The following is a 57,671-nucleotide window of genomic DNA, read 5'->3' on the forward strand; positions in this document are numbered from 1 at the left end:
CAGGTACTTGTGCAGGTCGGGGCCGTCGATCAGGTCCATCACCAGGGCGAGGAGATCGCCCTCGACGACCAGGTCGCGGGTCCGCACGATGTTGGGGTGCGTCAGCCTGAGCAGGACGGAGCGCTCCCTGAGGAAGCGCATCACGACGTCCGGGTCGTTGGCGAGCTCCTCCTTGAGGACCTTGATCGCGACGGTCTCGCCGGGCTGGCCGGCCACGGCCGCCTCGGCACCCGCGGTCTCTCGCTGGCGGGCTCGCCAGACGGTGCCCGTGGCGCCGCGCCCGAGCGGCTCCTCGAGCAGGTACTTGCTGCCTACCGGCCGCACGTCATGCGCTCCCTGCTGATCTGGCTGGTCTGTGGTCCTGTGGTGCTGCGGTGCTGTGCTGTGGTCCTGTGGTGCTGTCACCCTGTGGTGGTTCCGGCGTCCCGCCGCCTGGGGGCATCGGCCGGCACAGCGTTCCGACCCAACTGTAGTGCCGCCGTACGGGGCGCCGTCCGACGATCTTGCCCTTCGGCGGGGGCTGTCCTCCCCTCCGACGGAGGCGATCTTTCCACTCGACGGGGGCCGTCGGGGGCGGAACCGGAACCGTGCACGCACCTCTGTTCGGAGGGAAGACGCGCGACCGGCGCCGTTGGTTGCCGGAGCCTCCGCGCGGCCGGCCGAATCAGGGCGTACGCCCGCGCCCACATCCGCCCGAGCAGGCACTGAGAAGGCACTGAGCAGGCACTTTGGGGGCACTTTTCCGAGCAGAGCCGACCATTCAAGATCACATATGGGTGGGGGGCGGGCGCGTTGTCAGCGGCAGGTGCGAGGATGCTCCCGTACTGGCCGACGTGCCCGTGTGCGGTGGGGGGAATCACAGCGCGTGTCCCCGTGCCGGGCGGCAAGGGCAGAAGGGACCGCTGACGGCGATGCAGATCCGGCTGACCGTCCTCGGGCCGCATGGCGGCCGGACCGAGCCGGGGGGACGCCCCGCGGCGGCCTGCGACGTGCTGGTCACCGCCCCCGCCGGGACCGCGCTCGCCGCGGTCGCCTCCGGTCTCGCCGCGGCCGTCTCCGCCGGCGAAGGACCCGCCGTGCTGTACGCGCAGTCGGACCGGCTCGACCTCCAGCGCTGCACGCTCGGCGAGCCGCCCCTGATCGACGGCGCCGTCCTGTCCGTCGGCGCCCCCGCCGAGCCGGGCCCCGACCTCGCCGACGCCGCCACGCGGCTGCATGTGGTCGCGGGCCCCGACGCCGGCGGTGTGCATCTGCTGCACGGCGGCCAGATCCGGGTCGGCCGCTCCGACCGGGCCGACGTGCCCCTGGACGACCCCGACGTGTCCCGGACGCACTGCGCGGTCACCCTCGCCCCCGACGGCCGGGTCACGGTCACGGACCTCGGCTCGACGAACGGCACGACGGTCGACGGCCGCACGATCGGCGACCGCCCCGTCCCCCTCCCCTCCGGCTCCCTCCTGCGCATCGGCGAGTCCGTGCTGCGCCTCACCACCGGCAGCGCCCCCGAGGGCACGCTGCCGACGGCGCCGGACGGCGACGGCCATGTGCGGGTGCGGGTCGCCGCCCTGCCGGAGCACGCGCAGAGCGGCGCGGCGGCGGTGCCCGCGCCCCGCGCTCCCGGGGGCGCCGCGACGCCCGCCGCGGGGGGCTCGACACAGCACGCGTACGGATCGGCGGACTGGGGCGCGGCGGCCGGTGGCGGGAGCGCGACCGCGGGCGGGCACGGAGACGCTTCCGCGGGACCTGGAGCAGGATCCGCACCCGAGGCCGCCGGGGGGACGGTGGTGCCGCAGCAGGGCGGGATGCCCGACGTGGAGCGGCGCCGTACGGGCACGCCCGCGCGGGGCACGACCGTGCCCCGGGGCCTGCGCAGGCGCGGCGGCCTCTCGGCGTGGGCGCGCCGCCTCGCGGGGGGCCGGGGCGAGGCCGCGGACCCGTACGACGTCCACGACGAGGGCGGCGACGGCGACGACCGCGACGCCTACGACACGGACCCGCCCGACTCCGGCGCGCACGCCTCGTACGGCGCGCACGCTCCGTACGCCTCGCACGACCGGACGCACGGTGGGCCGCGCGGCGCCGGGGTGACCGGCGGGGTGCGTGCGGAGGGTCACGCCGGGGCGGACGGCGACGGGTACTTCGGCGGGTCGGGCTCCGGTGCGCGGGCGCCCGAGGTGTGGCCCGACGCGGCGGCGCTGCTGCTCGCCGCGCTGGGGCCGGGGGCGCGGCTGTGGGAGCGGGGGCCCGCACATCCGGAGGCACTGGCCGTGCGGCTCGGTACGACGGACCGGCCGGCTCCCGGTGCGGCGGGGCTCCTTCCGGCCGTGCCGGTGACGGTGAGCCTGCGGGAGGCGGGGGCGCTGGGGCTCGCCGGGCCCCGGGGGCGGCTCGCGGGCCTCGCGAGGTCGGTGCTCGCGCAGCTCGCCGCGCTGCACTCCCCCGCCGCCCTGGAGATCGTCCTGATCAGCACGGACCGGGGGCGGACGACCCGGGAGCGCGTCGACGAGTGGTCCTGGCTCGGCTGGCTGCCGCACGTCAGGCCCGGCCACGGGCAGGACTGCAGGCTGCTCCTCGCGTACGACCGCGAGCAGGCGGCGGCCCGCACGGGCGAGCTGCTGCGGCGTCTGGACGAGCCCGCGGAGCCGGGCCCGGCCGGGCGGAACTTCTCCGCCGAGGAGCTGGCCGGTTCCGGCGTGGGCCCGGCGGCGGCCGGGCCGCGCACGGTCGTGGTGGTGGACGGCGACCCGGGCGCGGCGGACCTCAGGGAGGCCGTCGTGCGGCTGGCCCGCGAGGGGGCGAGGGCGGGCATCCACGTGGTCTGCCTGGCCGAGACGGCGGCGGCCTCGCCCGCCTCGCCGGTGACGGACACCTTCGAGGCTGCGTGCGAGGTGTCGCCCGCGTTCCGCGCGTGCGGGGCGGCGGCGCTGCTCAGCGGGGACGTGGCGACGGCCCTGCGGGTGCTGCGCACGGCGGACGGGCGGCCCGCCGGGCACGGCACGGTGGCCGTGGTGGACGCGGTGTCGGCGGCGTGGGCGCAGCGGTTCGCGCGGGCGCTCGCCCCGTTGCGGCCCGACGGGGCGGCCGGGGGCGGGCACGCGCGCGTGGCGACGCCGTTGCCGCAGTCCGCGCGGCTCCTGGACGAGTTGGGGCTCGCCCGTGCGACGCCCGCCTCGCTGATGGCCCGGTGGGCTGCCGCCGCCGACGACGCGCAGGCGCTCGGGGGGCGGGCCTGGGCGGTGCTCGGCGCGGGCGCGCGCGGTCCCGTCGTGGTGGACCTGGTCGCGGACGGCCCGCATCTGCTGGTCGAGGGGCCCTCGGGGAGCGGCCGCACGGAACTGCTGCGGTCGGTGGCGGCGTCGCTCGCGGCGGCGGAGCGGCCCGACCGCCTGGGCATCGTCCTGATCGACGGCCGCGACGGCGGCCCCGGCTCCGGCCCCGGCACCGGTGGCGGAACCGGCCCCGGGGAGCGCCCCGGCGAGGGCCTGCGCCCCTGCACGGACCTGCCGCACGTGACCACCCACCTGACGGCCAACGACCCGGTACGCATGCGGGAGTTCGCCCAGTCCCTGACGGCGGAGCTGAAGCGCCGGGCGGAGTTGCTCGGCCGGGTGGGGTTCGCCGAGTGGCACACGCAGCGGGAGGTGTCGGGGCGGATGGTCGCGCAGCGGGCCGGAGGCAGGGGTGGGGCCGGGGTCGGCGCCGGGACTGCGGACGGTTCCGGAAGAGCGGCATCGACACCGGCTTCGGCTTCGGCTTCGACATCCGCATCCGCATCGGCACCGGCATCGGCATCGGCATCGGCATCGGCGTCCGCATCGGCGTCAGCGGCGGCTGAGGCTGGTGAGGGTGCCAGGGCCGGGGGCGGCAACGGGGCCGGGGGCGGCGCGGTGGCGCGGACCCAGGCTGGTGGTGCGGCCCGGACCGGTGGTGGTGGGGCTGTTGTCGGGGGGCGGGGTGCGGACGGGGCCGAGGCCTCGGGTGAGGAGGGCGGTGGGGACATCGTCGAGGTGCAGACGAGTGCCACGGTGCGGCTGCGGCCCGCTGTGGCCGCGCAGGCCGAGCCCGGTCCGCCCCTGGCGCGGCTCGTCGTGCTCGTCGACGACTTCGACGCGCTGCTCGCGCCCGCGCTCGGGTCGCCCGGACGGCCCGCCGCCGGGTCCGTGGTGCGGGCACTGGAGGCCGTGGCGCGGGACGGGGAGCGGCTCGGGGTGCATCTCGTGGCCGCGGCCCGGGGCGAGCGGGTCGGGGGCTCCGAGGTGGGGCGGCGGGCCGGGCTCGTGGTCGCGCTTGACGCGGTCGGGGGCGGGGCGGAGGATCCGGCTCCCGGGCGGGGTGTGCTTCGGGGGGACGACGGGCGGGAGGCCGCTTTTCAGGGTGGGCGGGTCACGGGGCGGATTCCCCGTACGGCGACTCTGCGGCCCACCGTGGTGCCGCTGGAGTGGGAGCGGGTGGGGGATCCGCCGGCCCGGCGGCCCGTCCGTGAGCTGGGGAACGGGCCGACGGATCTGGCGCTCCTGGCCAGTGCGCTCGACCGCGCGACGCGTTCCGTCGCGGCGGCCCGGATACCGTCCCTCCTCTGACGCCCGCCTCCTCTGACCGCACCTGCACGTACCGCCGCACCTTGCCCGCACGCCCACATGTGCGCACCGTAGGCCGGGGCTGTGCCCACCCGTTCCGCCCTCTGGGCGGACCAGCTGCCCACAGCGGGGGGGCGGGAGCGGGGCTGCCGGCCGCAGCGTGGGTGGGCAAGAAGGGGCGGGCGGGTGGGGGAAAGCCGCCGCGCAGCGGCGGTGGCCCCAAGGCGCAAGGCCCTCGGGCGAGTCCGCCACCATCCGCGCCCACGGCCAGACAGCCGGGAGAAGCCCCCGAGCAGCGGCACCACCCGCGTTCACGGGCGGGCGGGAGAAGCCACCAGGGGCGCCACCCGCGTTCACGGACGGGCGGGTGGGGAAAGCCGCCGCGCAGCGGCGGTGGCCCCAGGCGTGCGGGACGCAGCAGGCGCCCCGCCAGACGAAGGCGTGCGGGACGCAGCAAGCGCCCCCCGGCCGCCCAAAGGCGCCCCCGCCAGCAGAAGGCGCCCCCGCCAGACCAAATCACAAGGCCATCACGATCAACGAGTTGGCCGTGTTGACCATCTTGCCGCCCCTCGCCGGCCGGGCGTAGACAGATCGAACGGGACCAGAACTGGACCGGTCGGGGTAGAGAACGGGGCAGTGATGCGCAGCAGGCTTGGTACAGGCACACGCACACGCACACGCACTCCTCATGCACGCCGGGCACGCCGTGCTCGCCGCACGCGCGGGACGGCCGCCAAGGTGGCCGCCACCGCCGCCGTGAGCGCCCTCGTACTGGGCCTCGGCGCGTGCGGCGGCGACGACAGCGACGACAAGGGCAACGGCAAGGACGGCGGGGGCGGCAAGGAGAGCGCGGCCACCGTTCAACTCCCGAAGCTGGACGGCGAGAAGGTGTCGGTGGCCGCCGTGTGGGGCGGCTCCGAGCGCAAGGTGTTCCTGGAGGTCCTGGACGAGTTCGAGAAGCGCACGGGCGCCGAGGTCTCCTTCGTACCGGCGCAGGACCCCATCATCAGCTTCCTGGAGTCGAAGGTCGCGGGCGGCCAGCCACCGGACGTGGCGATGCTGCCGCAGGTGGGCGCCATCGAGCAGGCCGTGGCCAACAAGTGGGCGAAGCCGGTGGGGCCCGAGGCCCAGAAGGAGCTCGACAAGAACTACGCGCAGGGCTGGCAGAAGCTCGGGGCGGTGGACGGCAAGCAGTACGGCGTCTACTTCAAGGCCGCCAACAAGTCCCTGGTCTGGTACAACACCGCGGTCTTCGACAACGCGGGCGTCGAGGAGCCGAAGACCTGGGACGAGTTCATGCAGACCGCGCAGACGGTGTACGACTCGGGTGTGACGCCGCTGTCGGTGGCGGGCGCGGAGGCGTGGACGCTCACCGACTGGTTCGAGAACATCTATCTCTCGCAGGCGGGCCCGCAGAAGTACGACCAGCTCGCGAAGCACGAGATCAAGTGGACCGACCCGAGTGTCGAGAAGGCCCTGACGACCCTCGGCGGCCTGTTCGGGAAGAAGGGGTTCATCGCCGACAACGCACTCCAGACCGAGTTCCCCGCGTCCGTGAAGCAGACGTTCACGGGCGGCGACCAGCCGAAGGCGGGCATGGTCTTCGAGGGCGACATGGTCTCGCTGTCCATCTCCGAGACCAAGGCGAAGGTGGGGACGGACGCGAAGGTGTTCCCGTTCCCGGCGGTAGGGGACGGGCCTCCGGCGGTGGTCGGCGGTGACGCGGCCGTGGCGCTGAAGGACAGCAAGGGCGCCCAGGCCCTGCTGACGTACTTCGCCTCGCCCGACGCGGCGAGGATCTGGGCACAGGCGGGCGGCTTCGTGTCGCCGAACAAGGGCCTGGACCTGAAGGCGTACCCGAACGACGTGCAGCGCGGCATCGCCGACGATCTCATCAAGGCGGGCGACGACATCCGTTACGACATGTCGGACCAGGCCCCGCAGTCGTTCGGCGGCACGCCCGGCAAGGGCGAGTGGAAGGCGCTCCAGGACTTCCTGAAGAACCCGAAGAACGTCGCGGGCACCCAGCGGACGCTGGAGGACGCGGCGGCCAAGGCGTACAAGAAGAGCTGACGGGGCGATGACGACCCCCGACGCCGGGGGCACCGCGGCGGTGCCCCCGGCCGGAGCGACGCCGCACGCCCCCAAGACCGGCCCGCACCGGGCCGGCCCCCGCAAGAGCGTGACCGGAACCCGCAGGACGATCGCGGTGCTGTTCCTGCTGCCCGCCCTCGTCCTGCTCGGCGCGCTCGTGCTCTACCCCATCGGCTACTCCGTCGGCCGCAGCTTCTTCGACAAGGCCGGCGACTTCAGTGGCTTCGACAACTACGAGACGATGTTCTCGGACGACGGGATCCGTACCGCCGTCAAGAACAACGCGATCTGGCTGGTGGCCGCCCCTGCCCTCACCACCGCGCTCGGTCTGATCTTCGCGGTCCTGACCGAACGGGTGCGCTGGGGCACGGCGTTCAAGCTCGTCATCTTCATGCCGATGGTGATCTCGATGCTGGCGGCGGGCATCATCTTCCGGCTCGTGTACGAGTCGGACCCCGACCGCGGGGTCGCCAACGCCCTGTGGGTGGGCGTGCACGACACGTTCGCCGAGTCGTCGGGGTTCCCGCAGGGCCATCCCGGCGCGCGCTCGCCCCTGGAGGGCGCGGGCGGCGGCGCGTTCATCACCAAGGAGCCGGTGCGGGCCGGGGAGCCGGTGGTCCTTCCGCTCACCGGGGTGCCGCCGGACCTGATGCCCGACGACGCGGCGTCCGCGAAGCCCGCCGCGGCCGAGCCGGGCAAGGTCACCGGCACCGCCTGGCAGGACTTCACCCGCGGCAAGGGCCGGGGGCAGGTGAACGCCCCGGACGCCGCCGAGTTCGGCTATCCCGGCATCAAGATCGAGGCGGTCAAGGACGGCGAGGTGGTGGCCTCGACGAAGGCCGCGTCCGACGGCACGTTCACCTTGCCGGAGGAGGCCGACGGCGCCCTGCTGCGCTATCCGGCGGACAACTTCCGCGAGCCGTACAACGGCGTCGACTGGCTCGGCCCGACCCTGATCACCCCCGCCATCATCGGCAGCTACATCTGGATGTGGGCCGGTTTCGCGATGGTCCTCATCGCGGCCGGGCTCGCCAGCGTGCCGCGTGAGCTCCTGGAGGCGGCGCGGGTGGACGGCGCCAACGAGTGGCAGGTGTTCCGCCGGGTCACGGTGCCGCTGCTCGCGCCGGTCCTCGCGGTCGTCGTGGTGACGCTGATGATCAACGTGATGAAGATCTTCGACCTGGTCTTCGTGATCCCGCCGGGCTCGTCCAAGGACGAGGCGAACGTCCTCGCGGTGCAGCTGTACAACTCGGCGTTCGGCGACCGGGACGCGGGCGTGGCGAGCGCCATCGCGGTCCTGCTGTTCCTGCTGGTGATTCCGGTGATGCTGTTCAACTTGCGCAGGATGCGGCGGGAGGGTCGGCGATGACGACAGCGAGTGGGACGGGCACGGCGCCGCCGCCCGCGTCGCGGGAGGTCACGGTCGTCAAGGCCGAGCGATCCCTGGGGGGCCGGATCGCCGCCGTCGTCAGCGGCGGCGTGCTGCGGGTGTTCCTGGTGGTGATCGGGCTCTTCTGGCTGGTGCCGACGCTCGGGCTGCTGCTCGGTTCGCTGCGGACGCCCGCGGACATGGCCGAGAGCGGCTGGTGGGAGGTCTTCAGCAAGCCCTCGCAGATCACCTTCGAGAACTACTCCACCCTGCTCAAGGACGAGACGATCACGGACTCGATCCTGACCAGCCTGGCGATCACCGTCCCGGCGACGCTGCTCGTCGTGGTGATCGGCTCGCTCGCCGGGTACGCGTTCGCGTGGATGGAGTTCCCGGGCCGCGACTGGTGGTTCCTCGGCGTGGTCGCGCTGCTCGTGGTGCCGGTGCAGGTGGCGCTGCTCCCGGTCGCCAAGCTGTTCGGGGAGATCGGCATCTTCGAGTCGACGACGGGCGTGGTGCTCTTCCACACCGCCTTCGGCCTGCCGTTCGCGATCTTCCTCCTGCGGAACTTCTTCGCGGAGATCCCGCGCGAGCTCCTGGAGGCGGCGCGGCTCGACGGCGCCGGGGAGCTGCGGCTCTTCCTGCGCGTGGTGATGCCGCTCGGCGCGCCCGCGATCGCCTCGCTCGGCATCTTCCAGTTCCTGTGGGTGTGGAACGACATGCTGATCGCGTTGATCTTCGCCGACGCGGGCTCCCCGCCGATCACGGTGGCGCTCCAGCAGCAGGTGCGGTTCTTCGGCGACAACGTGCAGATCCTGGCGCCGGGCGCGTTCATCTCGATGATCATTCCGCTGGCGGTGTTCTTCGCCTTCCAGCGTCAGTTCGTGTCCGGTGTCATGGCCGGTGCGGTGAAGTGACCGGTTCGGTGAAGTGACCGGTGCGGTGAAGTGAGAGGCGGCTGACGTACGGGGCGGAGGGCGGCCCGGGGGTTCGGTACGGCACCGGGCGCGTGCCGTACCGATGAATTCTGGGTGAATGACGCCAAAGTAGGGCAATGCACCACCACTCCCCTACCACGGGCGGCCCTCCGCACCCGGCCCCGGCCGGCCACACTTCGGCCTCTTCCCGCCGCTCCGCGCGCTCGGCGGCCTCCGAGCGCCCCCCGCACCCCGCCCTCTCCGCGCTCGCCACCCTCCTCGCGCTCCCCGCCCTCCAGTCCGCCCTGGGCCCCCGCGCCCGGCGCGCCGCCGCGAAGGCGCGCAGCACCCGGTTCCGTCTGGAGCGGGCCGCCGCCGGGCGCGACAGCGGGCGCGAGCCGTTGCTTCCGCCGCCCGCGCACCTCTCGCTGCGGGACAGCCGCACCCTCAACCTCGCCCTGGCCGCGCCCGAGCCGGACCCGCGCTCCGCCGAGCTCCTGATCACCCGCGGCCACCGCCGCTTCCGGGTTCCGCTCGCCGTCGAACGGGACACCGACGGGGGTCCGCTCCTGACGGCGACGGTCACCTTGCACGACGCCCTCGACACCGCCCGCACGCCCCGGACGCCCGCCCCCGCGCCCCTCCTCGGCGACGGTGTCTGGCGGCTCACCGTGGTGACGGCGGACGAGGGCGGGCGGGTCCGGCGCCGGGGCCTCACCCTCGAAGCACCTACCGCGGCCGGCGCCCCCCAAGGCCCCACCACCCCGCACGCCCCGAGCCCCCGCACCGGCACCCTCATGCGGGTGGTGCGCTGCCGCGGCGGCCGGGCGGCCGTGCAGGTGACGCGGTCGCCGGCGCGTGCGGAGCTGGTGCGGTTCGTGCCGCGCGGGGACGGGATCACGGTGCACGGGCGGGTGGTGGCGGGGCCCTCGCAGCGGGCCGTACGGGCCACGCGGGCCGTGCGGGCCCTGGCCGCCCTGCCCGCGCGGGCCGTGCGCCGCCGTGACGGCGTCGTCGTACCGCTCGAACTCCACTGGGAGGGCGCCGCGTTCCGGTGCGTGCTGCCGCTCGGCGCGATGGCCGGTGCGGGGCCCGGCCAGTGGGTGTGGGACTTCCGCGTGGGCGAGCTGCCCCTCGGGCGCCGCCTGACCGACGTACGCGATCTGCCGTCGGCCTTCCCGACGCCGTTCCGGCTCGTCGCGCTGCCCGACGGCCGTCTGGTGCGCGCGCACCCCCACCTCACCGCGTCCGGCGCGTTCGCCGTCACCTGCCTGGACATCACGAAGGAGACCTCATGAAGGAGACCTCATGAAGATCACGTACCTGCTGGGCTGGGGCGACGAGATGGGCGGCACCGAGCTGGCCACGTACACCCAGGCGCTGCACCTCGCCGAGCGGCACGACGTGGAGGTCGTCTCCGTCTTCCGCACCCGCCCCGAGCCGTTCTTCCCCGAGGCGCGGCAGGTCCGCGTGCGCCATCTCGTCGACCGTACGGTGACGCCGGAGCGGCCGGTGCGGGCGTCGGGGCTCGACGAGGCGGCGTGCCGCACCCTGGCCGCGCTGCCGAGCGAACTGATCGACCCGGCCTGGGAGTCGGCGTTCGACCGGCTCTCCGACGTGGAGCTGACCGCGGCGCTCGGCACGCTCGACGCGGACGTCCTGGTCACGACGACCCCGGCGCTGCTCGCCGCCGCCGTCGGCGTGGTGCCCGCGCGCGTGGTGACCGTGCACCAGGAGCACCGCCCGACGCAGCGCCGCGGCCGTTCCGGGGAGCCGCTGCTCCTGCACGCGCCGCGCCTGGACGCCCTGGTCACGCTGACCGGGCGGACCCGGGACTGGATCGCGGAGTCCCTGGGCGCGACGGCGCCGGAGCTCGCCGTGATCCCCAACGCCGTACCGGACGGCTTCCGGCCGCGCGCCGACGGCGAGAGCAAGGTCGTCGTGATGGCCGCGCGGCTCACCGGCGAGAAGCGCGTGGACCACGCCGTCCGCGCGTTCGCGCAGCTCGCCGACGCCCATCCGGAGTGGACGCTGCGGGTCTTCGGCGGCGGCCACCGCGAGCAGAGCCTGCGCCGCCTGGTGGACGGCTTCGGGCTCCAGGACCGGGTGGAACTCCTCGGCCCCTGCCAGGACATGGCCGCCGAATGGGCCAAGGCGGGCCTGTCCCTGATGACCGCGGGCCACAACGAGGCGTTCCCGCTGGTGCTGCTCGAAGCGCTCGCCGCCGGGGTCCCCGTGGTCGCGTACGACGTCCTCACGGGTCCGGCGGAGATCGTCCGCCACCGCGTGGACGGGCTGCTCGTACCGCCCGGCGATGTCGGGGAACTCGCGCACGCCATGGACGAGATGATGACGGACGACGCGCTGCGCGGGTCCTGTGCGCGGGCCGCCCGCGAGGGCGTGTACGAGCGGTTCTCCTCGGCCGGTGTGACCGCGCTCTGGGAGGAGCTGTACACGCGGCTCGTCGCGGGCCGGGACCGGCCGGAGCGGGCGTCGGCGCGCGCGGACCGGGTGGCGCTCGGGGTGGCCGCCGGCGGGTGCGGCTTCCGGCCGACGGCGCCGCACACCTTCGACGCCGCCGCGAGCGCCGACGAGAAGGCCCGCGAGGACGAGATCCTCGCCGCCGCCCCCGACGGCGGCGTGGTCCGCTCGGTGGGCCGCCTCGCGGAGTGCCGCGACGACGTGCTCGCGCCGCGCATGGCCGACTGGAACCTCGAACTCACCGCGGCCGCCCTGGAGTCGCGGCAGGTGCCGTACGTCCTGGTGCGCACCGGCGGCTCGGCGCACACCCTCGCCGTCGACGAGGACGACCGGGACCGGGCCCTGAAGGCGCTCGCGGAGTCGCTGCACGGGCAGCCGGTCTACGCGGAGCTGGTACGGCCGCGCGACGCGGCACCGGGGGCGGTGCTGGCCGAGCGCCTCGACGGGATCGGCGAGGTCGCGGGCGTGAAGGTGTTCAAGCCGGTGACCACGACGACGCTCTCCCTGCGCCACGGCGTGCAGCAGGCGTGCACGGTCGCGTTCTGGACCCGCCCGACCGCACCGGACGCCCCGGACACGGCGAACTCCCCGGGCACCCCGGGCACCACGAACACCCCGGGCACCCCGGGCACCCCGGACACCCCCGCCCCCACCCGCAGAGCCCCCTTCGGCAGCACCCTCGCCGGAGCCGAGCTGCCGTCCCTCGCGCCCGCCGCCGAACTGCGCGTCGGCACCCGCGCGTACCCCACCCCCGGCGTGTTCACCGAGGTCCTCATGAACGACGTCGACTTCCCCGTGGACGCCGTCTACACCTGGGTCGACGACACCGACCCCGACTGGCGCGCGGCCCGCGCCGCCGCGCTCGCCGAAGCCACGGGCACCGGCACCGGCACCGGCACCGGCACCGGCACCGCGGCGGACGCGGCGAGCGGCGCGTCCTCGCCCGACACCGGCACCGTCCGCTTCCGCAACCGCGACGAACTGCGCTACTCCCTGCGCTCGCTGGCGATGTACGCGCCCTGGGTGCGGCACGTGTACCTGGTCACTGCCGGGCAGGTCCCCGACTGGCTCGACCGGGACCACCCCGGTCTCACCGTCGTCGACCACCGGGACCTGTTCGCCGACCCGGCGGCCCTGCCGACGTTCAACTCGCACGCCATCGAGACCCAGCTGCACCGCGTCGAGGGCCTCGCGGAGCACTTCCTGTACTTCAACGACGACATGTTCCTGGGCCGCCCGACGACCCCGGGCACCTTCTTCCTCGGCTCCGGGCTGCCCAAGTTCTTCTGGTCGTCCATGCCCGTGCCGCCGCTGCCGGTGTCCGCCGCGGACGAGGGCTATCTGGCGGCGGCGAAGAACAACCGGGAGCTGCTGCGCCGCGACTTCGGCCGGACGGCGACGCACTGCTTCTACCACGTGCCGTACGCGCTGCGCCGCAGCATCCTCGCGGAGCTGACCGAGCGGTACGCGGACGAGCTGACGGCGACCTCCCGCGCCCGGTTCCGCGGCAACGCCGACCACTCCCTGGTGTCGTCCCTCCACCAGCACTACGCGTACCTCACCGGGCGCGCCGTGCCCGCCGGACTCTCGTACGACTTCGTGGACATCGGCAGGCGCGCCGACCACGCGCGGCTCGGGCAGCTCCTCCAGTCGCGGAACAAGACGGCGTTCTGCATCGGCGAGTCGCCCGACAGCGGCATGTCCGACCAGGAGATGTCCCTGGCCGTCCGCTCGTTCCTGACGGCGTACTTCCCGGTGCGCTCGCCCTACGAGCGCACCCCCGCGGGCTGAGCCCTCCGGGTCCCGCTCAGGCGAGGAAGAGCCGCCGAACCACCCGCTCGGCGGCTCTTCCGTCGTCGTACGGGCAGAACCGCGCCCGGAACGCGGCGCGCAGCCGTGTCGTCTCCTCGGTGTCCCAGCCGCCGTCGCGGAACAGTCCGGTCAGCTCGTCCTGGGTCGTCGCGAGGGCGCCGGGCGTCTCGCCGGGGCGGCCCGAGAGGACGTCGAAGTAGGTGCCGCGGGCGAGGCGGTAGGCCTGCCAGTCGGGGGCGTAGGTGACGATCGGGCGGTCCAGGCAGGCGTAGTCGAACATCAGGGAGGAGTAGTCGGTGATCAGCGCGTCGGCGGCGAGGCAGAGGTCCTCCACGCGCGCGTGCCCGGTGACGTCGATCAGGTTCGGGTGCGCGGCGAGGCCCGCGTCGGCGCCGTAGAAGTAGTGGGCGCGGACCAGGACGACGTGGTCGGGTCCGAGCGCCGCCGCGAACCGCTCCAGGTCCAGGCGGGGCAGGAAGCCCTTCTGGTAGTCGCGGTGCGTGGGGGCGTAGAGCAGCGCCCGCACGCCGGGGCGGATGCCGAGGTCGGCGCGGATGCGGGCGGTGTCCTCGGGTCCGGTCGTGAAGTACACGTCGTTGCGGGGGTAGCCGGCCTCCAGTGCCTGGTAGGCGGCCGGGTACACGCGTTCCCACACCTCGGTGGAGTGCGGGTTCGCGGACAGGCTGTAGTCCCACTGGTCGGTGTGGTCGAGGACCTTCTGGAAGCTGATGCCGTGCGTGCCCGCGGGGTAGCGGCGCTGGTCGAGGCCCATCTTCTTCAGGGGCGTGCCGTGGTGGGTCTGGAGGTAGACCTGCCCGGGGCGCTTGGTGAAGCCGCCGGGGAAGGAGGAGTTGTTGACGAGGTACGTGGCGCGGGCCATCGCCCGCCAGTAGCGCCGCGAGCCCTCGATGACGTACTCGACACCGGGCGGCACCCGGTGCTTGTGGCGGCTCGACACCACCCACACGCCGCGGATGTGCGGGGCGAGTTCGCGCGCCTTGGCGTGGATGGCGGCCGGGTTGCAGCTCACGCCGCGGTTCCAGTACGCGCCGTAGACGGCCAGGTGCGGGTCGAGGGAGCGGCGCAGGTCGGCGCGGTAGGTGACGCGCATGGCGCGGGCGCGGACGGCCTTCTTGCGGCGGGCGAGCGCGGAGCGCACGGCCTTCATGCGGCCGCCCGCGCGGGCCAGGGACCGGTAGGTGGCGTACGAGCCGGACAGCAGGGCGCGGTGCCGGTCCGTCACCGTGACGTAGCCGCCGGGGCGGTGGGCGCGCAGCATGCCCGCGGCCGCCCGGAAGTACGCGGCGCGGTCGCCGGGCGGGACGCGGCCCGGGTCGTCGAGGACGGCGAGGACGTGGTCCACGGCGCACGGGAAGAGGCGTGCCGTCACCTCGGTGCCCGCGGCGAACAGCTCCTCGTACCGCCCGATCACCGCGAAGTGCGCGCGCCCCGGTGACTTCGCGAAGCTGCCGCCGCGCCGCTCGCGCCAGCGCACGCACACCCGGTCGAGCGCCCCGACGCGCTCCCCGGCGGCCAGGGTCGCCTGGTGCACCGGCACCACGTCCTCGTAGGGGCCCGCCGAGAAGGCGAGGGCGTGTGCGGACCAGAAGGAACGGCGCACGACGCGGTTCCAGGCGGCGACGGTCACGGCGAGCGGATCGCCGGTGACGTCCTCGCCCGCGGGGCGGCGCACCGTCTCCCACCAGTCGACGCGGTCGTGGCCGAAGAGCAGCACGTCGACGTCCCCGGCGGGGCCGTCGAGCGTTTCCCCCAGGGCCGCGAGCGCGCCGGGCAGCAGCACGTCGTCGCCGTCGAGGAAGAGCAGCCACTCGCCGGTGGCGTGTTCCGCGCCGGTGTTGCGGGCGGCGCCGATGCCACGGCGCTCGGGGAGGCGGACGAGTTGCACCCGGGGGTCGCGCTGCGCATACTCCGCCGCGATCGCGGCCCCCGCGTCCGGCGAGTCGTCGTCGACGACGATCAGTTCGAGGTCCGTGCAGGACTGGTCGAGCACGGACTCCAGGCATTCCCGGAGGTAGCCCTGGACGCGGTGGGCGGGCACGACGACTGAGAAGTACGGCATGAGTACCGACCGTAGCCATGCGCGCACCCTGTGTCGAAGACCGTGCCTCACTCGATGGGGTGATCGGGCGCCTCGATGGGGTGAGCGGGGGCGCGGATGTTGATCCCGCCGGGCAAAAGGTGTGAATACGCCTGTATTGGGACGTCACCATCAGGACACCACCAGGACGTCACACCACCCTTGCTCCTACGAAAGGCCGGTCGCCGTGCAGCCCCGACTCAGCGTCGTCGTGCCCATCTACAACGTCGAGGAGTTCCTGCTGGAGTGCCTGGAGTCGATCGCCCGGCAGAGTCTGGACGGCGGCATCGAAGCCGTCCTCGTCGACGACGGCTCCACCGACGCAAGTCCGCGCATCGCGCGGGAATTCGCCACCCGCGACCCGCGCTTCGTCTATGTGCGCCAGCCCAACGCGGGCCTGAGCGCCGCCCGCAACACCGGGGTGCGGCACGCCAATCCGGGCGCCGAGTACCTGGCGTTCGTGGACAGCGACGACATCGTGCCGCACGACGCCTACGCCCGCATGATCGCGAGCCTGGACGCCAGCGGCTCCGACTTCGCCAGCGGCAACGTCTGGCGGCTCACCGAACGCGGCCGCTCCCAGGCCTGGCAGTACCAGTGGCTCACCGCGCCGCGCACCCGTACCCACATCGGCCGCGACCTGGCCCTGCTCGCCGACCGCGTGGCCTGGAACAAGGTCTTCCGGCGCGCCTTCTGGGACCGGCACGGCTTCGAGTTCCCCGAGGGACGGCTCTACGAGGACACACCGGTGATGATCCCGGCGCACTTCCTCGCCTCCTCCGTGGACGTGCTCCGCGACCACGTCTACTACTGGCGGGTGCGCGAGGGCTCGATCACCCGGCGGCGCACCGACGTCAAGGGCGTGCGGGACCGGATCGCGGCCTGCGCTCACGTCAGCACCTTCCTGGCCGGACAGGCGCCCGAGCTGAAGTCCACGTACGACGCCTCGTGCCTGCGCGACGACTTCGTGTACTTCCTGGAGGGTCTCCCGATGGGCGGCCCCGAGTACCGGGCGGCGTTCCTGGAGGGCACCGCCGAGTTCCTGCGCGCCGCGGACCCGGCGATCCTGCGGCAGCTCCCGGTGGACCTGCGCGTGAAGTGGCATCTGGTGCGGGAGCGGCGCACCGGTGAGCTGATCGACCTGCTCGACCACGAACGGCGCGGCGGCAAGGGCACGTTCGCGGTGCGCGGCGCCGTGCGCCGGTACGCCGCGTACCCGGGCGTGGCCGCACTGCCGCCCGAGATCGCCCGGCTCGGCCGCGACGAGGTGCCCGCCGTGGCACGCCTCGGCGAGGCCCGGTGGGGCGCGGACGGCCTCCTGCGCATCAGCGGCTACGCCCACCTGCGCAATCTGGACGCGGTCCGGCCCGCGCAGTCGGTGAAGACCGGGCTGCTCAAGGCGGCGCACAGCAGGGGCCGCTACCGCTGGGTGCCGGCCAGGACCGTGCCCGCGCCCGAGGCCACCGAGCGCTCCGGCCAGCACCTGCACTGCTACGACCTGTCCGGCTTCGAGCTGACCGTCGACCCCGGGCGCCTGAAGACCGGCGGCCGCTACCGCCCCGGCAACTGGCTGCTCGGCGTGGTCGTCGCGGGCCACGGCCTCGTCAGGCGTGCCGCCGTCCGCGCCCAGGACGGCTCCCGCACCCAGTCCTTGGTGCACGACCTCGGTGATGGCGTGCGCCTCGTGCTCGGCTTCAGCAAGGGCCGGCTCGTCCTGCGCGTACAGGAGTACGCGGCACGCGTGGAGGGCCACCGGGGGCACGGCGACGACGTGGTGCTCACCGGTGGTCTGCCGGGGCACGCCCGCCCCAAGTCGCTGCGCCTGACCCACTCCGGCGGCGTCGTCGTCGACTTCCCGGTCGCCGTCGTCGACGACCGCTTCGAGGCCCGCCTGCACCTGCCCGACCTGGAGGCCGTGGAGCCCGCGCCGCACCACGCCCCCGCCCAGGTCGAAGCCCCGCACAGCGACCGCTGGGGGGCCGCCCTCGTGCTCCCCGACGGCTCGACGCTGCCGCTCGCCGCCGTCACGGACCTGCCGCCGGGCCGGTACGCGACGCGGCCGGGCCGCGAGCTGTGCACCACCGCCGACGACCGCGGCAACCTGGTGGTGGAGCTGACCCGGCGGCCCATCGCGGACCGCGTCGTGTGGACCGCCGACGGCACCCTGGAGATCGAGGGCTCCGCGACCGAGGCGAGCTGGCCGTCGGCGGAGCTGGTGCTGCGGCACAGCGGCCGCGACGACGAGGTGACGGTGCCGGTGGAGCTGGCCGGCGACCGGTTCCGGGCGGTCGTCGCGCCCGGGGGCGGGGTGCTGCGGGAGGGCCGCTGGTACGCCTTCCTGCGCGAGGTCGAGAACAGCGGAGCGGGAGTGCCGGTGCGGGTCCTCGCGTCGACGGGGGCGGGGCTGCCGTTCCACCAGGTGGTGCAGGGGCGCCGGTTCACCGCCGACCGGCGCTTCGGCGACCGGCTCCTGATCGAGGCCCGGTCGGTGCTCGCGCCCACCGAGCGCGGCGCGTACCGGCTCCACCGGCTGCGCACCGAGCACTACCCGCGCGAGCGCCGAAGGGCGCTGCGGGACGCCGTCCTGTACTTCGACGGCGACTCGCCGCGCGCCGTCCACGAGGAACTGGTGCGGCGCGGCGCCGAGGCCGAGCACCTGTGGGTCACCGAGGACCAGCAGACCCGGGTGCCCGCGGGGGCGCGCGGCGTGGCCGCGCACAGCGCCGAGTTCCACGAGGCCCTCGCCCGCTGCCGCCGCGTCGTCACCGCCGGGCACCTGCCGGACTTCTTCCGGCGCAGGGAGGGCCAGACCGTCGTGCAGACCTGGCAAGGCACCCCCCTCAAGCGCATCGGCACCGACCTCACCGACACCCTGTACGCCGACCACGGCCACCTCGACCGGCTGCCGCGCCTCGCCGCGCAGTGGAACGTCCTGGTCTCCCCCAGCCGCTTCGCCACCCCGCACCTGGGCCGCGCGCTCACCTACGACGGCGAGGTCCTGGAAGCCGGATCGCCGCGCAACGACGTGCTGTTCGCCGACGACCGCGACAAGGTCGCCGAGCGCGTCCGGCGCGAACTCGGCCTCCCCCCGGACCGCCGGATCGTCCTGTACGCGCCGACCTACCGCGACCACCTCGGCTTCGGGGCGGGCCGGTTCCGCCACGATCCCGCCCTGGACCTCGGCGCCGTCGAGGACGGCCTCGGCGACGACCACGTCCTGCTCGTCCGCAGACACCCCCTGACGTCGGGGCGCCTCCCCGGCGCCCGCGCCCCGTTCGTCCGCGACGTCTCCGCCCACCCGCGCGCCGCCGAACTGCTCCTGATCGCCGACGTGCTGCTCACCGACTACTCGTCCCTGATGTTCGACTTCGCGCACACCGGCCGCCCGATGCTCTTCCACACCTACGACCTGGAGCACTACCGCGACACGGTCCGCGGCTTCTACCTCGACTTCGAGAACAGCGCCCCGGGCCCGCTCCTCACCTCCACCGACGAGGTCGTCGCCGCCCTGCGCGACCTCGACGCCGTCACCGAACGGCACGCGGACGCGTACGCGGCGTTCCGGGAGGCGTACTGCGACCTGGACGACGGGCGGGCCGCGTCCCGCGTCGCGGACAGGCTGATGCGATGACGGCGCCGATCAGATCGTCGCCTGCGGCGGGGGCTTCCGCGCCTGCGGCGCCCGCGGCTCCGGCCCCGGGGGCGGCCGCCCCCGAAACACAGGCTCCTGCGCCTGCGGCGGCAGCAGCTGCGGCTCCGGGCACGGGCGCCGCTCCTGCCGGCGTCGGCACCGACACCCCCGCCGCGGGCCCGGGCGCCCCGGAGGCCGTGGCCGGGTGGCGGCGGCGCGTGTCGCTCGGGGCCACCGCGTCCGGGTTCGGGAGGCTGTGGCGGCCGAGCCCCTGTCTGCTGCTCGGCGGGGCCTTCTGGCTCGTGATGTCGCTCGCCTACTGGCGGGTGCCGATCTGCTGCGACTTCGGGCAGCACGCGGCGGTCGTCGAGCGGCTCAAGGACGACCTGCTGCACCCGGCCCACCCGATGGCGGACCTGCCGGGCGACGGCAGCGCGTACTACTCGCCGTACGCCGTCGCGCAGGCGCTGCTCGCCGAGGGGACGGGGCTCGCGGGCTGGCAGGTAGTCAAGGTCTCCGGGCCCCTGAACCTGCTCGTGCTGCTCACCGGCATCGCCCGCTTCGTCCGCGTCCTCACGCCGCGCCCCTGGGCGCCCGTGCTCGCCCTGTTCGCGATGGTGCTGCTCTGGGGCACGCGGATGGCCTGGTGGAGCGGCTATCTGGGCCTGATGTCGATGACGGGCAACCTCGGCTACCCGTCGACGTTCGGCATCGCGCTGATGTTCTGGGCGTGGGCCTGGGCCGGCACGGCGGCCGGAGAACGGCGCGGCGTGCCCACGCACCTGGGGCTCGGCGCGCTGTGCGGGCTGATCCTGCTGATCCACCCGATCACGTCGGTGGCGGCGGTGATCGGTGTGACCGCCTTCGCTCTGCCGCAGGTCGCGCGGGCGCTGCGCGGGGGCGGGACGGCGGAGCCGCAGGGGGCGCCGGCCGAGCCGCAGGGGTCGCCGAAGGGGGCGCAGAGGTCACCGGCCGAGCCGCAGGGGTCGCCGAAGGGGGCGCTCAAGGTGGCCTCGCTGTGGGTGCTCACCGGTCTCACCGCCCTCGTGGTGGCCACGACCTGGCCGTACTTCAACCCGCTGACCCTGGTCGGTGACCAGTCCGTCGACTGGATCCACCGGCAGCTCTACACCGACATGCCCGAGCGCTTCTGGCTCGCCGCCCTCGGCCTGCCCGCGCTGTACTGGCGGTGGCTCAAGGACCGCAAGGACCCGCTGGTCGTGATGTTCGCCCTCGACTGCGCGGTGGTCGGCTACGGCTGGCTCAGCGGTCACTACACCTACGGCCGCATTCTCGGTCTGACCCTGGTCCCGCTCCAGTTCGCCCTCGCGATCGAGCTGGCGGCGGCGCGCCCGTGGGGCACCCGCCGCGCCGCCCTCGCGGGGGCCACCGCGCTCGGCGCGTTCACCGGGTTCTTCCAGATCCAGGCGGGCGCCGTGGTGCCCCGCACCCTCGACCCGGTCGGCTTCGCCCAGCCGCCGCGCTGGCCGGACTACGGCTGGGCGGCGGCGCACATGGACCGCGGCGACGTCGTCCTGACCGACAGCTACCGGCCCATGCGCTCGGTCCCCGCGTTCGGCGTCAACCTGGTGGCGCCCGCCTGGCCGGACGCCTCGCTCGCCGAGTCCGCGCGCAACCGGCGCCTCGACGAGGTGCGCCGCTACCTCGACCCGGCATCGACGCCCGCCGAACGCGCCGCCGTCGTCGAGCGGTACCACGTGCGCTGGCTGCTGCTCGCCCCGGAACAGCGGCTGCCGCCCGAGGCGGTGGCGGTGACGTGGAGCCCGCGCACCGGCGAGATCCTCGCGCGCGTGGGCGGGGTGGCGTGAGCCGGAGACACGTCGGACCCACATCGTTGCAGGATGCATGAATTGATACGGGTGGGGCAGCCGCGTCGCATGTGGTCCCCCACCGCGTGCGCGCCCTTACGCCGCGAGGCGCTGCGAGACGCCACCCGCCCAAGCCCCCTAATCGGATAAATATCGCTAAGGCCTAACATTTCCCTCGTGGACCGCATCTCACCTCAAGAGCCCCAGATCACCGTCGTCGTGATCGGCTACGACGACGCCGCGCACCTCGCCGACGCGGTGCGCTCCGCGCTCGCCCAGGGCCCCGCCGTGGGCGAGGTGATCGCGGTGGACGACTGCTCGACGGACGACACCCCCGCGGTCCTCGCGGAACTCGCCGCGAGCGAACCGCGGCTGCGGGTGATCCGGCGGGCCGTCAACAGCGGCGGCTGCGGCGCCCCGCGCAACGACGGCATCGACGCCGCACGGATGCCGTACCTGATGTTCCTGGACAGCGACGACGTGCTGGCCCCCGGCGGCGCCCAGGCCCTCCTGGACGCCGCCCTCGGGCACGGCGCCGAGGTCGCGTCCGGGCTGTGCGTGCGGCGCGAGCTGCCGTCGGGGCGCGAGGTGCCCTGGCAGCCCGAGCTGTACCGCAAGCCCGCGCTCGTGGCCCGCCCCGAGCTGCGCCCCCGCCTCGTCCACGACACGCTGTGCGTCAACAAGCTCTACCGCACGGACTTCCTGCGCGCCCACGACGTCCGCTTCCCCGAAGGCCGCTTCCTCTACGAGGACTTCGTCTTCGGCGCCCGCGTCCTGGCCGCCGCGCCGCGCATCGCCCTCGTCCCCGACACTGTGTACGTGTGGCACGTGCGCCGTGCCGCCGCCAGGCTGTCGATCTCCCTGGACCGCGCGGGCATCGAGAACTGGCGGGCCCGCGTCACCGCCCACCGCCAGGCCGTGGACATCCTGCGGGGCGCCGAGAGCGGCGACAAGCTCCTCGCGCGGGCGGCCCGCGCCCAGTTCCTCGACCACGGCCTGCGCATGTACACGCGCGAGCTGACGGCCCGCGGCCCCGAGTACCAGCGCGAGTGGTGGGCGCTGACCCGCGCCTACCTCGCCGAGTTCGACGCCGCCGACCTGGAGGCCGCGCCCGCGCCGGGACGCGTCATCGCCCGGGTCGTCCTCGCCGCCGCCGAGCCGCGCGACCTGGAACGCCTCGGGCAGGTGGCGGCGCGCCCGGCCCGGCTCGCCCCGCCGTACGCACGCGCCGCCGACGGCACCCCCGTCTGGTCGGCGGACCTGCCCCAGGTCACCCTGGACCACCTCCTCGTCCGGCCGCTGCGGCTGCTGCCGCTCGCGGTGGACGCCGAACTGCGCCCGCGCGCGGGCACGAGCGTCCTGCGGCTGCGGCTGCACGAGCTGTACGGGCGGGTCGCCGCCGCGGGCCCCGGCGTGGTCGACGTGGAGCTGACGCACCGGGGCGGCGGCCGTCCCGGTCTGCGGCGCACGGCCGCGTTCGGGCCCGAGCAGGCGGACGGGACCTGGCAGGGCGAGGTGCGCGTCGACCTCGGGGCGCTCGACGGCGACGTGTGGGACCTGCGGCTGCGGCTGCTCTTCGACGACGGCACGGCGCGCGAGACCACGGCGCGCGCCGTGCCGGGCCCCGGTCTGCTGCGGCGCACGGTGGTGCCGGGCGGGCGGCGCGGCATCCTGCTCGTCCAGCCGTACGCGACGCGGACGGGGAACCTGTCGGTGCGGATCGCGCCCGGGGCGCGCGGGGTCGCGGCGGTCGCGCGGCGGCGGCTCGCACGGCTCGTGCGCAGGCTGCCGGGCAGGCGGGCGAGCGGCCACTGACGCGCGCCGTACACGGGCTCTGCGAGACTGCCCGTCCGGGATGTCCGGGGTGCGGGGCACGGGACGGACGTACCACCACCGGAACGACAGAGCGGTCCACGACCGACACGACACGACGGGACGAGCTGACCATGACCTGGCTGATCACCGGCGGCGCGGGATACATCGGGGGACACGTCGTGCGCGCCATGGCGGCGGCGGGCGAGCGCACGGTGGTCTACGACGACCTGTCCTCGGGCCTCGCCGAGCGCGTGCCCGATGGCGTGCCCCTGGTCGTCGGCTCGACCCTCGACGCGGACCTCCTCACGCGGGTGCTGCGGGACCACGAGGTCGCCGGAGTCATCCACCTGGCGGCGAAGAAGCAGGTCGGCGAGTCCGTCGAGCAGCCCCTTCGCTACTACCGCGAGAACGTCGAGGGCCTGCGCGTCCTCCTCGACGCGGTCACGGACGCGGCGGTGCCGTCGTTCGTCCTCTCCTCGTCCGCCGCCGTGTACGGCATGCCGGACGTGGACCTGGTCACCGAGGACACGCCCTGCGTGCCGATGAGTCCGTACGGCGAGACGAAGCTGGCGGGCGAGTGGCTGACACGCGCGGTGGGCCGCGCCACGGGCCTGCGCACGGCGTGCCTGCGGTACTTCAACGTGGCGGGCGCGAAGAGCCCCGACCTCGCCGACACGGGCGTCTTCAACCTCGTCCCGATGGTCTTCGAGAAGCTCACCGCCGGCCAGGCCCCGCGGGTCTTCGGCGCCGACTACCCGACGCCCGACGGCACCTGCGTACGGGACTACATCCACGTCGCGGACCTCGCCGAGGCCCATGTGGCCGCCGCCCGGCGTCTCGCCGGCTCCCCCGGCTCCACGGACCTGACGCTCAACGTCGGCCGCGGCGAAGGCGTTTCGGTGCGCGCGATGGTCGACCTGATCGCCGAGGTCACGGGGTACGACATCCCGGCGGAGGTCACCGAGCGGCGCGCGGGCGACCCGGCGCGCGTGGTCGCCGCCGCGGACCGGGTGACCGCCGAGCTCGGCTGGTCGGCTAAGCGGGACGTGCGGGAGATGGTGGAGTCCGCGTGGGCGGGCTGGACGCGGCTCCACCCGGAGGCCCTGCGGGCACGCGCCGAGCGGACACGCACCGAAGGGTAAGTACCGCACCGAATAGTCGGTACTTGAGCGACGGCCCGGCGGGCACCAGGCTGAGGCGGCGGGGTGAGCGACACCTCCCCCGTCACCCCCGACACCCCCGTCGACCCTGGGAGCAGCCATGCCCGAAACAGCCGTGCCCGCGCCCGCCCGCACCCCCGTGACCCTGGTCGGACTCGGCTCGATGGGCGCGGCGCTCGCCTCCGCCTACCTCGCGGCGGGACACCCCGTCACCGTGTGGAACCGCACTCCGGCCAAGGCCGCCCCGCTCGTCGAGAAGGGCGCGGCGCACGCCGTGGACATCCGGGACGCGATCGCCGCGAGCCCGCTCACGATCGCCTGTCTGACGACGTACGAGGCGACCCGCACGGCTCTGGAACCCGCCGCGCCCGCGCTCGCGGGACGGACCCTGGTCACCGTCAACTCCGGTACCCCCTCCGGTGCCCGCGCGATGGCCGAGTGGGCGCTCGGGCACGGCGCGCGCTTCCTCGACGGCGCCGTCAAGAACGTGCCCGCGGCCGTGGGCGCGCCCGACACGCTGCTCTGCTACAGCGGCGACCGGGCCGTCTTCGACGAGCACGAGGCCACGCTGCGGGTCCTGGGCGGCGACACCGTGCACCTGGGCACCGACCCCGACCTCGCGGCGCTGTACGAGTCGGCGGTGGGCGGCACGCTGCTGCCCGTCCTGCTCGGGTTCTTCCAGGGCGCGGCGCTGGTGACGGCGCGCGGCCTGGAGGCGGGCACGCTGGTCCCGTACACGGTGAAGTGGCTGGAGATGGTCAACTCGATGCTGCCGCACTTCGCGGCGGAGATCGACCGCGGTGACTACGCCGCGCCCCAGTCGTCCGTCGGCATCTTCCACGCGGGCATCCCCGGCGACACCGAGGTCGCGGCCGAGGCCGGGCTCGACGTGAGCTGGCACGCGCCGATGCACGCGCTCCTGGAGCGGGCGGTCGCGGAGGGGCGCGCCGAGCAGAGCATCGCGGCACTGGTGGAGGTGTTGCGCAAGCCCGCGTGACGGGCTCTCGGGCGGTGCGGGTGTAGCAGGCTCCACCCCCGCTTCGGGTGTGTGCTCTCTCGTGCACCCCGGGTCCCGATTCCTAGCGTTCTCGGTGACGGGCGGCACGGGCCGCGAGGGTCACGGAGAGGGCGTACACGATGTTCGGGCGGCGGCGCGGTCCTGCGCGGAAGGCGGCAGGGGTACGGGCGGGGAGCGACGCGCTCGTCCTCGACGGGGTCGGGCGTACGTACCGCGGGGGCGGGGTCGTCGCGCTGCACCCGGTCGACCTGGTGGTGCCCCGCGGCAGGTTCCTCGCCGTCATGGGCCCCTCCGGCTCCGGCAAGTCGACGCTCCTTCAGTGCGCGGCCGGGCTCGACCGGCCGACGTCCGGCACCGTCCACGTGGAGGGCGTCGCCATCGGCTCCCTCGCCGAGGCCGAGCTGACGCGGCTGCGCAGGGAGCGGATCGGTTTCGTCTTCCAGGCCCACAACCTGGTGCCGTCGCTCAGCGTCGGCGAGAACGTGGCGCTGCCGCTGATGCTCGGCGGCGCGACGGACGGCGTGGGTGCCCGCGCGGCCGTCGCCCTGGCCGCCGTCGGCCTCGGCGACCGCACCGACGACCGGCCCGCCGAACTCTCCGGCGGCCAGCAGCAGCGCGTGGCGATCGCCCGCGCCCTGGTCACCGAACCGGCCGTCGTCTTCGCCGACGAGCCCACCGGCGCCCTCGACCCGGCCACCGCCCACGACGTCCTCACCCTGCTCCGCCAGGCGGTCGACAGGGACGGCCACACGGTCGTCATGGTGACGCACGACCCGTACGCGGCCGCCTGGTGCGACGAGGCGGTCTTCCTCGCCCAGGGCCGCATCGTGGCCGCGCTCGGCGCGCCGGACGCGGAGCGGGTGCACGGAGTGATGCGGCAGCTCGGCGCGGGCCGGACGGTGGTGGCGGCGTGAGCACGGGGCGCGGAAGGACAGTGCGTAACAGGACGGTGCGCGGCGGGAGCGTCACCGGGCTGCTCGCCGCGCGTGGGGCGCGGACGCACCGCAAGGCGTGGGCCGCCGTGTTCGCGGCGCTCGTGCTGACGTCGGTGCTGCTCGGCACGTTCGCGCTCGTGGTGACGTCGGCGGCGCTCGGGCACGCGCGCGTGGAGCGCTACGCGGCAGCCGACCTGGTGGTGTCCGGTGACCAGCACACCCGTTACACGGCGAAGCCGTGGGGCTCGGAGCCGGAGACGGTGACGGCGGGTCTGACGGAGCGGGTGCGGGTGCCCGAGCGGGCGCTCGACGTGGTGCGCGGGGTGCCCGGGGTGCGGGCGGCCGTCGCCGACCGGGTGTTCCCGGTGGGCCTCGCGGGCACCGCGGCCACCGGCCGCCCGTGGGACGCGGCCCGCCTCGCGCCGTACGCGCTGCGGGACGGCCGGGAGCCCCGCCGGGCCGGGGAGGTCGTGGTGGGCGGCGACGCCCGGGCCGTGGGCGCCCGGGTCGTGCTGCGGGTCGGCGGTGCCGACCGGACGTACCGGGTCGTGGGTCTCGCGGACGGGCCGCGCGCCGCGGTCTACTTCAGCGGCGGCGAGGCACGGCGTCTCGCCGGGCACGCGGGCACGGTGGACGCCGTCGGCGTCGTGGCCGAGGAGGGCGTCGGCACCGGCGCGCTGTACGGGCGGGTGCGGCAGGCCGTGGACGAGGCCGGGCTGCGCGGCGCGGTGACGCGGGCGAAGGGCGACGCGGCGGGTCTGCGGGTGCTCACCGGCGACGGCCGCGGCGCAGCCGAGGACCTGACGGCGGCCCCGGCGCGCTCCACCCTGTTGCAGATCCTCGGGGCGGTCGCGGGGACGATGACGCTGATCGCCGTCCTGGTGGTGTCGTCGACGATCGTGCAGGCGCTGCGCCAACGCGGGCACGAGCTGGCCCTGTTGCGTGCCGTGGGCGCGACGCCGCGGCAGCTGCGGGGCGCGGTGGGCCGCGAGGTGGGGCGCGTCGCGGTGGCCGCCGCCGTGGTGGGCGCCGTCCTCGCGGTGCCCGCCCAGCTGGGGCTGCTCGCGCTCCTTCAGGCGCGGGGCGCGGTGCCGTCCGGCCTGGTGCTGCCCCTCCCGCCGTGGCTGGCGGCGGCACCGCTGGTCACGGCGGGCGTCACCGTCCTCGTCGCCCGGCTCTCGGCGCTGATCGCCTGCGGTCGCACGGCGAAGGTGCGGCCCGCGCAGGCGCTGCGCGCGTCACCGCCGGGTGCGCGGCGCCGCGTCACCGGCCTGGTGCTGCTCGGCCTCGGCGTCAGCTCCGCGGGCACGGCGACGCTCCAGCACGGTCAGGCCGCCGCGGCGGCGGCGAGCGCCGCCGCCGTCCTCATGGTGATCGCCTGCGCGGTGCTCGGCCCGTGGATCGCGACGGGCGCGATGCGGGTCCTCGGGGGGCCGATGCGCCGCTACGGCGGCCCCGGCGGGCGGCTCGCGGCAGCCAACTGCACGGCCGCGGCGACCCGTCTGGGCGCCGCGATCACCCCCGTCGTCCTGGTCACCGCGTTCGCCCTGGTGCAGCTCGCGGCGGGCGCCACCCTGACGCACGAGGCGCGGGCCCAGGCCCGGGACGCGGCCCGCGCGGACGTGGTCGTACGGGCCGACGGCGGTCTGCCGCGCGGCGCCCTGGAGCGGATCAGGGCCGTGCCGGGCGTGTCCGGCGCGACGGAGGTCGTGCACAGCACGGTGGTGCTCGCGGGCAAGGAGGCGGGCGAGCCGAAGCTGGAGCGCCTGCCGGTGCTCGGCGTCACCCCGCAGCGCCTGACCCGCACCCTGGACCCCGACGTCCGCAAGGGCGACCTTGCGGGCCTGCGCCCCGGCACCGTGGCCCTGTCCACGGACCGGGCCCGCGCCCTGGACGCCGGGCCCGGCTCGACGGTGCGGCTGCGCTTCGGCGACGGCGCGGAAGGGCGGCTGCGGGTGGCCGCAGTCTACGGGCGGGGCCTCGGCACCGGGGACTTCCTGCTCGCCCGGGACGAGGTCCTGCGGCACACCTCCGGTACCGGCAGGGCCCGGGTCCTGGTGGCGACGGACGGCGCGCCGCGCACGCTCCGGGCGGTCGGCGCGGCCGTGCCGGGGGCCCGCGTGGACCGGGACGCGGCGGCCGTACGGGACGCGGTGCGCGTCGAACCGGAGGACCAGGCGCTCGGCGAGGTGGTGACCGGCGCGGCGGTCGGCGCGATCGGCGCGTTCACCGTCATCGCCGTCCTCAGCACGCTCACGCTGATCGGGGTCGGCCGCCGCCCCGAACTGACCCTGCTGCGCCGGGCCGGCGCGGCCCGCTCCCAGCTCCGCCGGATGCTGCACGCGGAGGCCGCCGCGGTCGCCGTCACCGGCCTGGTGGTGGGCACCGCCGTCGCCCTGATCCCGCTGCTCGCCTTCAGCCTGGCCTTCGCGGGCGCCCTGCCCTATCTGCCGGCCGCGCAGGCCGCGCTGATCGTCGGCGTGGTCGCGGCGACGGCCCTTGCCGGGACGGTGCCGCCGGTGCGGCGGGTGCTGCGGGGGCGGTACCCGACGGGGTGAGGGCGGGAGATACCGGGGTGCGGGGCGCGGGGTGTGTACCGCGCCCCGCTCAGGCCTTGTCGAGGTCGGGCCTTGTCGAGGTCAGGCCTTGTTGAGATACGCGAGGACGGCGAGCACCCGGCGGTGCCCGCTGTCGCTCTGCTCCAGGCCGAGCTTCAGGAAGACGTTCCCGATGTGCTTGCTGACCGCACGGTCGGACACGACCAGGGTGGCCGCGATGGTGGCGTTGTCGCGGCCCTCCGCCATGAGGTGGAGCACCTCGCGCTCGCGCGGCGTGAGCGAGTCCAGGGGGTCGTCGGCGCGCCGCGTCAGGAGCTCGGTGACGACCTCGGGGTCGAGCGCGGTGCCGCCCGCGGCGACCCGCTCCAGGGCGTCGAGGAACGCGTCGACGCGCCCGACACGGTCCTTCAGGAGATAGCCGACGCCGCTCGCGTCACCGCCGAGCAGCTCGGCCGCGTACGTCTCCTCGACGTACTGGGAGAGGACGAGGACCGGCAGACCCGGCAGCCGCTTGCGGGCGTCGAGGGCCGCGCGCAGCCCCTCGTCGCGGAAGCCGGGCGGCATCCGCACGTCGAGGACGGCCACGTCGGGGCGGTGTTCGAGCAGGGCGGGCAGGATCTCGGGGCCGGTGGCCGCTACCCCCGCCACCTCGTGGCCCGCCGATGTCAGGAGCAGCACGAGCCCCTCCCGCAGCAACGCGTTGTCCTCCGCGATCACCACACGCACGGCAGCTCCACCTCGATCTCCGTCGGCCCCCCTGCGGGGCTCGTCACCTTCATGGTCCCGTCCAGGGCCGCGACCCTGCGCCGCATGCCGACGAGTCCGCTGCCGCCCGACTCGTCGGCGCCGCCCGCGCCCTCGTCCCGCACGCGCAGCCGCAGGCCGCGGGGCGCGCGGACCAGTTCGACGCCGGCCCGGCGCGCCCCACTGTGCTTGGCGGCGTTCGTCAGGGCCTCGGCCACCGCGAAGTACGCGGCGGCCTCCACGGCGGCGGGCGCCCGCGTGCCGCCCTCCACGCCGTCGTCCCGTACGGACACATCGAGGCCGCTGCTCGCGGCCAGCGCCCGTACCGCGCCGACGAGGCCGCGGTCGGTGAGGACGGGCGGGTGGATGCCGCGCACGACGTGCCGCAGTTCGGTCAGGGCCTCCTCGGCCTGGTCCTGCGCGTCGGCGAGGAGCCCGCGCACCGTCTCGGGGTCGGCGCCGCCCTGGTCGTGGGCCCTCCTGGCCAGGCCGACGCGCATGGACAGGGCGACGAGCCGCGCCTGGGTGCCGTCGTGCAGATCCCGCTCGATGCGGCGCAGTTCGGCGCCGTGCGCGGCGACCGCGCCCGCCCTGGTCTGCGTCAGCTCCTCGACCCGCTCGGCGAGTTCGGCGTTGCGCTCGGCCTCCGGCGACGGCTTGAGCAGCGCCCGCGACCAGCGCGCGTCGAGCTCGGCGAGGCGCACGATCAGCGGGAGCAGGACGGCCCTGCGGCGGAGCAGCCCGCACCACACGCCGTCGACGACCACGCCGAGCACCCACAGCGGCAGCGCCGCGTACAGCAGCACGAGGCCGTAGACGAAGTGCAGGACGAGCCAGCGCAGGTCACGGTAGGTGCCGGGGTCCTTGACCGCTTTGCGTACCCGCTGCACCAGGGTGCCGGTCAGCGGCGTGTACGCCTCGGGGATCCGGGTCCCCGACCACTGGGCGACCTGGCGGCGCTTGAGGCCGGCGATGCGGCGCAGCATCAGGACGGTCTCGGGCAGCACACCGAGGCCGATTACGATGAGCGAGGCAACGGCGGTGAAGAGCAGGACGCCGACGAACACGTACGAGAGGAGGGCGAGGCCCGCACCCATGAGCAGTTGCATGGAGGCGCGGTCCGCCCGCCCGATCGTCTCTCGCATGACACTCAGGTTAAGCGAGCCCCCTGGCGGGCGCGGGTGAGCGTGCCACCGCCCGGAGGGTGGAGCCCGCTACACCCCCGGCCCGGGAGCACAGCCCCTCGATCACCGCGGGCGCGGCAGGCAGAGTTGACCGCGAACGCAAGTCCTTGCCCCGAAAGGTTCCGTAATGAAGGCCCTCCTCTGGCTCGTGCTCGCCGTCGCCATCGTCCTGAACGCCTTCAGCAGCGTCGCGTTCAGCGGGGGGACGGAGCTGGCCGTCAGCATCACCACGGGCGTCGCGGTGCTCGGTTCGATCACCGTGCTCGTGCTGACCCGCGAGAAGCAGTCGTAGCCCGCCACCCGCCCCGGCGGTTCACAGCGCTTCGAGCGCCGCCGCCGTGGCCCTCGCGAGACCCTCCAGATACCCCTCGGGCAGGTGTCCGCGCACCACGACCGCCCGCCAGTACAGCGGCCCCGACATCAGGTCGAGGGCCAGCGCCTCGTCCGCGCCGGTGAGGTCCGCGCGCAGGTCGCCCCGCGCCACCGCCTGCGCGACGATGCCGCTCGCCACGCCGTGCTGCCCCTCGCGCAGCGCCTTCTGCAGGGCCGCCTCGATCTCGGGGTTGCGGGCCGCCTCCGCCAGGAGGTCGGGGACGACCTGCGAGGCGACGGGGTGGCGCAGCGCGCGGGACGTGACTTCGTACAGCAGGCGCAGATCGCCCTCCAGGGTGCCGGTGTCCGGCGTGGGCAGGCCCTGGACCGCGAGCGCCGACACCAGGTCGAGGACCAGGTGCAGCTTGGAGCGCCAGCGGCGGTAGACGGCCGTCTTGCCGACGCCCGCGCGGCGCGCGATGCCCTCGATGGACATGCGCGCGTACCCCACCGCGGCGAGCTCCTCGAAGACGGCGGCGCGGATGGCCTCGGTCACGTCCTCGCGCAGCACGGCGGCGCCTGCGGGCGCCCTGCGGCCCCGTTCACCGGGCTTTCTGTCGCTCGTCGTCATGACGACAGCATAGGACGTGACGACGGAACGGTTGCGTTCCGACGTCGCGGCGGCCTACTGTCTGCGTGACGACGATACGGTCCCGTCCCGACGTGCTCGGCGGCGTTCCGGCGCGGCGGCGCATCGTGCCGTCGTCCTCCCACGTCCCCGAGCGGAGGCAACGGCCGTGACCCTCGCACTCGACAAACCGCCCAGGGCAGAGACCACGGCGGAGGCCGCAGCGGAATCCGTGACGGAATCCGCCGCGGACCTCGCCGCCCGCCACGGCCTGACCGTCAGCGGCGCCCGCCCCTCCCTGCCCGCCTACGTGCGCGAGCTGTGGCAGCGGCGCCACTTCGTCACCGCGTTCGCCACCGCCAAGCTCACCGCCCAGTACAGCCAGGCGAAGCTCGGCCAGCTCTGGCAGGTGATGACGCCGCTGCTCAACGCGGCCGTCTACTACTTCATCTTCGGCGTCCTGATGAACACCAAGCACGACGTGCCGGACTACGTGCCGTTCCTCGTCACGGGCGTCTTCGTGTTCACCTTCACGCAGCAGTCCGCCCTCGCGGGCACCCGCGCCGTCTCCGGCAGCCTCGGCCTGGTGCGCGCCCTGCACTTCCCACGCGCGGCCCTGCCGATCTCGTACTGCCTGCAACAGCTCCAGCAACTGCTGTTCTCGCTGTGCGCGCTGCTCGCGATCCTGCTCTGCTTCGGGGTGCCGCCCGCCCTCTCCTGGCTCCTCGCCCCGCCCGCGCTCGCCCTCCAGTTCGTCTTCAACGCGGGGCTCGCCCTCGTCCTCGCCCGGCTCGGCGCGCGGACACCGGACATCGCGCAGCTCATGCCGTTCGTGCTGCGGACCTGGATGTACGCGTCCGGCGTGATGTGGAGCATCGACAAGGTCCTCGCCGACCGGGACCTGCCGCACGCGGTCACCGTGCTCCTGGAGGCCAATCCGGCGGCCGTCTACATCGACCTCATGCGGTTCGCGCTCATCGACAGCTTCACCGCCGACCGGCTGCCGCCGCACGTGTGGGCGTGGGCCACGGGCTGGGCCCTGCTCGCCGGGGCCGGCGGATTTCTGTACTTCTGGAAGGCGGAGGAGACCTATGGACGCGGCTGAAGCGGCCCCGGAGGCGAGCGCGCCCGGCACGGGAGCCGACCCCGCGCCGACCGCCCCCGCGCCGACCGTCGTCGTCGACGCCGTCGACATCGTGTACCGCGTGCACGGCGCGGGCCCGGCCCTCGCCCGGGGTGCGGCCACCCCGGCGCTCGGCCGCATCCTGCGCCGCCGGGGCGGCGCCGACGCCGGGGTGCGCACGGTGCACGCCGTCCGCGGGGTGACCTTCACGGCTCTGCGGGGCGAGGCCGTCGGGCTCGTCGGCACCAACGGCTCCGGCAAGTCCACGCTCCTGAAGGCCATCGCGGGCCTGCTGCCCGTCGAGCGCGGCCACGTCTACACCGACGGCCGGCCGTCCCTCCTCGGCGTCAACGCCGCCCTGATGAACGACCTCACCGGCGAGCGCAACGTCCGGCTCGGCTGCCTCGCGATGGGCATGTCCCCCGAACAGATCCAGGAGCGCGGCCCCGGGATCGTCGACTTCTCCGGGATCGACGACAAGGGCGACTTCAGCACGCTGCCGATGCGCACCTACTCCTCCGGCATGGCCGCACGGCTGCGCTTCTCCATCGGCGCCGCCATGGACCACGACGTCCTCCTGATCGACGAGGCCCTCGCCACCGGCGACCGCGCGTTCCAGCAGCGGTCGCAGGCCCGCATCCGCGCGCTGCGCGAGCGCGCGGGCACCGTCTTCCTCGTCAGCCACAACAACAAGTCGATCAGGGACACCTGCGACCGTGTGCTGTGGCTGGAGCACGGGAAGCTGCGCCTCGACGGCCCGACGGCGGAGGTGATGAAGGAGTACGAGCGGTTCACCGGCGGCAAGAGCTGAGACCCTTGCCCCTTTTGTCGCAGCAATAAGCAGATCCTTACACTATGGGAGCGTTTAGCAACGTCAGCAGCACGACGACAGCGTCAGAAGCACGACGACAGAGGGACGCATGAGCGACAGGGAAGCTGGAGCGGGGACGCCGGAGCTGAGCGTCGTCGTGTACGGCCGCAACGTACAGGGACACCTCGCGGAGAGCCTCGCGGCCCTCGCCGACCACGCTGACACCGCGCCCGCGGTGGAGGTCGTCGTCGCCGCCGTCGGCGACTCCGCCCGGCAGGCCGCGGAGCGGCACCCGTACGCCACCCTGGTCGCGCTGCCCGACGGTACCCCGGACGGCGCGGCCCGCGCGGCGGGAGCCGACCGGGCGAAGGGCCGCTGGCTGCAGTTCGCGCACAGCAAGGACAGCGTGCCCGCGCTCGCGGCACGGGCGGTCGCCGAACGGACGGCGGGCCTCGACGGCGCGGGCGTCGACGTCCTGCTCACCGATCACGTCCGCTCCACCTGGCGGCACGCCCGCATGCCGAGCCGCGACGGCGGCTTCCTCGCCAAGCCGGGCCGCCGCGACGTGTCCCTCACGGACTGCCCTGACCTGCTGAAGGTGACGCCGCTGCTCGGCACCCACGTCGTCCGGGCGGACTTCTGGCGGTCCCGGCAGCAGGAGGGCCTCGCCACCGACGACGAACTGTTCACGGCGTACGCGCTGCTGCTCACCGCCGGGCGGATCGCGGCCCTCGACCAAGTGGCCCTGGAGGACCGGCGGTTGCGGGCGGAGAGCCTGCCGCCGGTCACGGCCGACGGCCACTTCGCGCTCCTCGACACCTACGAGCGGCTGCTCCGCCTCGCCGCCGAGCGGGACGCGGGCCCCGGCCCGCGCTCCGTGCTGTACGCCGCGATGGTCGCCGCGAGCCTGCGGACCGTGGCCCGCGCGCCCCTGCCCGAGGACACGGCACGGGAGTTCTTCGCCCGCGCCGCCCGCGCCGCGGTCGACTTCCGGCCGCCCGGGTACCGGCGCCCCGGCGGCCAGGAAGGGATGCGCCGCCGCCTGTTGGAGGAGAACGCGTACGCGCGGTACCGCGTGTTCCAGGCGGTGAACCAGCGGCGCCGCAAGGTGCTCTCGGCGGCCAGGGGGAGCCGGCGCACGGTGGGCAGGAAGGTCCGCGACCTCCAGTACCACCAGGACCTGAAGCGGCCCGTCGACCCGGACCTCGCCGTCTTCTCCGCGTACTGGGACCGGGGCGTCGCCTGCAACCCGGCCGCCGTCGCCGCGAAGCTCGCCGAACTCGCCCCGCACATCCACCGGGTGTGGATCGTCTCCGCCGCCAACGTGCCGCTCCTTCCGCCGGGCACCGACCACGTCGTACCGGGATCGCGCCGCTACTGGCGGGTGCTCGCGACGGCCAAGTACCTGGTGAACAACGCCAACTTCCCCAACGCCGTGGTCAAGCGCCCCGACGCCGTGCACCTCCAGACGCACCACGGCACCCCCCTGAAGCGCATGGGCCTGGACCAGCTCGACTATCCGGCGGCGGCCAAGGGCCTGAACTTCCACGACCTGCTCGCCCGCGTCGACCGCTGGGACTACAGCGTCTCGTCCAACAGCCACTCCACCCAGATGTGGCAGCGCGCCTACCAGTCGCGGTACGTGGAACTCGACCACGGCTACCCGCGCAACGACGTGTACTACACGGCGACGGCCGCCGACGTCCGCGCGGTCCGCGAGCGCCTCGGCATCCCCCCGGGCAGGCGCGCCCTGCTCTACGCGCCCACGCACCGCGACTACGAGGCGACGTGGACGCCGCGCCTGGACCTGGCGACGCTCGCCGACCGGCTCGGCGAGGACACCGTGCTCCTGGTGCGCGGCCACTACTTCTACGGCGGCGCGGCCTCGCCCCTCGCGGGCCTGCGCCGGGCGGGGCGCGTCATCGACGTGTCCACGTACGACCCGGTGGAGAACCTCGCCCTTGCGGCCGACGCGCTGATCACGGACTACTCCTCCATCATGTTCGACTACGCCAACCTGGACCGCCCGGTCGTGATCTACGCCGACGACTGGGAGACGTACGCGAAGACGCGCGGCGTCTACTTCGACCTGCCGTCCGAGGCGCCGGGCCCCGTCGCCCGCACCCAGGACGAGCTGACGGAGATCCTCGCCACCGAGGCGTGGCGGGACGGGACGGCGGCGAAGGCGCGGGCCGCGTTCCGGCGGCGCTTCTGCGAGTTCGACGACGGGCGGGCCGCCGAGCGCGTCGTGCGCCGGGTGTTCCTCGGCGAGCCCGAGGAGGCGCTGCCGCCCGTCACGCCCCTGGACGAGCGGACGCCCGCCCCCACCCCGGAGGAGGCCACCCGATGACCGCCACCACGCCCGATGTGACGATCACCGTCATCGTCTACAACGACGCCGAGCGCCTCCCGCGCGCCGTGGCCTCGCTGCGGCGCCAGACGCACCCGAACATCGAGATCGTCATCAGCGACGACCACTCCACGGACGACACCCCCCAGGTCGCCCGCGCGCTCGCCGCTCAGGACGACCGCGTCACCTACCTCCGGCTGCCGGAGAACAGCGGCGGCTGCAGCGCCCCGCGCAACCGCGCGATCGACATCGCCCGCGCCCCGTTCCTGATGTTCCTCGACAGCGACGACGAACTCCCCGAGCGGGCGGTGGAGTCGATGCTCGCCGCGCACGCCGAGACGCACGTCGACTTCGTGATGGGCGCGGTGGAACGGGTGCGGGTCGACACCGGCCGCACCTCCACGTGGATGCCGCACCTGGTCGCCGAGCACCGCACGGTGGCGGGCATCGACGCCGAACCGGCCCTGCTCTTCGAGCACCTGTCGACGAGCAAGATGTACCGGAAGTCCTTCCTCGACGACCACGCGCTGCGCTTCCCCGAAGGCATCCACTACGAGGACCAGCTGTTCTCCGCCCAGGCGTACTGCCTGGCCAAGGCGTTCACGGTCATCCCCGAGCCGGTGTACCGCTGGTACATAGAGCCCTTCGGCGCGGCGGACGCGGCGTCCATCTCCAACCAGCGCCACAAGCTCACCAACGTACGCGACCGGGTGCACGTCCAGACCCTGATCGACGCCTTCCTTCAGGAGAGCGGGCACGCGGGCCTGCGCGCCGCCAAGGACTACAAGTTCCTCAAGCACGACTTCCGCATGTACGCGGGCGACCTGCCCTACCGCGACGAGGCCTGGCTGCGCGGCTTCGCCGGCATCGTGAACCCGTATCTGGCGGGCCTGGCCGAGGACGCGTACGCGCGGCTGCCCCGGGCGGAGCGGGTGGTGCTCCAACTGGTGCGGGACGAGCGGCTCGCGGAGGCGCAGGTGGCCGCGCGGGGCCTCGGGCACGGGGTGGCGCCGCGTGCGACGGCCATGGACGCGGACGGGCGGGTGTACTGGGGCCCCCGCGTACCGGCCGCGCCCGCCGCCCGCCGCGAACTCGACCTCACCGAACTCGGCCTGGACTCCCGGCCGTTCCCGAGCGCGCTGTTCCGGCACGAGATCACCCGCGTCGAGCAGGCCCCCGGCGCCGCCCTCGCCCTGACGGTCCGCACCTACGACCCCGGCCTCAGGCTGCCGATGGGCCCGCAGGTGGCGAGCCTCGTCGTGGCGCCGGGGCGCCGCCGCCTGACGACCCGCTTCCGGCTCGACCCCGTGCGCCCCGGCGTCTTCGAGGGCGAGGTCGTCCTCGACCTGGCGCGGGCCCCCGTACCGCCGGACGGCTTCGCGGGCACCCGCCACCCCCTGATCCAGCTCACCGACGGCCGTCTGCGCAACAGCGGCATACTCCTGGCCCCGCTGGTCCTCCCCCGCCTCACCGCCCGCGTCCCCTACCGCTCGGGCACGGCCCCGCACCAGGTGACGGCGGAGGCGGAGGGGCGCGGCGCGGGCCGCCTCCAGCTCACCTGGGCGCCGGTGGGCGTGACGTCGCGCGTGCTGCGCCCGCTGGCCCGCAGACTGGGCGGGGAACGGAACTCCAGGATCCGCAGGGCGGCTCGTCTGGTGGCGAGCGTTACCCGCTGAGATCCGCAGGGCGGCTCGTCCGGTGGTGAGCGGGGCACGCCGACTGCGCGCCACACTCACCGCGCGGCTATCTGGTGGCCGCGCCCACCACCTCGTACAGCACCTGCCCCCGGGTCCCCACCGTCACCTTCCGCAACGCGGGATCCGTCTCGGGCAGCCCTCCGTCCGACCGGTACGCCACGACCCACCGCACCCCGTACCGGCGCAGCACCTCAAGGCGCTCGGCACGAGGCGTCTGAGGCGCGAAGTACCGGCGTACGGCGTCGGCGCGCGCCTCCTCGTCGGGGAGGAAGAAGTCCGGGTAGCCGGGCGCCACGGTGTACGCGCCGTAGGCCGGGATCTGGCGAGCGGGGAACGTCTTGGCGAGGACCACGTCCCCGGGGCGCACCCAGGGCGTGAGCCAGCGGTAGCCGGGCCACGACGGGCGGTGCTTCGCCGCTACGGCGGAGGGCAGCGCGGACCGCGGCAGAACGTGGCCGAGCGTGCCCGCCTGCGTCCACGCGCCGACCACCAGGGCGGCTGCCAGGGTCCCCGCGGCCACGGCGGCCGGGACCCGTCCGGCGCGGCCCTCGCGCACCGCCGCCGCCAGGCCCGCCGCCTCCACCCCCGCCGCGACCTGCGCGGGCAGCAGTGCCGCGGGCAGCACCCGGCCCCAGGAGCAGTGGCCGCTCAGTCCCCCCGCGACGAAGACCAGGACGCCCAGGGCGAAGAAGAGGACCAGGGGGTCGCGGCGGTCGCGGCGGAAGCGCAGGGCCAGCGCGGCCACGCCGACGAGGACGAGACCGAAGCGGGCAGGCAGGTCGCGGTACAGGGCCCGGTGGATCCCGTCCAGGCCGCCACCCGCGCCGAAGAGGTCGAAGAAGGGGTAGTAGGGCCAGGCGGCGAGCAGGACGAGGCCGAGGGCGAGCCCGGCGCCGAGCCGCAGGAGCGTCGCGCGGCGCGGCCACGGCCGGGCGCCGAGCAGCATCGCGAGGGCACCGAGGGACGCGACCACGCCGGTGAACTGGTGGGTGAGGAGGACGACCGCCCACAGCGCCCCGAGCGCGAGGAACACCGCGGGACCCGCGTCCGCCCGGAGGGCCTTGCGCAGGCACGCCCAGAGGTGGAAGGCGAGGCCCAGAGCGAACGTACTCGGGTACGAGACCGTCAGCGCCAGGGAGCCGAGGCCGAGGAAACCGCTCCACTCGAAGACGGCCGGGCCCCACAGGAAGAGCACGCAGAGCACGGCGAGGGGTACGGCCGTCCGCCGCCGGGTCAGGGTGCGGACGAAGTGCGCGACGCCGGTGAGCAGCAGCGCGAGGCCCGCCAGGGCCGCGCAGCGCAGGACGGCGAAGGCGCCGAGGCCGGTCGCCTTGGCCAGCAGGCCGAGGAGGACCGTCCACGGGGAGTAGTAGGGGCTGGGTACGTCGGCGTCGACGAGGGGGTCGCCGGGGTGCAGCGGATCGTGCCGCAGGCGCTCCAGCGTCGCCGCGTGGATGCCGAGGTCACCGACCCAGGGCAGCCGGACGACGACGGCGAGCAGGAGGAGGACGGCGAGCGTGGCCGCGACCGTCGCCGCCGTCGCCGCCGTCGGGGGTATGAGTCCGCGCCGCGACCGCGCCCCGCTACGGCCGCCGCGCGTCATGGTGGGCACGCTCCTTGAACACCCACGTCCGGTACACCAGGAAGCGGAACGCGGAGGCCAGGAGGATGGACTGGGCCTTCGCGATGTTCGAGCCGAGCGGACCGCTCAGGCCGAGACCGTGGTACGCGGCGTAGAACAGCAGGCTCTCCATCAGCACACCGATGCCGCTGAAGACGAAGAACAGGGCGATCTGCCGCTTGCTGCGCGAGGCCCGGTCCCGGTAGGCGAAGAAGCGGAAGCCGAGGTAGTTGGTGCCCATGGCGACGCAGCTCGCGAGGACCGTGGCCGTCATGGGGCGTGACCCGAGGCCGTGCAGGAACAGGTTGAAGACGACGAGGTTGACGGCGACCCCGCTGCCGCCGACGACACCGAACTTGACGACCTCCAGGCACAGGCGGCGCAGCCGGGCCGGCGCGACCCGGCGGGCGGGGACCGGCGCCGCCGCACCCGGCACGGCGGCGGGGGCGGGGGCGGCGGGGACGGCCGGGGCGGGCACCTCGTGCAGCGTGCCGCTCGTCATGCGGAGGGCCCCGGCCCGGACGCGGAGGGCCCCGGCCCCGGACCGCCGCGGGAGCCCCGCGCCGCCCGCACCCGCAGCTTCCACGGCATGACGACCGACTCAAGCTGCACCATCAGGCTCATCTTGGACTCGCCGACGGTGCGGTCCTCGAAGTGGATCGGGACCTCCATGACGTCGAAGCCGTGGCGCAGCGCGCGGTACTTCGTCTCGACCTGGAAGCTGTAGCCCGCGCTGTCGACGCTGCGGAGGTCCACGGCGTGCACGGCGTCGGCGCGCCACAGGTTGAAGCCGCCGGTGATGTCGCGGACGCGGGTGCCGAGGATGGTGCCCGCGTAGGCGTTGGCCCAGCGGGAGAGGAGCTTGCGGTGGGCGCCCCAGGCGTCGGAGAGGGTGCCGCCCTGCACGTACCGGCTGCCGACGACGACCCCGGCGTCCGTGGCGAGGGCGACGCCGAGCAGTTCGGGGACCTTCTCCACGGGGTGGCTGCCGTCGGCGTCCATCTGTAGTACGTAGCGCGCGCCGCCCTCGACGGCCTTGGCCATGCCCGCGGCGTAGGCCCGGCCGAGGCCGTCCTTCTCGGTGCGGTGCAGCACGCTCATGCGGCGGCGGCCCGACATCTCCTGGTGGCGCCGGGCGCAGTCCTCGGCGATCTCGCCGGTGCCGTCGGGGCTGGAGTCGTCGACGACGAGCAGGCGCAGGCCGGCGAGGGGCAGCGCGAGCAGCGCGTCGGCCATGCCGGGCAGGTTCCCCGCCTCGTTGTACGTCGGCATGACCACGGTCAGCGGTGTGGCGGCCCACTCCTCGGGCAGCCGTCCGGCGCCGAGCACCTGGACCGCGCGCTCCGCCGCGTCCAGCGGACTTGCTTCTGTCATCGGCCTACCCTGCGACCTTCCCGGCGTCCACGCCGACGGTTCCGTCCCGACCTGTCCGTCAGACAATCGCATCTACCGTAGCCCAAATGCCGGAATTAACGGCATAATGCCACCCGCATCACCCGTTCCGCAGACGTCTCGCAGGCGTCCTGCGGACGTCCCGCAGACGTTCCGCGGACGTCCCGCACACTTCCATGTATCCCGTACGGCGCCGAAAACGCCGCCCCCGGGAACGTACGACGTACGGTCAGGAGTGCGTGCGCAGCAGCGTCCGCATCGTCCGCATGGCCACCGACAGGTTGGCCAGGTCGAAGGCGTCGGAGCCCTGGATCTCCTCCAGGGTCGTCCGGGCCCGGCTGAGGATCGCCGCGTTCTTCTCCTCCCACGCCTTGAACCGCTGCTCGGGCGTGGCCTCGCCGTTCCCGACGGCGAGCACGTCGGCCGTCAGGGCGGCGTGCGCCGCGTACAGGTCCTCGCGGATCGAGGCCCGCGCCATCGACTGCCAGCGGTCGGCCCGCGGCAGCTCGATGATCCGGTCCATGAGCTGGGTGATCCGCAGCCGGTCCGCGAGGTCGTAGTAGACCTCGGCGACGGCCATCGGCTCCTTGCCCATGCGGTCCGCCACGGCGACGATGTCGAGCGAGGGGAAGGCCGAGGAGAAGCCCGCGACCCGCTGGGCCAGGTCGTCCGGGACGCCCGCCGCGGTCAGCTCCTCGCGGATGTTCTCGTACCACTCCAGGTCGGAGCCGCGCATGAGCTTCGGCAGCTCGTCCCACACCCGGGCGACGCCGTCGCTGAAGAACTCGATGGTCTCGGCGAGCTGGAGCGGCTGCGGCCGGTTGTTGAGCAGCCAGCGCGTGCCGCGCTCGACGAGCCTGCGGCAGTGCAGCCGCACCCGCGTCTGGACGTCGGCGGCCACGACGTTGTCCAGCGACTCCACGGCGTCCCAGACCTCGCCGAGCCCGAAGATCTCCCGCGCGGCGAGCTGCGCCCGCACGATCTCCTCGAGGGACGCCCCGGTCTCCTCGCGCAGGCGGTGCAGGAACGTCGAACCGCCGGAGTTGACCGTGTCGTTGACCAGGACGGTGGTGACGATCTCGCGGCGCAGCGCGTGCCCGTCGATCTGGTCGAGGAACTGCTCGCGCAGCGCCTGCGGGAAGTACGCGTGCAGCAGCCTGCGCAGGTACTCGTCGTCGGGCAGCGTGGTCTGGATCAGCTCCTCCGCCGTCACGATCTTCGTGTAGGCGAGCAGCACGGCCAGCTCGGGCTGGGCCAGGCCGCGGCCGGAGGAGAGCAGCTCGCGGATCTGCCGGTCGTTGGGCAGGAACTCCAGGGACCGGTCCAGCTGCCCCTCGCGCCCGAGCCGCCGCATGAACCGCTGGTGGGCGTGGAGCAGCGAGGGCGCCTCGAAGACGGAGTTGGCGAGCGCCGTGTTCTGCGCGTAGTTGTTCCGCAGCACGAGGTGGCCGACCTCGTCGGTCATCTCGGCGAGCAGCTTGTTGCGCTGCTTGACCGTCATGTCCCCGGCCTGCACCACGGCGTTCAGCAGGATCTTGATGTTCACCTCGTGGTCGGAGGTGTCCACGCCTGCGCTGTTGTCGATGGCGTCCGTGTTGACGCGTCCGCCCGCGCGGGCGAACTCGATCCGGCCGAGCTGAGTGAGCCCCAGGTTGCCGCCCTCGCCGACGACCTTCACGCGCAGGTCGGCGCCGTCGACGCGGATGGCGTCGTTGGCCTTGTCGCCGACGTCCGCGTGCGACTCGGTGCCCGACTTCACGTAGGTGCCGATGCCGCCGTTCCACAGCAGGTCGACCGGCGCCTTCAGGATGGCCTGCATCAGGTCGGCGGGGGTCATCTTGGCCCCGGACTCGATGCCGAGCGCCTCGCGGATGTGCGCGTTGAGCTGGATGGCCTTGGCCGAGCGCGGGAAGACGCCGCCGCCCGCGGAAAGCAGCTCCTTGTTGTAGTCGGCCCAGCTGGAGCGGGGCAGCTCGAACAGACGGCGGCGCTCGGCGTAGGAGGTGGCCGCGTCCGGGTTCGGGTCGATGAAGATGTGCCGGTGGTCGAAGGCCGCGACCAGGCGGATGTGCTCGGAGAGCAGCATGCCGTTGCCGAACACGTCACCGGACATGTCGCCGACGCCGACGACGGTGAAGTCCTCGGTCTGGGTGTCGCAGCCCAGCTCCCTGAAGTGCCGCTTCACGGACTCCCAGGCGCCGCGGGCGGTGATGCCCATGCCCTTGTGGTCGTAGCCCGCGGAGCCGCCGGAGGCGAACGCGTCCCCGAGCCAGAAGTTGTACGACTCGGCGACCTCGTTGGCGATGTCGGAGAACGTCGCCGTGCCCTTGTCGGCCGCGACCACCAGATAGGTGTCGTCCTCGTCGTGCCGGACGACGTCGGCCGGGGGCACGACCTCGCCCGCGACGAGGTTGTCGGTGATGTCGAGCAGCGCCGAGATGAACGTCTTGTAGCAGGCGACGCCCTCCGCGAGCCAGGCGTCGCGGTCCACGGACGGGTCGGGCAGCTGCTTGGCGACGAAGCCGCCCTTCGCGCCCACCGGCACGATCACGGTGTTCTTCACCATCTGCGCCTTGACCAGGCCGAGGATCTCCGTACGGAAGTCCTCGCGCCGGTCGGACCAGCGCAGACCGCCGCGGGCGACCTTGCCGAAGCGCAGGTGCACACCCTCGACGCGCGGCGAGTACACCCAGATCTCGTACGCGGGCCGCGGCGCCGGCAGGTCCGGGATGGCCTGCGGGTCGAACTTCATGGAGACGTAGCCGTGCGGCTTGCCGCCCGCGGCCTCCTGGAAGAAGTTCGTGCGCAGCGTCGCCTTGATGACGGTGAGGAACGAGCGCAGGATGCGGTCCTCGTCGAGCGAGGCGACCTGGTCGAGGGCGCCGTCCAGCTCTTCGAGGAGCCCGTCGGTCAGCTCGGTGCCCGCGCGCTGGCGGTCCGGGGACATCCGGGCCTCGAACAGCGAGACCAGCAGCCGGGTGGTGTGGACGTTGTTGCGGAGGGTGTCCTCCATGTAGTCCTGGCTGAAGGTCGACCCGGCCTGGCGCAGGTACTTGGCGTACGCGCGCAGGACCATCGCCTGGCGCCAGTTCAGACCGGCGCGCAGGACGAGCGAGTTGAACCCGTCGACCTCGGCCTCGCCGGTCCAGGCGGCGGCGAAGGCCTCCTGGAAGCGGGCCCTGCCGTCGTCGCCCAGATAGTCGCCGTTGCCGTTCTGCGCCTTCGGCATCCGCAGGCCGAAGTCGTAGATCCAGGCGTTGGTACGGTCCGAGCAGCGCAGCTCGTACGGGCGCTCGTCGGTGACCTCCACGCCCAGGCGCTGGAGGACCGGCAGCACGGCGGACAGCGAGATCTGCGCGCCCGCCCGGTAGATCTTGAAGCGGCGCTCGTCGGGGGCGGCGCCCACGGGCTCGTACAGGCTGAGCGCGAAGTCCTTGTGGCTCTCCTTGGAGAGCCGCTCCAGGTGCACGAGGTCGGCGACCGCGGCGCGCGGCGTGTGGTCGGCCTTGTAGCCCTCGGGGAACGCGTGCTGGTAGCGGCGCAGCAGCTCGGCGGCGCGCTCCTCGCCGCACTCGGCGGTCAGCGCCTCGCCGAAGCCGTCGGCCCAGGAGCGGGCGGCCTCCACGAGCCGGGCCTCGATGCGCTCGACGTCGCTGTCGGAGAGGTCGGGGACCTCGCCGCCCTTGGGGACGCGGACGACGAAGTGGATGCGGGAGAGGATCGACTCGGTGTTCCAGGCCGTGAAGTCGACGCTGGCGCCGTTCAGCTCCTCCTTGAGGATGTCGATGATCCGCAGCCGCACACCGGTCGTGTAGCGGTCCCGCGGCAGGTAGACGAGCGCCGAGTAGTAGCGGCCGTACTCGTCCTTGCGCAGGTACAGGCGGAGCCGGCGGCGCTCCTGGAGGTAGAGCACCGACGTGACGATGGACCGCAGCGGGTCGGCCGGGGTCTGGAACAGCTCGTCGCGCGGGTAGGTCTCCAGGATCTGGAGCAGGTCCCGGCCGTCGTGGCTGTTGGGCGAGAAGCCCGCGCCCTTGAGGACCTCGGCGACCTTGCGGCGGATGACCGGCACCCGGCGCACGGACTCGGTGTACGCGGCCGAGGAGAACAGGCCGAGGAAGCGGCGCTCGCCGACGACGTTGCCCTGCTCGTCGAACTTCTTCACGCCGACGTAGTCGAGGTAGCTGGGCCGGTGCACCGTGGAGCGGCTGTTGGCCTTCGTCAGGACCAGGAGCTTGTGCTCACGGGCCTTGGCGCGGGCGTCGGCGGGCAGCCGGTTGAAGGAGGGGCTGACCGGGTGGTGGTCGTCGTCCTCGCTGTGGTGCGGGTCGGCGCGCAGGATGCCGAGGCCGGTGCCGGGCACGGCGGCGAGCGAGTCGTCCTCCGTCAGGTCGTACTCGCGGTAGCCGAGGAAGGTGAAGTGGTCGGCGGCCAGCCAGCGAAGGAGTTCGCGGGCCTCCTCGACCTCCTGGTCGCGCAGGTCGTCGGCGGTCGGCTCCTTCGGCAGCTCGTCGGCGATGCGCAGCGCGGAGTCGCGCATCTTCTCCCAGTCCTCGACCGTCTCGCGGACGTCGGACAGGATGCGCAGCAGGTCGGCGGTGATCTGCTTCAGGTCGGAGCGGTCGGTCTCACGGTCGATCTCGACGTGGATCCAGGACTCGGTGACCGCGTCGTGCGGGCGCTCGGCGGTGCCGTTAGCCCCGGTGTTCGCTCCCGTGTTCGCTCCTGCGGGGAGTACGTCGAGGAGCTTGCCGGTGACGTCGCGGCGGACCACGACCTGCGGGTGGATGACGACGTGGATGCCGCGCCCCTGCCGGGACAGCTCATTGGTGACGGAGTCCACCAGGAACGGCATGTCGTCGGTCACGACCTCGACGACGGAGTGGCTGCACGTCCAGCCGTTCTCCTCGACGGTCGGGGTGTGCACCCGGACGTTGGCCGTGCCCTGGGGGCGGTTCTCGGCCAGGCGGTAGTGGGAGTGGGCGGCGCCGAAGACGTCGACCGGGTCGCGGTCGGTGAGGTCCTCAGGGGCGGTGTGGAGGTAGTAGCGCTGGAGGAAGGAGAGCACCTTCGCCTGGTCGGCGTCGGCGGCGTCCGTGGCGTCGGCCTTCTTGGCGGCGGCGTCGGCCTTGGCGGACTTGGGGGCGGTGTCGGTCTTCGCGGACTTGGGGGCGGCGTCGGTCTTCGCGGAACGGTCTGCCTTGGCGGCGCGGTCACCCTTGGCGTCGGCCCTGGTGGAGCCGTCGGCCTTGGCGGCGCGGCCCGGTCCGGACCCGCCGGTGGTGCTGCCCCCGCCCGTGGGCCCGGTCGGTGCTCCCATAGGCAGGCGCCCCCCGACCGGGCTGTTCTCAGCTACCCGGGCGGCCCGCGCGAGCAGCTCGGCCTTGGCTTCGTCCAGCTTGGTCTGCATTGTCCTCATGACTCCTGTCGCGCGCCGTTGCGTGACGTAGAAGGAAGTGATGTGACGTAACGCCGCGACGCGGGGTCTCCGGTCCCTGTCGACGTTATGCCGCGATGAGCGATGAGCGGGCGGTAATCCGCCATTTCCGGCGAATTCGTTGGCCGACCCAGGTGTCCGCGACACCCCTGATGCCTGAGTTGTTCCCGGCATCCGCCCGGTGATCCGGTCGGCGGTCCGCTCCGTGACCCGCGCCGTGATCCGCGCCGCGATCCACTCCGCGATCCGTGCCGCGATGAGTCGTCGGCGAGGCGCCCGGCACGGTTCATGGGCACCGTGTTCTCCGGGCGCGGGGCGGAGGCGACGTCGCCTCCGCGGGATATCGCGCTGATCACGGGACCAAGGCTATCGCCCCGCACCGGTAAGTAGTCACGAGCCGCATGTGTACAAAACCTCACAACGAACTTTGACAGTCTGCACAGTCGCCTCATGTGCTAAGGGGGTCGGATCCGGCCACACCCGGGCCGGGGGCGGGCGGGGGGCGCCCTTGGCAAACGGCGCGGGGCGATGCACGTTGAGCGTGAGGGCACGTGCCGACGCGGCGCGCGCACCTCCGCGACCGACCCGGACAGACCAGCGGACGACCCTCGACCGACCCGCGACGGACCCACGACAGACCCGCGACAGACCCGCGACAGACCCGGGGAGCGAACACCCATGGCAGCCAAGATCCTGATCGTCACCGGTGACGCGGCGGAGTCACTGGAGGTCCTCTACCCTTACCAGCGCCTGCGCGAGGAGGGCTACGACGTCCACATCGCGGCGCCCGCCCGCAAGACGCTCCAGTTCGTGGTGCACGACTTCGAGCACGGCTTCGACACGTACACGGAGAAGCCCGGCTACACCTGGCCGGCCGACCTGGCCTTCTCCGAGGTCGATCCGGGTCAGTACGTCGCCCTCGTCGTCCCCGGCGGCCGGGCCCCCGAGTACCTGCGCAACGACCCGGAGCTCCGCAAGGTCCTCAAGTCCTTCTTCGACGCCGACAAGCCCGTCGCCCAGATCTGCCACGGCCCCCTGCTCACCGCGGCCGTGGGCGGCCTCGCCGGCCGCCGGGTCACGGCCTACCCGGCCCTCGAACTCGACATGCAGGCGGCCGGGGCCACCTTCCAGGACGCGGAAGCGGTGGTCGACGGCACCCTGGTCTCGTCCAGGGCCTGGCCGGATCACTCCGGCTGGATGCGGGAGTTCTTGACAGTGCTGAGGGCGAAGGCTCCGGTCACTTGAGCCTTGGCGTGAGGGTTCCGGTCACTTGAGCCTTCGCGCCAGGGCTCCGGTCACTTGAGCCTTCGCGCCAGGGCTCCCGCCGCTCGGGTTTCGCGCGCCTTGGGGACGCTCGGGTTTCGCGCCCCCGAGGGGCAAGCGGTCGGCTCAGGCCACCAGCTGCTCCGCGGTCTCCACGGCCTCCCCGAGGCTGTCGACTACGGGGACCCCCGCGGCCTCGAGACTCACCCGGCTGTGCGACCCGCCGGTGTAGAGCACGGCCCGAGCTCCCACGTGGGCCGCGGCCCGAGCGTCGTCCACCGCGTCCCCGATGACGACGACCTCCTCCACCGCGACCTCCGCGAGCTCCGCGAGATGCCGGACCATCCGCTCGGCCTTCCCCGCGTGGGAGGTGTCCGTACGCCCGTCGATCCGCACGAACCGCTCCGCGATCCCGTGCCGCCGCACCAGCGGCACCAACTGCTCGTGCGGAGCGAGCGAAAGCAGCGACTGCGTACGCCCCTGGGCCTGCCGCCCGGCGAGCAGCTCCGCCGCGCCCTCGGCGAGCGCGCACGCGTCCACCCGCGCCCCGTAGTGCTTGTGGAAGACGGCGTCCATCACGAGCCACTCGTCCTCGGTGGGCAGCCGTCCCATCAGCCGCTCGTAGAACAACGGCACGGGCACGCAGTACAGCTCCCGATACCGCTCCAGAGTGATCGGCTCCAGGCCGATCTCCTCGAACGACGCGTTGGTCGCCCCTATGACCGCGTCGATGTCGTGCAGAAGGGTCCCGTTCCAGTCCCAGACAATGTGCGCCCCGCGCTGCTGCTTCCCCATGCGGAAGACCGTACCCGGCACCACCGACAACCCGTCCGGGAATTTTCCGGCCGCGGGGCGGCGCGGGGCGGCGGGCGGCGACGCGCTAGTCCTCGGCCCCGACAAGGTTGGGGATCTCCTGCGTGGCGTACCAGAGCAGTTCGTGGTCCTCGGCCCCGTCGACGACGAACTGCGCGTCGTCGTCGCCGTGGTCCGCGGCCCCGAGGGCGTCCGCCGCGGCGGTGACGTCCGCCTCGGCGTCCCCGGAGTCCACGTGCACCGCGGCCGCCTTGGCCAGCGGCAGCGCGCCCGTGATCCGCACCTCGCCGAGGGCGCCCTGGTCGAGACCGCGGTCGGGGTCGGCGACGGCCGCTCCGTCCGGCACGTCCGCCGCGAGGACGACCCGGCGCCGCGGGGTCCCCGGCGCACCGGCGAGCAGCCGCAGCGAGGCGAGTGCCGCCCGGTTCAGGGCCGCGTACTCCAGCTCCTCGATGTCGTCCGAGACGTACCACTCGCGCAGCGCGGGCGTCACGGCGTACGCGGTCAGCGGCCCGGGTCCCAGCTCACCGGCTTCGTGCGCCTGCGCGAGGCGGGGCAGGGTCAGGGGTACGTACACGCGCATGACGGGCCGCTTTCGTAGTCGCGAGGGCGTCCGGGAGGGCCAGGCGGACCCCCGGGACAGGCTCTCAGGATACGTGCGCGCGTCCCCCTTCGAGCTGCCGCCCGCCGTCCCCGCCGCGTCCACCCCGGTCCACGCCGTCACCCGCCCCAGCCGCGCCCGCACGGCGCCGGCGGCACCTCCGCCCACCCTGATGAGTGAACCGTGCGTCGCCCGCGGAAGCAGCCGCCGCCTCTTGCTCCGCCCCTCGTCACGGCCGTAGAAGATCTCCAACACGAAGTTACCGACCGGTATCGAGGAGCCCCGCATGCACCGCACCGCACCCGCACCGACCGCCCCGGCCGCGCCGGCGACTCGTACCGTCCCGGCCGCTCTGGCCCCCTCGACAGGCCCGACAGGCCCGACAGGCCCGACCGACGAAGCCACGCGGGCGGCGCAGGCCTCCCCCAGCAACGACGCGCCCGCCCGCCCCCAGGGCACCCCCTCGGCCCTCCGCAAGGTCATGACCCGCCCGCCGCGCCCCACGGGCTCCCGTCCACCCGCGAACCAGCCGCCCACAGGCAACCGTCCACTCACGAACCAGCCGCCCGCGGGCCGCCGCCCACCCCCTGGGCGCCCACCCGGGCGGCGCGACCCGCACCGCCCGGCCCCGCACCGCCCGGCCCCGCTCCGGCGGATCCCCGCCCAGCCGCCCCCGCACCCGGCCGAGCTCTTCACCGAGCTGCTGCTCCTGGTGCTCAGCGGTCAGCGCCCGGTGCACGCGGTAGCCCGCCACATCGCCCACACCGCGTACGACGACCTGGTGCGGCTCGCGGAGCTGCTGCCGCTGCGCTCCGTCGGCGGCCACCGCCCCGCCGTGCGGCGCGTCGGCCACTACGAGGTGCGACCGGGCGTCTTCGAGGTCTTCGCCCGCGTCGGCGCGGGCCCCGCACTGCGCGCCCTGGCGTTCCGTCTGCACCTGGGCGACGACGAGCGCTGGCGCTGCACGGCGGTGGAGGTCGCGGGGCCCGGCGCACACCGAGGCTGAACCAGCCGCAGGCCCTCCTCCGGCGGCAGGCACTCCACCGGCCGCAGACGCTGAACCAGCCGCCGGCTCTGCACCGGCCGCAGGCCCTGCACCGGCCGCAGGCGCGCACCGGCCACCGCTCCCGGGCGCCGACACGGCACACGGCAGGCGGCACACGGCAGGCGGCAGGCGGCACACGGCAGGCGGCACACGGCAGGCCGACAACGCACGCGACAGAGTGAGGGCCGGGCACCCCCAGGTGCCCGGCCCTCACTCAAGCCCTACAGCGGTCTCCGCTCCCCGCTGCGGCTAGCTACTTCTTGCGGCGACGCCCGCCCTTCTGGGCCTTGCGCCGCTCCGCGCGGGTCAGACCGTCGCCGGAGGCGGTGGTGGAACCGGCGGGCTGGTCGGTGGTCGTGAAGTCGCCCTCGTCGACGCCACCCTCGGCGTTCGGCGCCTGGAAGTGCAGGCGGTCGGGGCGCTGCGGGGCGTCCAGGCCCTTGGCGCGGATCTCGGGGCGGGGGGCGCCGGCCGGCACCGCGTCCTGCGCGCCGTCCTTGGTGAGGGAGGGCGCCGCGTCGGACACGGGCACCTCCTCGACCTGCTGCTCGACCTGGACCTCCAGGTTGAACAGATAGCCGACGGACTCCTCCTTGATGCCGTCCATCATGGCGTTGAACATGTCGAAGCCCTCCCGCTGGTACTCGACCAGCGGGTCCTTCTGCGCCATGGCGCGCAGGCCGATGCCCTCCTGGAGGTAGTCCATCTCGTAGAGGTGCTCGCGCCACTTGCGGTCGAGGACGGAGAGCACGACGCGGCGCTCCAGCTCCCGCATGATGTCGGAGCCGAGCTGCGCCTCACGGGCCTCGTACTGCGCGTGGACGTCGTCCTTGATGGCCTCGGAGATGAACTCGGCCGTCAGACCCGCACGGTCGCCGATCTCGTCCTCGAGCTCCTCGATGGTGACCTTCACCGGGTAGAGCTGCTTGAAGGCGCCCCACAGCCGGTCGAGGTCCCACTCCTCGGCGAAGCCCTCGGCGGTCTCCGCGGAGACGTAAGCGTCGATGGTGTCGTCCATGAAGTGCACGATCTGCTCGTGCAGGTCCTCGCCCTCCAGGACGCGGCGGCGCTCGCCGTAGATGACCTCGCGCTGGCGGTTGAGGACCTCGTCGTACTTCAGGACGTTCTTACGCGTCTCGAAGTTCTGCTGCTCGACCTGCGACTGGGCGGACGCGATCGCACGCGTCACCATCTTGTTCTCGATCGGCACGTCGTCCGGCACGTTGGCCATCGACATCACGCGCTCGACCATCTGGGCCTTGAACAGACGCATCAGGTCGTCGCCGAGCGACAGGTAGAAGCGGGACTCGCCGGGGTCGCCCTGACGGCCGGAACGGCCGCGGAGCTGGTTGTCGATACGGCGCGACTCGTGCCGCTCGGTGCCGAGGACGTAGAGCCCGCCGAGGTCCTTGACCTCTTCGAACTCGGCCTTCACGGAGCGCTCGGCCTTCTCCAGGGCGGCGGGCAGCGCGGCCGCCCACTCCTCGACGTGCTCGACGGGGTCGAGGCCGCGCTGGCGCAGCTCCGCCTCGGCGAGGTCGTCGGGGTTGCCGCCGAGCTTGATGTCGGTGCCTCGTCCGGCCATGTTCGTGGCGACGGTGACGGCGCCCTTGCGGCCGGCCTGGGCGACGATCGTCGCCTCCCGGTCGTGCTGCTTGGCGTTCAGGACCTCGTGCTGGACACCGCGCTTGGAGAGCTGCTGCGAGAGGTACTCGGACTTCTCGACGGAGGTGGTGCCGACCAGGATCGGCTGGCCCTTCTCGTGCTTCTCCGCGATGTCGTCGACGACGGCGGCGAACTTGGCGACCTCGGTGCGGTAGATCAGGTCCGACTGGTCGGCGCGGACCATGGGCCGGTTCGTCGGGATCGGGACGACGCCCAGCTTGTAGATCTGGTGGAACTCGGCGGCCTCCGTCATGGCCGTACCGGTCATTCCGGAGAGCTTGCCGTAGAGCCGGAAGAAGTTCTGGAGGGTGATGGTCGCAAGGGTCTGGTTCTCGTCCTTGATGTCCACCCCTTCCTTCGCCTCGATCGCCTGGTGCATGCCCTCGTTGTAGCGGCGGCCGGCGAGGATACGGCCGGTGTGCTCGTCGACGATCATGACTTCGCCGTCGATGACGACGTAGTCCTTGTCCTTCTTGAAGAGTTCCTTGGCCTTGATGGCGTTGTTCAGATAGCCCACGAGCGGGGTGTTCACCGACTCGTAGAGGTTGTCGATGCCCAGCCAGTCCTCGACCTTGGCGACGCCGGACTCGTGGATGGCGACGGTGCGCTTCTTCTCGTCGACCTCGTAGTCCCCGGTCTCCTCGATGCCCTTGAGGGGCTCGCCGGGCTTGCCCTTGGTGAGGCGGGTGACCAGCTTGGCGAAGTCGCCGTACCACTTCGTGGCCTGGTCGGCGGGGCCGGAGATGATCAGCGGCGTACGGGCTTCGTCGACGAGGATCGAGTCGACCTCGTCCACGATCGCGTAGTTGTGGCCGCGCTGGACCAGCTCGTCCTTCGACCACGCCATGTTGTCGCGCAGGTAGTCGAAGCCGAATTCGTTGTTCGTGCCGTACGTGATGTCGCAGTTGTACATCTCGCGGCGCTGGGCCGGCGGCATGTTCGCCAGGATGCAGCCGACGCTCAGGCCGAGGAACTTGTGGACGCGGCCCATCATTTCGGAGTCGCGCTCGGCCAGATAGTCGTTGACCGTGATCAGGTGCACGCCCTTGCCCGAGAGTGCGTTCAGATACGCGGGCAGCGTGCCGACGAGTGTCTTGCCCTCACCGGTCTTCATCTCGGCCACATAGCCGAGGTGCAGGGCGGCGCCGCCCATCAGCTGCACGTCGTAGTGCCGCTGGCCGAGGACGCGCTTGGCGGCCTCGCGCACCGTCGCGAAGGCCTCGGGCAGCAGGTCGTCGAGGGTTTCGCCGTCGGCGAACCGCTCCTTGTACTCCGCGGTCAGCGCGCGCAGCTCGGCGTCGGAGAGGGCGGTGAAGTCCTCTTCGATGGAGTTGACCTGGTCCGCGATGCGGTGCAGCTTGCGCAGGATCTTGCCTTCGCCTGCACGCATGATCTTCGAGAGGACGGACACGGGGGTTGGTCTCCTTGCCGGTCGGGCCTGGCACGGTCGGTTTTACTCGTCGGGCAACGGCCATCGTATGCGAGGACCCGGCCGCCCCGGGAGGTCTGCCATGACGTCAACGGACGGGCACCCGTGAAGGTGCCGCTCCGGCCGCGGGAATCCTCCGGCCACCGGGCACGAAAAGCCCGCAAAAGCCCGTAGGCACAAAGAACTGGCGTCTCCTCGTCCGCCCCCAGCAGAATCGGCCGATGGAGCCCGTCACCCTGACCACCGAGCGCCTGCTGCTGCGCACCTTCTCCCCCGCCGACACCGAAGAGGTGTACGCGGCCTGCCAGGACCCCGAGATCCAGCGCTGGACCACGATGCCCTCACCGTACGCGCGCGCGGACGCGGAGGGCTTCATCGGCCGCATGGTCCCCGACGGCTGGCGCCTGGACATGGAGTACACCTTCTCCGTGCGTCCCCGTGAGGGCGGCCCGCTGCTCGCGGCGACCAGTCTGCACCACCCGCGCGCGGGCAGCTGGGAGATCGGCTTCTGGACCGGCAAGGAACACCGGGGCCGCGGCTACATGACGGAGACCGTCCACGCCCTCGCCCACTGGGCCTTCACGCGCCTCGGCTGCAACCGCCTGGAATGGCGCGCCGAGGTCGGCAACACGGCCTCCCGCGCGGTCGCCGAGAAAGCGGGCTTCACCATGGAGGGCACCCTCCGCGCCGCCCTCCTCAACAAGGGCACCCTACGAGACACCTGGATCGCCTCCCTCCTCCCATCGGACCTGGACCTCACGTCTCCCCAGCCGTACCTCCCACCAGCGGGAACAACCCCGCCCGGCGCATGAGGACAAGGCCGAAGGCCGATGTCTCTGTAGCCCGCCCGGCGCATGAGGACAAGGCCGAAGGCCGATGTCTCTGTAGCCCGTCCGGCGCTTGAGGACGAGGCCGAAGGCCGATGAGGCGGGGTCCAGGGGCGGCAGCCCATGGTTTCGGGAAAGGGGCGGGCCTGGGGCGCCCCGCGAGGCCCCCACCCACCCGCACCCGCACCCGCACCCGCACCGGGGCACCCGCACCCCCACCCCTGTCAGTACCTCCCCCTATGGTTCCGACCATGACGAGCACGCCGAGCACGCCGGGCGGACCGCGCACGCCGAGCGGACCGCACACGCAGAGCGCACAGGGCGGACCGACCCCGCACCGCCCCGAAGCCACCCTCACCGCCGACGAGGCCCGCCGCATCGCCCTGCGCGCCCAGGGCTTCCTCGGCGCCCCCGATCGCAGAGCAGGAGTGCGCGGCGTCCTGCGCCACCTGGGCGCGGTCCAGCTGGACACGATCTCCGTCCTGGCCCGCTCCCACGAACTGATCCCGTACGCCCGCCTGGGCGCGGTGGGCCGCCCCACCGTCGAGTCGGCGTACTGGACGGACACCCACGCCTTCGAGTACTGGTCGCACGCCGCCTGCATCCTCCCCATCGAGGAATGGCCCCACTTCGCCTTCCGCCGCCGCGCCTACCGCTCCCGCCCGCACTGGCACCACCACCTGCCGGACGGCGCCTACGACCAGGTGATCAAGCAGCTCCGCGCCGAAGGCCCGCTGACGGCCACGGAATTGGGCGGCGCGAAGAACAAGGGCGAGTGGTGGGACTGGTCCGACTCCAAGATCGCCGTCGAGCGCGCCCTGATGTACGGCGACGTGGTGTGCACGGAGCGCCGCTCCTGGAAGCGGGTGTACGACCTCGCGGAGCGCGCCGTCCCCGACGCCCTGCTGCACGACGACCTGGACGACGCGGAGTGCCTGCGCCGCCTCGTCCGCCTGGCGGGGCAGTCCCTGGGCGTCGGCACGCGCGCGGACATCGCCGACTACCACCGTCTCAAGGGCGAGCAGTTCGACGCCGTCGTCGCAGACTCGGGCCTGGTCCCGGTGGCCGTGCAGGGCTGGGACAAGCCCGCCTGGGCCGACCCGCAGGCGCTGGCCACACCCCCGCGCGGCCGCCACCGCACGACGCTCCTGTCGCCGTTCGACTCGCTGATCTGGGAGCGTGCGCGCACGGAGCGGATCTTCGGCTTCACCCACCGCCTGGAGGCGTACGTCCCCAAGCCGAAGCGGGTGTACGGCTACTTCGCGATGCCGGTGCTCGCGGGCGGCCGACTGGTGGGCCGCGTGGACCCCGCCCGCGAGGGCAGCACGCTGGTCGCCAAGCAGGTGTCCCTGGACGGCCCGAAGGCGGTCCAGGGGGTGGCGCAGGCGCTCCTGGAGGCCGCGCGGTGGGTGGGCTGCGACTCGGTACGCGTCGAGCGCGTCGACCGCCCCGAGCTGACGGCGGACCTGGTCCGCGCCGTCAGCTGACCCTCACCGCCCGCGCCCCGACGCACCGAACCCGGCGCACCGAACCCCAGAAACCCGACCCACGGAGCCCAGAAACCCGACTTACGGGCCCCAAGCACCCGACCCACGGGACCTCAGGAACCCGACTCACCGAATCTCAAGAATCTTCTCCCGCATCGCGTACACCACGGCCTCCATCCTGGAGTGCAGTTGCAGCTTCTCCAGGATGTTGCGCACATGGTTCTTCACGGTGTTCTCGGAGATGAACAACTCCTTGGCGATGTCGCGGTTGTTCATCCCCGTGGCGACGAGCTTGAGCACTTCCAGCTCCCGGTCGGTCAGCCGGGGCGCGGGCACGAGACGGCGCTCGTCCGTGCGCTGGATCATCGACTTGAACTCCGTGAGCAGCTTGGACGCCATCGACGGGCTGATCTGCGACTGCCCGTCGGCCACGGCGCGAATGGCGGTGGCCACCTCGTCCGTGGAGATCTCCTTGAGGAGATATCCGGTCGCCCCGGCCTTGATCGCGTCGTAGAGATCCGCTTCCTCGTCGCTGATCGTCAGCATGATGATCTTCGCGCTGGGGGCCACTTCCTTGATGGAGGTGCACGCCTCGATACCGCCGCGCTTCGGCATCCGCACGTCCATCAGCACGATGTCCGGCAGCAGGTCCGCGGCCTTGTCCACGGCCTCGGCGCCGTCACCGGCCTCCCCGACCACCTGGATGTCCTCCTCGGCGGCGAGGACGATCTCCAGGCCGCGGCGGAAGAGTGCGTGATCGTCCACCACGAGGACCCGGATGGGTTCCTTGCGCGGGGCGCCCGCGTCCGTGCCGATGCCGATGCCGTCACCGGCACCGTCGCTCCGCATCGGTCCGAAGCTGTCCGCCATCGTTCCTCCCCCTGAAGGCCAGGGCCCGTCTCTTGCCTCGGCTGCGCCAACCCTAGGCAGAGTCAAGTGGGTTGAGCCGTCGCGCCCATGATTCCATGCCCTGCCCCCCGGTCGTGCCCGCAGTGGTCGCACGCGGGTGCCCCTGGGGGCGCACATGCGCTCCAGGGGCACCGGTCCGTGCGCTCCGACGGGCGCCTCCAGCAGCCGTCAGCCGCCGAGGGCGCTGCCTCCGCCGGCCGACTGGGCCTTGGCGACCATGGGGTCGGTGTTGAGGTGGATGACGCCGTAGTCGTAGGCGTGGCGCCGGTAGACGACGCTGGGTTCCTTGGTCTCGGAGTCGATGAACAGATAGAAGTCGTGCCCGACGAGTTCCATCTCGTACAGCGCCTGGTCCAGGGACATGGGCGCCGCCACGTGGGTCTTCTCGCGCACCACGAGGGGCCCCTCGCCCTGGATCTCCAGGGAGCCGATCCTGGTGGTGGGCACGCCTTCCGGCTCTTCCTCGCGGACCAGGCTGCCGTCCCCGTTCAGATGTGCCGCGTCCGGGACCCGGGCGGCCACTTCGGCGGCGGTGAGCCTGCCTGCTCCGCGCCGGTTGTGCCGCTTCTCGTGCTGCTTGCGCAGCGATGCGTCGAGCTTGGCGGTGGCCAGGTCGAGCGCCGCGTACGGATCTGCCGCCGAGGCCTCCGCGCGGATCACGGGCCCGCGTCCCCGGACGGTGATCTCCACACGGTCGGAACGGTCGGCCTGGCGCGGGTTGGTTTCCTTGGACACCTCGACGTCGAGGCTGATCACCTTGCCGTCGAGCTTCTGGATCTTGTCCAGCTTCAGCTTCTCGGCCACGTGCTTGCGGAACCGCTCGGGCACCTCGGTCTTGCGGCCCTTGACGACGATGTCCACGCAGAACTCCGTTCCCGGATCGCTCCGCTGCTTCGGCGGAGCATCTCCCTCTTGCACCAGACTCCGGAAACTCCCGGAGCCTCGGACTCGGTGACTTCCACCTCCTCCTCCCCCATGGGCAAGATCTCCACCCCACCGTCCCCGGGTGATTGCAGAAAACCCAGAGGTCGGCATTCCGATATGCGAGGGGCGGTGTCCACCGTTCCTCACAACCGAACATATCTCGCCCGGACGGATGTCGTCACCCTCTACTGACACGTACCTCCATTCGGGTGGATAAGCCTTCTCACTACCTGCAACGATGAAACTCTCCGCTCAGTTCCGGTTTATTTCGAAAGAAGCCGTGGACGCGGCGACGACTGCGGCAAGGATGGCGTCCGAGCGAGACATTCCGCTGGCCGGACGGGCTTTCCCGGTCCGGCGCACGCGATCGTCCCCGCGGTCGCGGCTTGGCCGGTTTCCCATCTGGCGCTCTGCCGTCACCTGTGCTCTCCGCTGCGCTCTCCGTCCGATACCGGGTGCTCTCGGCCCGACCTCGGGTGTTCCCGCTCCGGTCCCGCCGACCCGACCCGTCACACCTGCCGTCGTGCCTCCTCCTCCATCGACTACCCCGTGTACGCCACATACGCCCCTCAATGCTCGGGCCGCCTCAGCCAACGACGCGCCTGTCGTCATCAGGTCGTCCACCACCACGATCCGGCCCGCGCCCCGCAGCAGCCGTCCGGCATCCGGCGCCACCTCCAGCGCCCCCGACAGGTTGAGCTGCCGCTGCCGGGAGTTGAGCCCCGCCTGGTCCGCCACCGCACGCCGCTGACGCAGCACGCACAGCACGCTCACCGGCATCCCGGCGCGCCGCAGCCGCCCCGCCGCCGCGAGCGCCAGCCGCCGCACCGGGTCGTGCCCCCGCGCCCGCACGGCCCGCCGCGCCGACGGCACCGGCACCAGCAGCACCGGTCCGCCCTCGACTTGGCCCGCACCCGCGTTCCGCAACGCGGCCCGCACCGCACCCGCCAGCGCCTCACCGAGCGCCTCGGCCAACGGCAGCGCGCCCCGCTCCTTGTGCGCGAGCAGCACCGCCCGCACCGCTCCCCCGTACGGCGCGGCCGCGTGCACCGCCGGCAGACCCCGCGGCCACGGATCCGGCCGCACTCCGCGCGGCGCCGCCCCGCTCAGCGCGG

37 protein-coding genes (1 of these 37 only partly in view) are annotated in these 57,671 nt (G+C 73.6%); 22 read left to right on the forward strand and 15 right to left on the reverse strand.

Features of this window, described 5'->3' with window-relative positions:
* Positions 1-324: the start of a serine/threonine-protein kinase gene (locus GPA10_RS08595; protein ID WP_343040532.1), read on the reverse strand. It extends 1,314 nt beyond the left edge of the window; only the first 324 of its 1,638 coding nucleotides appear in the window; it begins with the start codon at positions 322-324; its stop codon lies beyond the left edge, outside the window.
* A 587-nt stretch (positions 325-911) separates the two neighbouring features.
* Here GPA10_RS08595 and GPA10_RS08600 point away from each other — a divergent pair.
* The 6 genes from GPA10_RS08600 to GPA10_RS08625 all read left to right on the forward strand — a co-directional run bounded on the left by GPA10_RS08600 (position 912) and on the right by GPA10_RS08625 (position 13,229).
* Positions 912-4,580, forward strand: coding sequence for an FHA domain-containing protein (locus GPA10_RS08600; RefSeq protein WP_157164887.1), 3,669 nt, complete (start codon positions 912-914; stop codon positions 4,578-4,580).
* A 735-nt stretch (positions 4,581-5,315) separates the two neighbouring features.
* A complete protein-coding gene (locus GPA10_RS08605; RefSeq protein ID WP_425505690.1) occupies positions 5,316-6,650 on the forward strand; it encodes an ABC transporter substrate-binding protein in 1,335 nt (444 codons plus the stop codon).
* 109 nt (positions 6,651-6,759) lie between these two features.
* A complete protein-coding gene (locus GPA10_RS08610) occupies positions 6,760-8,040 on the forward strand; it encodes a carbohydrate ABC transporter permease (RefSeq protein ID WP_343040550.1) in 1,281 nt (426 codons plus the stop codon).
* A complete protein-coding gene (locus tag GPA10_RS08615) occupies positions 8,037-8,957 on the forward strand; it encodes a carbohydrate ABC transporter permease (protein WP_058852061.1) in 921 nt (306 codons plus the stop codon). The genes GPA10_RS08610 and GPA10_RS08615 overlap by 4 nt, the downstream gene beginning before the upstream one ends.
* 137 nt (positions 8,958-9,094) lie before the next feature.
* The gene (locus GPA10_RS08620; RefSeq protein WP_157164888.1) at positions 9,095-10,255 is read left to right on the forward strand and encodes a hypothetical protein; all 1,161 of its coding nucleotides are present in this window, start codon (positions 9,095-9,097) and stop codon (positions 10,253-10,255) included.
* 10 nt (positions 10,256-10,265) lie between these two features.
* The gene (locus GPA10_RS08625) at positions 10,266-13,229 is read left to right on the forward strand and encodes a stealth conserved region 3 domain-containing protein (RefSeq protein ID WP_157164889.1); all 2,964 of its coding nucleotides are present in this window, start codon (positions 10,266-10,268) and stop codon (positions 13,227-13,229) included.
* A 16-nt stretch (positions 13,230-13,245) separates the two neighbouring features.
* On the opposite strand, the gene GPA10_RS08630 is transcribed toward GPA10_RS08625, so the two are convergent.
* On the reverse strand, positions 13,246-15,330 hold the full coding sequence (locus tag GPA10_RS08630) for a bifunctional glycosyltransferase/CDP-glycerol:glycerophosphate glycerophosphotransferase (protein ID WP_157164890.1): 2,085 nt from the start codon (positions 15,328-15,330) through the stop codon (positions 13,246-13,248).
* Between the two features lie 205 nt (positions 15,331-15,535).
* Here GPA10_RS08630 and GPA10_RS08635 point away from each other — a divergent pair, with 205 nt between their 5' ends.
* From GPA10_RS08635 to GPA10_RS08665, 7 genes are all read left to right on the forward strand, one after another.
* The gene (locus GPA10_RS08635) at positions 15,536-18,979 is read left to right on the forward strand and encodes a bifunctional glycosyltransferase/CDP-glycerol:glycerophosphate glycerophosphotransferase (RefSeq protein ID WP_343040533.1); all 3,444 of its coding nucleotides are present in this window, start codon (positions 15,536-15,538) and stop codon (positions 18,977-18,979) included.
* Positions 18,976-20,808, forward strand: coding sequence for a hypothetical protein (locus GPA10_RS08640; RefSeq protein ID WP_246258909.1), 1,833 nt, complete (start codon positions 18,976-18,978; stop codon positions 20,806-20,808). Before GPA10_RS08635 ends, GPA10_RS08640 begins: the two co-directional genes overlap by 4 nt.
* A 177-nt stretch (positions 20,809-20,985) precedes the next feature.
* Positions 20,986-22,623 carry a glycosyltransferase family 2 protein gene (locus GPA10_RS08645; protein WP_425505691.1) on the forward strand — a complete coding sequence of 546 codons (1,638 nt, stop codon included), beginning with the start codon at positions 20,986-20,988 and terminating at the stop codon, positions 22,621-22,623.
* Between the two features lie 131 nt (positions 22,624-22,754).
* Positions 22,755-23,765 carry a UDP-glucose 4-epimerase GalE gene (gene galE, locus GPA10_RS08650; RefSeq protein ID WP_157164892.1) on the forward strand — a complete coding sequence of 337 codons (1,011 nt, stop codon included), beginning with the start codon at positions 22,755-22,757 and terminating at the stop codon, positions 23,763-23,765.
* 118 nt (positions 23,766-23,883) lie between these two features.
* Positions 23,884-24,780, forward strand: coding sequence for an NAD(P)-dependent oxidoreductase (locus GPA10_RS08655; protein ID WP_157164893.1), 897 nt, complete (start codon positions 23,884-23,886; stop codon positions 24,778-24,780).
* Between the two features lie 140 nt (positions 24,781-24,920).
* Positions 24,921-25,715 (forward strand): ABC transporter ATP-binding protein, encoded by a 795-nt coding sequence (locus GPA10_RS08660; RefSeq protein WP_058852069.1) that lies wholly within the window; start codon positions 24,921-24,923, stop codon positions 25,713-25,715.
* A 20-nt stretch (positions 25,716-25,735) separates the two neighbouring features.
* Positions 25,736-28,294 (forward strand): FtsX-like permease family protein, encoded by a 2,559-nt coding sequence (locus GPA10_RS08665; protein ID WP_343040534.1) that lies wholly within the window; start codon positions 25,736-25,738, stop codon positions 28,292-28,294.
* An 81-nt stretch (positions 28,295-28,375) separates the two neighbouring features.
* On the opposite strand, the gene GPA10_RS08670 is transcribed toward GPA10_RS08665, so the two are convergent.
* Together GPA10_RS08670 and GPA10_RS08675 are read right to left on the reverse strand one after the other, a co-directional pair.
* Positions 28,376-29,020: a LuxR C-terminal-related transcriptional regulator gene (locus tag GPA10_RS08670; protein ID WP_058852071.1), complete on the reverse strand. Its 645-nt coding sequence runs from the start codon at positions 29,018-29,020 to the stop codon at positions 28,376-28,378.
* Positions 29,008-30,183: a sensor histidine kinase gene (locus tag GPA10_RS08675; RefSeq protein ID WP_157164894.1), complete on the reverse strand. Its 1,176-nt coding sequence runs from the start codon at positions 30,181-30,183 to the stop codon at positions 29,008-29,010. Before GPA10_RS08675 ends, GPA10_RS08670 begins: the two co-directional genes overlap by 13 nt.
* Positions 30,184-30,349: 166 nt before the next feature.
* Between GPA10_RS08675 and GPA10_RS41645 the strand changes: the two genes are divergently transcribed.
* Complete coding sequence (locus GPA10_RS41645; RefSeq protein ID WP_198351537.1) at positions 30,350-30,514, forward strand: hypothetical protein; 165 nt, start codon at positions 30,350-30,352, stop codon at positions 30,512-30,514.
* A gap of 21 nt (positions 30,515-30,535) precedes the next feature.
* On the opposite strand, the gene GPA10_RS08680 is transcribed toward GPA10_RS41645, so the two are convergent.
* The gene (locus tag GPA10_RS08680) at positions 30,536-31,165 is read right to left on the reverse strand and encodes a TetR/AcrR family transcriptional regulator (RefSeq protein ID WP_157164895.1); all 630 of its coding nucleotides are present in this window, start codon (positions 31,163-31,165) and stop codon (positions 30,536-30,538) included.
* Positions 31,166-31,394: 229 nt separating this feature from the next.
* Between GPA10_RS08680 and GPA10_RS08685 the strand changes: the two genes are divergently transcribed.
* The 4 genes from GPA10_RS08685 (at position 31,395) to GPA10_RS08700 (ending at position 37,122) form a co-directional block, all read left to right on the forward strand.
* Positions 31,395-32,267 (forward strand): ABC transporter permease, encoded by an 873-nt coding sequence (locus GPA10_RS08685; protein ID WP_343040552.1) that lies wholly within the window; start codon positions 31,395-31,397, stop codon positions 32,265-32,267.
* On the forward strand, positions 32,254-33,096 hold the full coding sequence (locus GPA10_RS08690) for an ABC transporter ATP-binding protein (protein ID WP_157164896.1): 843 nt from the start codon (positions 32,254-32,256) through the stop codon (positions 33,094-33,096). Before GPA10_RS08685 ends, GPA10_RS08690 begins: the two co-directional genes overlap by 14 nt.
* A gap of 109 nt (positions 33,097-33,205) precedes the next feature.
* Complete coding sequence (locus GPA10_RS08695) at positions 33,206-35,446, forward strand: CDP-glycerol glycerophosphotransferase family protein (protein ID WP_157164897.1); 2,241 nt, start codon at positions 33,206-33,208, stop codon at positions 35,444-35,446.
* Positions 35,443-37,122, forward strand: coding sequence for a glycosyltransferase family 2 protein (locus tag GPA10_RS08700; protein WP_157164898.1), 1,680 nt, complete (start codon positions 35,443-35,445; stop codon positions 37,120-37,122). The genes GPA10_RS08695 and GPA10_RS08700 overlap by 4 nt, the downstream gene beginning before the upstream one ends.
* 67 nt (positions 37,123-37,189) lie before the next feature.
* Here GPA10_RS08700 and GPA10_RS08705 read toward each other — a convergent pair whose 3' ends face one another.
* From GPA10_RS08705 to GPA10_RS08720, 4 genes are all read right to left on the reverse strand, one after another.
* On the reverse strand, positions 37,190-38,746 hold the full coding sequence (locus GPA10_RS08705; RefSeq protein WP_246258954.1) for a hypothetical protein: 1,557 nt from the start codon (positions 38,744-38,746) through the stop codon (positions 37,190-37,192).
* Positions 38,727-39,266 (reverse strand): GtrA family protein, encoded by a 540-nt coding sequence (locus tag GPA10_RS08710; protein ID WP_157164899.1) that lies wholly within the window; start codon positions 39,264-39,266, stop codon positions 38,727-38,729. The genes GPA10_RS08705 and GPA10_RS08710 overlap by 20 nt, the downstream gene beginning before the upstream one ends.
* Positions 39,263-40,138 carry a polyprenol monophosphomannose synthase gene (locus GPA10_RS08715; RefSeq protein WP_063803703.1) on the reverse strand — a complete coding sequence of 292 codons (876 nt, stop codon included), beginning with the start codon at positions 40,136-40,138 and terminating at the stop codon, positions 39,263-39,265. The genes GPA10_RS08710 and GPA10_RS08715 overlap by 4 nt, the downstream gene beginning before the upstream one ends.
* 247 nt (positions 40,139-40,385) lie before the next feature.
* The gene (locus GPA10_RS08720; protein ID WP_425505699.1) at positions 40,386-45,566 is read right to left on the reverse strand and encodes an NAD-glutamate dehydrogenase; all 5,181 of its coding nucleotides are present in this window, start codon (positions 45,564-45,566) and stop codon (positions 40,386-40,388) included.
* A 705-nt stretch (positions 45,567-46,271) separates the two neighbouring features.
* Between GPA10_RS08720 and GPA10_RS08725 the strand changes: the two genes are divergently transcribed.
* A complete protein-coding gene (locus GPA10_RS08725) occupies positions 46,272-46,838 on the forward strand; it encodes a DJ-1/PfpI family protein (RefSeq protein ID WP_058852079.1) in 567 nt (188 codons plus the stop codon).
* A gap of 144 nt (positions 46,839-46,982) precedes the next feature.
* Here the strand turns inward: GPA10_RS08725 and GPA10_RS08730 are convergent, their stop codons facing one another.
* Both GPA10_RS08730 and GPA10_RS08735 read right to left on the reverse strand, forming a co-directional pair.
* Positions 46,983-47,651 carry an HAD family hydrolase gene (locus GPA10_RS08730; protein WP_058852098.1) on the reverse strand — a complete coding sequence of 223 codons (669 nt, stop codon included), beginning with the start codon at positions 47,649-47,651 and terminating at the stop codon, positions 46,983-46,985.
* Between the two features lie 85 nt (positions 47,652-47,736).
* Complete coding sequence (locus tag GPA10_RS08735; protein ID WP_058852080.1) at positions 47,737-48,252, reverse strand: DUF6912 family protein; 516 nt, start codon at positions 48,250-48,252, stop codon at positions 47,737-47,739.
* A 304-nt stretch (positions 48,253-48,556) separates the two neighbouring features.
* Between GPA10_RS08735 and GPA10_RS42280 the strand changes: the two genes are divergently transcribed.
* Positions 48,557-49,276 (forward strand): Rv3235 family protein, encoded by a 720-nt coding sequence (locus GPA10_RS42280; protein ID WP_246258912.1) that lies wholly within the window; start codon positions 48,557-48,559, stop codon positions 49,274-49,276.
* A 292-nt stretch (positions 49,277-49,568) separates the two neighbouring features.
* Here the strand turns inward: GPA10_RS42280 and secA are convergent, their stop codons facing one another.
* On the reverse strand, positions 49,569-52,391 hold the full coding sequence (gene secA / locus GPA10_RS08745) for a preprotein translocase subunit SecA (protein WP_343040537.1): 2,823 nt from the start codon (positions 52,389-52,391) through the stop codon (positions 49,569-49,571).
* A 239-nt stretch (positions 52,392-52,630) separates the two neighbouring features.
* Here secA and GPA10_RS08750 point away from each other — a divergent pair, with 239 nt between their 5' ends.
* Entirely contained in the window at positions 52,631-53,221 is a 591-nt protein-coding gene (locus GPA10_RS08750; protein ID WP_058852082.1) for a GNAT family N-acetyltransferase, read from the forward strand.
* 236 nt (positions 53,222-53,457) lie between these two features.
* Complete coding sequence (locus tag GPA10_RS08755) at positions 53,458-54,723, forward strand: winged helix-turn-helix domain-containing protein (RefSeq protein ID WP_425505700.1); 1,266 nt, start codon at positions 53,458-53,460, stop codon at positions 54,721-54,723.
* Positions 54,724-54,849: 126 nt separating this feature from the next.
* Here the strand turns inward: GPA10_RS08755 and GPA10_RS08760 are convergent, their stop codons facing one another.
* The 3 genes from GPA10_RS08760 to GPA10_RS08770 all read right to left on the reverse strand — a co-directional run bounded on the left by GPA10_RS08760 (position 54,850) and on the right by GPA10_RS08770 (position 57,567).
* The gene (locus GPA10_RS08760) at positions 54,850-55,593 is read right to left on the reverse strand and encodes a response regulator (protein ID WP_058852083.1); all 744 of its coding nucleotides are present in this window, start codon (positions 55,591-55,593) and stop codon (positions 54,850-54,852) included.
* Between the two features lie 207 nt (positions 55,594-55,800).
* The gene (hpf, locus tag GPA10_RS08765) at positions 55,801-56,493 is read right to left on the reverse strand and encodes a ribosome hibernation-promoting factor, HPF/YfiA family (RefSeq protein ID WP_425505692.1); all 693 of its coding nucleotides are present in this window, start codon (positions 56,491-56,493) and stop codon (positions 55,801-55,803) included.
* A gap of 315 nt (positions 56,494-56,808) precedes the next feature.
* A complete protein-coding gene (locus GPA10_RS08770; protein WP_425505693.1) occupies positions 56,809-57,567 on the reverse strand; it encodes a ComF family protein in 759 nt (252 codons plus the stop codon).
* Positions 57,568-57,671: the final 104 nt, after the last annotated feature.

It is taken from the genome of Streptomyces typhae, assembly GCF_009755605.1.
GTDB classification, from domain to species: Bacteria; Actinomycetota; Actinomycetes; order Streptomycetales; family Streptomycetaceae; genus Streptomyces; species Streptomyces typhae.

What these genes read in the sequence shown, in the direction of transcription:
- GPA10_RS08675 (WP_157164894.1), bottom strand. Translation starts at nt 30,183, where the DNA reads ATGCGAGAGACGATCGGGCGGGCGGACCGCGCCTCCATGCAACTGCTC.
- GPA10_RS08690 (WP_157164896.1), top strand. Translation starts at nt 32,254, where the DNA reads ATGGACGCGGCTGAAGCGGCCCCGGAGGCGAGCGCGCCCGGCACGGGA.
- GPA10_RS08680 (WP_157164895.1), bottom strand. Translation starts at nt 31,165, where the DNA reads ATGACGACGAGCGACAGAAAGCCCGGTGAACGGGGCCGCAGGGCGCCC.
- GPA10_RS41645 (WP_198351537.1), top strand. Translation starts at nt 30,350, where the DNA reads ATGAAGGCCCTCCTCTGGCTCGTGCTCGCCGTCGCCATCGTCCTGAAC.
- GPA10_RS08625 (WP_157164889.1), top strand. Translation starts at nt 10,266, where the DNA reads ATGAAGATCACGTACCTGCTGGGCTGGGGCGACGAGATGGGCGGCACC.
- GPA10_RS08720 (WP_425505699.1), bottom strand. Translation starts at nt 45,566, where the DNA reads ATGCAGACCAAGCTGGACGAAGCCAAGGCCGAGCTGCTCGCGCGGGCC.
- GPA10_RS08640 (WP_246258909.1), top strand. Translation starts at nt 18,976, where the DNA reads ATGACGGCGCCGATCAGATCGTCGCCTGCGGCGGGGGCTTCCGCGCCT.
- GPA10_RS08700 (WP_157164898.1), top strand. Translation starts at nt 35,443, where the DNA reads ATGACCGCCACCACGCCCGATGTGACGATCACCGTCATCGTCTACAAC.
- GPA10_RS08730 (WP_058852098.1), bottom strand. Translation starts at nt 47,651, where the DNA reads ATGGGGAAGCAGCAGCGCGGGGCGCACATTGTCTGGGACTGGAACGGG.
- GPA10_RS08715 (WP_063803703.1), bottom strand. Translation starts at nt 40,138, where the DNA reads ATGACAGAAGCAAGTCCGCTGGACGCGGCGGAGCGCGCGGTCCAGGTG.
- GPA10_RS08695 (WP_157164897.1), top strand. Translation starts at nt 33,206, where the DNA reads ATGAGCGACAGGGAAGCTGGAGCGGGGACGCCGGAGCTGAGCGTCGTC.
- GPA10_RS08620 (WP_157164888.1), top strand. Translation starts at nt 9,095, where the DNA reads ATGCACCACCACTCCCCTACCACGGGCGGCCCTCCGCACCCGGCCCCG.
- GPA10_RS08615 (WP_058852061.1), top strand. Translation starts at nt 8,037, where the DNA reads ATGACGACAGCGAGTGGGACGGGCACGGCGCCGCCGCCCGCGTCGCGG.
- GPA10_RS08630 (WP_157164890.1), bottom strand. Translation starts at nt 15,330, where the DNA reads ATGCCGTACTTCTCAGTCGTCGTGCCCGCCCACCGCGTCCAGGGCTAC.
- GPA10_RS08600 (WP_157164887.1), top strand. Translation starts at nt 912, where the DNA reads ATGCAGATCCGGCTGACCGTCCTCGGGCCGCATGGCGGCCGGACCGAG.
- GPA10_RS08655 (WP_157164893.1), top strand. Translation starts at nt 23,884, where the DNA reads ATGCCCGAAACAGCCGTGCCCGCGCCCGCCCGCACCCCCGTGACCCTG.
- GPA10_RS08760 (WP_058852083.1), bottom strand. Translation starts at nt 55,593, where the DNA reads ATGGCGGACAGCTTCGGACCGATGCGGAGCGACGGTGCCGGTGACGGC.
- GPA10_RS08705 (WP_246258954.1), bottom strand. Translation starts at nt 38,746, where the DNA reads ATGACGCGCGGCGGCCGTAGCGGGGCGCGGTCGCGGCGCGGACTCATA.
- GPA10_RS08750 (WP_058852082.1), top strand. Translation starts at nt 52,631, where the DNA reads ATGGAGCCCGTCACCCTGACCACCGAGCGCCTGCTGCTGCGCACCTTC.
- GPA10_RS42280 (WP_246258912.1), top strand. Translation starts at nt 48,557, where the DNA reads ATGCACCGCACCGCACCCGCACCGACCGCCCCGGCCGCGCCGGCGACT.
- GPA10_RS08710 (WP_157164899.1), bottom strand. Translation starts at nt 39,266, where the DNA reads ATGACGAGCGGCACGCTGCACGAGGTGCCCGCCCCGGCCGTCCCCGCC.
- galE (WP_157164892.1), top strand. Translation starts at nt 22,755, where the DNA reads ATGACCTGGCTGATCACCGGCGGCGCGGGATACATCGGGGGACACGTC.
- GPA10_RS08660 (WP_058852069.1), top strand. Translation starts at nt 24,921, where the DNA reads ATGTTCGGGCGGCGGCGCGGTCCTGCGCGGAAGGCGGCAGGGGTACGG.
- GPA10_RS08735 (WP_058852080.1), bottom strand. Translation starts at nt 48,252, where the DNA reads ATGCGCGTGTACGTACCCCTGACCCTGCCCCGCCTCGCGCAGGCGCAC.
- GPA10_RS08725 (WP_058852079.1), top strand. Translation starts at nt 46,272, where the DNA reads ATGGCAGCCAAGATCCTGATCGTCACCGGTGACGCGGCGGAGTCACTG.